The organism is Ramlibacter sp. (assembly GCF_035655895.1).
In the GTDB taxonomy this organism is placed as follows: Bacteria; Pseudomonadota; Gammaproteobacteria; order Burkholderiales; family Burkholderiaceae_C; genus Ramlibacter.
Window position 1 is genome coordinate 386495 of the sequence record NZ_DASRTN010000008.1, and the last position, 49389, is coordinate 435883.

Genomic DNA, 49389 nt, shown 5'->3' on the forward strand with positions numbered 1-49389 from the left:
CGCCGCCTACCTGGTGGGATCGCTCGCCTTCGCCGTCATCGTCAGCCGGGCCATGGGCCTGGCGGACCCCCGCACCTTCGGCAGCAAGAACCCCGGCGCCACCAACGTGCTGCGCTCGGGCAGCAAGGCCGCCGCCATTGTCACGCTGCTGCTCGATGCGATGAAGGGCCTGGTGCCCGTGCTGCTGGTGCGCGCCCACGGTCCGCGTTGGGGCCTGGAGGACGGCACGGTGGCGATGGTCGCGCTCGGTGCCTTCCTTGGCCACCTGTACCCGGTGTTCTTCCGCTTCCAGGGCGGCAAGGGCGTCGCCACCTTCCTTGGCGCGGTGTTCGGCATCCACTGGCTGCTGGGCGTGTTCACCGGCCTGACCTGGCTGGTCATCGCCTTCTTCTTCCGCTACTCGTCGCTGGCGTCGCTGGTCGCCGCTGCGTTCGCGCCGGCCTACTACCTGCTGGCCGACCGGGTCGGCTGGTACGCCGAGGCGCCGGTCGCCGTGGCGCTGTTCGCCATGGCCGCGCTGCTGGCCTGGCGCCACCGCGAGAACATCAAGCGCCTGCTGGCCGGCACCGAATCGCGCCTGGGCGCGAAGAAGACCGGTTCGGCGGGATAGGGCGGCCGGTCCGCCCGGCGCCCCGCCGCGCCCGTCACGGCCGCAAGGCCGGCCGGCAACTTCCGCGCGGCCGGCGGATCGAAGCGGGATGGCCCGCCTGCCCCCGCCGCCCGCATGACCCCGTATCGCAACCTCAGCGGCCACTCCGGTGTCGTCGCCTACGAGGTGCGTCCGGGCGCCATCGCGGTGCGTTTCCGGGGTGGCCACACCTACCTGTACACGCAGGCCAGCGCCGGCGAGGAGGCGGTGGCGCAGATGCAGCGCCTGGCCCGCGCCGGCCGCGGACTGAGCACCTTCATCGCGCGGCGGCAGCCGGGTTACGTGCCCACGTGACCGCGACCTGCGCGGCGTGGTGGCAGCCGCCCGCCTTCAGTCCTGGACGATCACGAACCGGCTCACGACGGGCGGCTCGGCACCGACATGGAACGCCAGCCGGCGGTCGCGCAGCTGCGCATCGGCCGCCGTGATGCGGTCGAAGCGCCGCAGGTGCTCGGTCCAGGATTCGTCGGTGATCTGCTCGACGTAGCGGCCCGGCTCCGAGAGGTCGTGCAGCAGCTGCCAGCCCAGCGCGCCCTGGCGCAGACGGCTGCGCCGGGTGTCCTGCATCAGCGCCTCGAACTCGGTGGCGCGCGTCGGATCGATCAGGTACTCCACGTGCACCTGGATCCGGCCTTCCTGCGGCAGCACCGACATGTGCGGCGCCTGGATGCCGCTGGAGGGCGACAGGTCCTCCTCGCTGCCGCGGTCGGCCATCAGCCGCTGCACCACCAGCATCAGGAACACGCCGGTGAAGGCGGCCACCGTGAGCGCGTCGCGCACGCTGCTGGAGGTGGCCACCTGGCCCCAGAAGGCGGCCCCGGTGGCGGTCGACCCCATCAGGCACATCTGGTAGATCGACATGCCGCGGGCCCGCACCCAGTCGGGCAGCGCCATCTGGGCGGCCACGGTGAGCGAGTTGGCCACCGTGATCCAGGCCATCCCCGAGACGAACATCGCGGGCACGGCCAGCCAGGTGGCGGGCGCGTAGGCCACCGCCAGCGTGCCGGCGGCCTGCAGCGCGGTGCCCACCAGCACCAGCCGCTCCAGCGGCAGCCAGGTGCGGATGCGCGGCATCTGCAGCGCAGCGAAGATGGCGCCGGCGCCCATTGCCGCCAGCAGCGCGGTGTAGGTGCCGGCGGCGCCGCCCGGCAGCGCGCGCGCCACCAGCGGCAGCAGCGCCAGCTGGGCGGTGGAGTGCAGGAAGAACACCGAGATGCGCAGCAGGATCCCGCGCATGCGGCTGGACTGGCGCACGAACTGCAGGCCCACGCGCATCGCGCTGGTCAGCCGCTCGCGGCCCAGCGGACTTTCGCGGTGCTCGCGGCGCCAGCGCATGATCACGAAGCCGGCGGTCAGCGACAGCAGCGCGTTCAGCACGAACACCCAGGCGCTGCCGGCGCCGGCGATCAGGGCGCCGGCGATCAGCGGGCCGATGATGCGCGACGCGTTCATCGCCACGCCGTTGAGCGCCAGGGCCTGCGCCAGCTGCGGCCGCGGCACGATCTCGGGGATGATGGCCGCGAACACGGGCCAGCGCATCGCCAGCCCGACGCCGTTGGCGAAGGTCAGGGCCAGCAGCAGCGCGGGGCTGATCGCGTCGAGCAGCACCATCGTGCACAGCACCGAGGCGATCCCGGCCACCCAGAACTGGGTCACCATGAAGTAGCGGCGCCGGTCCAGGATGTCGGCCAGCGCGCCGCTGGGCAGCCCCAGGAAGAACACCGGCAGGGTCGAGGCCGACTGCACCAGCGCCACCCACAGCGGCGACGGCGCGATCGACGTCATCAGCCAGGCGGCCGCGACGTCGTTCATCCACATCGTGGTGTTGGCGGCCAGCCAGGTGAACCACAGCATGCGGAACACCGGGATGCCGAGCGGCCCGAAGGCGGACACGCGCGGCGGCAGGGCGGTCGGCTCCCGCTCGTGGTCGGGCATCAGTAGCGTCGTTCGAGCACGAGCTGGTCGTTGTCGCGCCGCATCTGGAAACGGTTGAGGAAGCTGTTGCCCAGCAGCACGAACGGCATGGCGCGCTGGCCGACCACCGCGTCGACCTCGCGCACTTCGACGTCGCCCACGCGCACGCTGGACAGCTTGATGCGCCAGCCCATGGCCACGCCGTTGGCTGTGCTCATCTGGACCGGCTGGCCCGACTTGTAGTCCAGGCCCATGCGCTCGGCGTCGGGCACGCCGAGGCTGACCACCGAGGCGCCGGTGTCGACCATGAAATAGGCGGCGCGCCCGTTGATGCTGCCGTCGGTCATGAAATGCCCGCCGCTCTGGGCCGACAGCACGATGCGGCCCGAGGAGGAAGGCCCGGCCCCACCGCCCACGCTGGCGGGCGCCTCGCCGACCCGCAGGGTGAAGCGCCGGCCCTCGGTCTCCAGCACGGCCTCGTCGCCGCGGGTGGAGACCACCTTGACGCCCTTCCAGGTCTCGCCGGGGGCGACCGACCGGGGCGGTCCACCGTCGACGATCAGCAGCGCCTTGCTGCCCAGCATGCCCTGCAGCGCGACGGCCTGCGCGCAGGCGGCCGTCCAGCCCGCCAGCAGGGCGCACGCGAGCACGAGGTAACGCATGCGGCTCAGTCGCGGAAGTTGTTGAACGACAGCGGCAGGTCGCTGATCTCCTTGCGGATCAGCGCCATCGCGGCCTGCAGCTCGTCCTTCTTGGCGCCGGTGACGCGCACCGCATCGCCCTGGATCGCCGCCTGCAGCTTGAGCTTGCTTTCCTTGATCAGCTTGGTGACCTTCTTGGCCTGCTCGGACTCGATGCCGCTGCGCACCTTGACCACCTGCTTGACCTTGTCGCCGCCCATCTTCTCGACCTTGCCCTTGTCGAGGAAGCGCACGTCGACGTTGCGCTTGGCCAGCTTGTTGGTGAGGATGTCCTCGACCTGGCCGAGCTGGAACTCGGCGTCGCCGAAGAGGGTGATCTCCTTGTCCTTGATCTCGATGGCCGCCGAGGTGCCCTTGAAGTCGAACCGGGTCGCGATCTCCTTGGCCGTGTTGTCCACGGCGTTCTTCACCTCGACCAGGTTCGGTTCGCAGACGGTGTCGAAAGACGGCATTCGCAACTCCCCCGTGCATCAGTTCGCTTGGGCGACAATTCTCCCATGATCGTGGAGCAGAACGTCGCGCTCGCGCCGCACAACAGCTTCGGCATCGTTGCCAAGGCGCGCGAGCTGGTGCGCGTGCGCAACGAAGCCGACGTGGCGGCCGTGCTGGCCGACCCGCAGCTGGCGCAGCGGCCGAAGTTCGTGCTGGGCGGTGGCAGCAACATCGTCCTGACGGGTGACGTCAAGCCGCTGGTGCTGAAGGTCGAGGTGCCGGGCCGCCGCGTCGTGGACGACGGCCCCCGGGCCACCATCGTCGAGGCGGGCGCGGGCGAGAACTGGCACGAGCTGGTCGCCTGGACGCTGGAGCACGGCTTGCCGGGGCTGGAGAACATGGCGCTGATCCCGGGCACGGTCGGCGCATCGCCGGTGCAGAACGTCGGCGCCTACGGGGTCGAGCTGCAGGACCGCTTCGAGTCGCTCGACGCGATCGACCTGCAGACCGGCCGCGTGTTCACGCTCACGGCGGCGCAATGCGCCTTCGGCTACCGCGATTCGGTGTTCAAGCATCCGGCCCCCGAAGGGGAGGCGACCGCCGCCGACCCGCGCGGGATGGGCTTGGCCGGGCGGGCCCTGATCCTGCGCGTGCGGTTGCGCCTGCCCAAGCCCTGGAAGCCGGTGCTGGGCTATGTCGACCTGGAACGCAAGATGGCCGAGACCGGCGTGCGCGAGCCCTCGGCCCGGCAGATCTTCGACTGGGTCTGCGCGATCCGCAGCGCCAAGCTGCCCGACCCGCGCGTGATCGGCAACGCGGGCAGCTTCTTCAAGAACCCGACGGTGACGCCCGAGCAGTGCACCGACATCATCGCCCGCGAGCCCGGCATCGTGCACTACCCGATGCCCGACGGCACCGTGAAGCTGGCCGCCGGCTGGCTGATCGACGCGTGCGGCTGGAAGGGCAAGTCGGTCGGCAACGCCGGCGTCTACGAGAAGCAGGCGCTGGTGCTGGTCAACCGCGGCGGTGCCACCGGCGGCGAGGTGGTCACGCTCGCCCGCGCGATCCAGACCAGCGTCTACGAGCGCTTCGGCATCCGGCTCGAGCCGGAGCCGGTGGTGGTCTGACCGGCCATCCGGCCGGGCCGCGCATCCCGGCCGGGCTTGTGTCGGCCTGCACCTACGCGGCTGAGCCGCCGTCCTCTTCATCATCCGGTGTGGCGTCCATGCCGGGCGCCTGAGAGCTGAACGACAACGATGAGCGTGTGGCGCCGGCGGCTAGGCTGCCTCCTGCAGATCCTGGGATGGCTTGCCTGCCTGGCGGGCACGTCCGCCTGGGCGCAGGACGACCGGTCGGCGGGCTCGTTCCGCATCGAGGTGCGGGCGCCGTCGCAGGTGCGCGAGCTGCTGGAGCGCCACCTGGAGCTGCAGCGGTACCGCGAGGTGCCGGATCTCGAGGAGGCCGAACTCGAGCGGCTGCTGCGGCTGGCCGAGCGCGACACCCGGGAACTGGTGGGCACCCTGGGATTCTTCTCGCCACGCCTGGACATCCGCCGCGAGCCCGGCGCGCCGGGCCCGGTGCCGCTGGTGGTGGTGGAGGTCGATCCGGGCCCGAAGGCCACCGTGGCCGCCGTCGACATCGCCTTCGAGGGCGACATCCAGCAGTCCGAAGTGCCGGACGCGATCATCCAGCGCTCGCGCATCCGGGAGAACTGGACGCTGCCGGCCGGCCGGCCCTGGACGCAGGATGCGTGGGACGACGCCAAGACGCAGGCCCTGCGCGACCTGGTGGCGCGCCGCTACCTCGCCGGACGGGTGAGCGACAGCCTGGCCGGGGCGGACGCCGGCGCCAACCGCGTGCGGCTGGGGCTGAAGCTGGATTCGGGGCCGGTGTTCCGGCTCGGGCCGATGCACGTGAGCGGCATGCAGCGCTACGACCCCCTGCTGGCGCCCCGCCTGGCGCGGCTGGCGCCCGGCACCATCTACGACCAGGACCAGATCCAGCGCGCGCAGCTGCGGCTGGTGGGCAGCGGCTACTTCGACTCCGCGTTCATCTACGTCGACCCGGCCAGCGACCCCGCCGCGGCGCCGGTCCAGGTGAACGTGCGCGAGGCCCCGCTGCACCGGCTGGTGCTGGGCGTCGGCGTGTCGACCGACAGCGGCCCGCGCGGCACGGTGGAGTACACGCAGAACCGGCTGCCGGGCATCGGCTGGCGGGCGGTCACGCGGCTGCAGCTGGAGCGCCGAACGCCGTTCATCGAGACCGAACTGAACGCCATCCCGGGCGAGGACCTGTGGCGCTGGGGCGGCTCGGCCCGCATCGAGCGCGCCGACGACGGCTCGCTGGTCACCAACAGCCAGCGGCTGCGGTTCGGCCGCAGCCGCAGCGACGACCGGATCGACCGCAATGCCTACCTGCAGTTCGACCGCTCGACGGTCCAGGCCGAAGCCGGTGCGGCGCTCCCCGAGGACACCGGCGACGGCACCGCGCTCAGCGCCAACTTCCTCTGGAACGGCCGCTACTTCGACCGCGTGCCGTTCCCCAGCAGTGGCTTCTCGGTCGGGGCCGAGATCGGCGGCGGCCTCACCCTGGTGGGCAGCAAGTCGCCGTTCCAGCGCACGGTGCTGCGCGGGCTGGCGTTGCAGCCGCTGGAGCGCGGGCGCATCCAGTGGCGGGGCGAGGCCGGCGCCGTGCTCGCCTCGCGGCAGGCGCGGGTGCCCGCGAGCCAGCTGTTCCGCACCGGCGGCGACACCTCGGTGCGGGGCTACGGGCTGCGCGACATCGGCGTGGAGCGGTCCAACGGGATCGTCGCGCCGGGCCGCTACCTGGCCGTGGGCAGCGTCGAATGGCAGCGGCCGATCCGCCGCAACGGCGTCGAGACGCCGTTCGAGAGCGCGCTGTTCGTCGATGCGGGTGCCGTGGCCGACGACCTGGCGCGGCTGCGCCCCTCGTACGGCGTCGGCGCGGGCGTGCGCTACCGCAGCCCGCTCGGGCCGCTGCAGGCCGACCTGGCGTACGGCGTGCAGCCGCGCCGGTTCCGGCTGCACATCACCCTGAGCACGACCTTCTAGGCACGACGATGCGGACGCTGCGCTGGATCCTCGGGGGCTTGTCGGTGCTGGTCGGGCTGGTGCTGCTGGCCGTGGCCGCCGCCTGGGTCTGGTCGGGCACCGAGGGCTCGGCACGCTGGGTGCTGGAGCAGGTCGCGCGGCGCCAGCCGCTGCAGGCCGAAGGCGTGCGCGGGTCGCTGCGCCAGGGGGTGCAGGCCGAGCGGCTGGCCTGGAACCAGGACGGGCTGCTGGTCGAGGCGCATGCCGTGCAGCTGGAGTGGCAGCCGCTCGCGTTGCTGCGCCGCCAGCTGCGCGTCGACCAGTTGCGCGCCGCCCGGATCCGGATCGACGACCGGCGGCCCAAGACCGGCGAGAAGCCGCAGCCGCCGGCGTCGCTCGCGCTGCCGATCCAGGTGGCGGTGGGAGAGCTGGTCGCCGGCCGCATCGACTGGGTCGGTCCGCCGGCCGTGGCGCTCGAAGACCTGGCGGCGGCCTACGACTACGACGGTGCGACCCACCATCTCTCGCTGCGCAACCTGGTGGTGCAGGGCGGCCACTACCGGGGCGACGCGCGCCTGGGCGACCGGGGCGAGTTCCCGCTGCAGGCCCGCGTGCAGGGCCGGTTCGCCGCACCGCTGCCCGGCGCGCCCGATCCGCTGCCGCTGGTGTTCGAGGCGCGCGCGGCCGGGCCGCTGGCCGGTTTCGACCTGACGGCGCGCATCGAAGGCGAGCCGGGGGCGGGCGCCACCAGCGCGACCCGGGCCAACGCCAGCGCACGCGTCACGCCGTGGGCCGCGCTGCCGCTGGCCTCGGCGCGTGCCGACTTCGAATCGCTGGACGTCGGGGCGCTGTGGCCGCAGGCGCCGCACACCCTGCTGGGCGGCAGGGTGTCGCTGCAGTCGCAGGGACCGTCGGCCTGGGCAGTCAGTGCCGACGTCCGGAACGCCCTCGCGGGGCCATGGGACCGCCGGCGGCTTCCGGTCGCCCGGCTGCGCGCCGAAGCCGACTGGCGCCAGCCCCGCGCCGTGCTGGTGCGCGAGCTGGAGGCCGAGGTCGGTGGCGGCCGCGTGCAGGCGCGCGGGCGCTGGGAGGGCGAAGACGCCTGGGCGCTCGACGGCACGCTGGCGCGCATCGACCCGGCGGCCGTGCACAGCGCCATGGCGCCGGTGCCCTTGAGCGGGCGGGTGGGGCTGCGAGGCGCCGGCCCGGCGGTCGCCTTCGACACCGAACTGTCGGCCGGCGCGGCGGCTGCGGCGCCTGCGGCCGGATCGGAGCTTGCCGCCGCGGTCGGGGCGCTGGAGCTGCGGACGCTCACGGCCCGGGGGCGCTGGTCGGGCCAGGAGCTCTCGCTGCCGCTGCTGGTGGTGCGCACGGCGGACGCCCGGCTGGATGCCGCGTTCGACCTGAAGCCGTCCACCCGGACCGGCCGCGGCCGCGCCGACCTGGAGGCCCCGGGCCTGCGTCTGCGTGCCGTCGGCTCCCTCGCCCCCGCGGCTGGTGGCGGCACCGCGCGCCTGGCGGCCGGCGACCTCGCGCAGGCGCAGCGCTGGCTCGCGAAGCTGCCGGCCATGCCGGCCATCGTGGCGGGAACGCCCGTGGCCGGCCGCGGGGAACTGCAGCTGGGCTGGCAGGGCGGCTGGGACGACCCGACCGTGCAGGCCACGCTGGCATTGCCGTTGCTGGAAGCGTCGGGCGCGCAAGCCTCCGCCTGGTCCGTGCACGACGTCACCGCCAGGCTCGACGGCCGCCTGGCCGATGCGCGGCTCGACCTGCGCGGGCGGGGCCGCTGGGCCGGCCGGGACGGCGCGCTGGAGATCGCCGGCCGCGGCGGCCGGCGGGGGGCCGATGCCTGGCAGGGCGAGGTCGCCTCGCTGGCGGCATCGGTGCGCGACCCGCAGATCGCACCCGGGCCCTGGCGGGTGACGTTGCGCTCGCCCGTGGCCTGGCGCTGGGCCGGTGGCCAGCTGGCGCTCGGCGCCGGCCAGGCGACGCTCGCCGCGCCGGTGGCCCGGCCCGCGGAGCCGGCGCTGTTCGCCTGGGATCCGCTGCACTGGCGCAGCGGGCAGCTGCGCACGGCCGGCCGCCTGACCGGCCTGCCGCTTGCCTGGATCGAGCTGGTCGCCGGCCCGCAGCGCACCGGCGCCGCGCTGGCCGGCGACCTGGTGTTCGATGCGCAATGGGACGCGCAGCTGGGCGACAGCTTGCGGCTGCGCGCCTCGCTCGCCCGCAGCCGCGGCGACATCTCCGTCCTGGCCGAAACCGCCGAGGGCGCGCCGGCGCGGGTGCAGGCGGGCGTGCGCGAGGCGCGCCTGGCGCTGGAGAGCGAAGGCGACGGCGTCACGCTGTCGCTGCGCTGGGACTCCGAGCGCGCCGGCACGGCCGAGGCGCGCGTGGCCAGCCGCCTGGCGCGGACCGATGGCACCTGGACCTGGCCCGAGACCGCGCCGCTGGACGGGATGCTGCGCGCCCAGCTGCCGCGGCTCGGGGTGTGGTCGCTGCTGGCGCCGCCCGGGTGGCGCCTGCGCGGATCGCTCGCGGCGGACCTGGCGGTCGCAGGCACCCGCGGCGATCCGGCCCTGAGCGGCACCCTGCGCGCCGACGACCTCGCGCTGCGCTCGGTGGTCGACGGCGTGGCCCTGCAGGATGGCCGGTTGCGCGCGCGCCTGGCCGGGCACCGGCTGGTGGTGGAGGAACTGTCGCTGCGTGGCGCCGGCCCGGAGGGCGGCAGGCTGGCGGGCAGCGGCGAGGGCGAGTGGACGCGCGAGGGCGTGCAGGTGCGCGTGGCCGCTACGCTGGACCGGCTGCGCGCCAGCGCCCGGTCGGACCGCGAGCTGACCGTTTCGGGACAGGTCAGCGCGCGCATGGACGGCCGCGCGGCCGAGGTGCGTGGCGACCTGCGGGTCGACCGGGCGCGCATCCGGCTGCCCGACGAGGCGGCGCCGCGGCTCGGCGACGACGTCGTGGTGCGCAACCTGCCGCCCGGCGTGGCCATCGGGGACGACCGTCGCACGTCGGATCCGCAGGGCGGGCCGTCCGCCCGACCGCTGACGCTGGCGGTGAACCTGAACCTGGGCGACGACTTCCGCGTCCAGGGGCGCGGCATCCAGACCCGGCTGGCGGGCACGCTGGTGGTGTCCGGCGATTCGCTGGCGGCGCCGCGGCTGGTGGGCGTGATCAACACCGTCGGCGGCGAATACCAGGCCTATGGCCAGCGGCTGGACATCGAGCGCGGCGTGCTGCGGTTCACGGGCCCCGTCGACAACCCCGCGCTGGACGTGCTGGCGATCCGCCCGCGGCTCACCCAGCGGGTCGGGGTGCAGGTCACCGGGACCGCGCAGGCGCCGTTCGTTCGCCTGTACGCGGAGCCCGATCTGCCCGAGGCCGAGAAGCTGTCCTGGCTGGTGCTGGGGCGTCCGGCGGCCCAGGGCGGGGCCGAGACCGCGCTGCTGCAGCAGGCGGCCGTGGCGCTGCTGGCCAGCCGCTCGGGCCGCAGCGGCAGCGGCAAGGGCGTGGCGGGCCTGGTGGGGCTGGACGAGCTGTCGTTCAGCCGCTCGGGCGCCGAGGGCCCGGCCGTGACGCTGGGCAAGCGGCTGGGGCGCAACCTGTACGCCGCCTACGAGCGCAGCCTGTCGGGCGCGGTGGGAACGCTGTTCGTCTTCTACGACCTGTCGCGGCGCGTGACCGTGCGGGCGCAGGCCGGGGAGCGCGCCGCGCTCGACCTGATCTTCACGTTCGCGTACGACTGAAGGGGGCCTCCGCGAGCGCGGAGGCCGGCGGTCACTTGTCGCCCAGCTGCGGCAGCGCGGAGCCGCCTTCGGACAGCAGCAGGCCGGCCTTGCTGTACACGCCCAGCTTGGCGCGCGTGTCGACGATGTCCAGGTTGCGCATGGTGAGCTGGCCGATGCGGTCCAGTGGCGAGAACGGCGCGTCCTCCACCTTCTCCATCGACAGCCGCTCCGGTGCGTAGGTGAGGTTGGGACTCTCGGTGTTCAGGATCGAGTAGTCGTTGCCGCGGCGCAGCTCCAGCGCCACCTCGCCGGTGATGGCGCGGGCCACCCAGCGCTGCGCGGTCTCGCGCAGCATGATCGCCTGCGGGTCGAACCAGCGGCCCTGGTACAGCAGCCGGCCGAGCTTGCGGCCGTTGTCGCGGTACTGCTCGATCGTGTCCTCGTTGTGGATGCCGGTGACCAGGCGCTCGTAGGCGATGTGCAGCAGCGCCAGGCCGGGCGCCTCGTAGATGCCGCGGCTCTTGGCCTCGATGATGCGGTTCTCGATCTGGTCGCTCATGCCCAGGCCGTGCCGGCCGCCGATGCGGTTGGCCTCCAGGATCAGGGCCACGGGATCGTCGAAGGTCTGGCCGTTCAGGGCGACCGGCTGGCCTTCCTCGAAGCGCACGGTCACCTCCTCGCGGCGCACCTGTACCTCGTCCTTCCAGAACGCCACGCCCATGATCGGGTTGACGATGCGGATGCCCGAGCCCAGCTGCTCCAGGTCCTTGGCCTCGTGGGTCGCGCCCAGCATGTTGGAGTCGGTGGAGTACGCCTTCTCGACCGACATCTTGTAGTCGAAGCCGTTGGCGATCAGGAACTCCGACATCTCCCTGCGGCCGCCCAGTTCGTCGATGAAGGCCTGGTCCAGCCACGGCTTGTAGATCTTCAGCGACGGGTTGGTCAGCAGGCCGTAGCGGTAGAAGCGCTCGATGTCGTTGCCCTTGAAGGTCGAGCCGTCGCCCCAGATGTTGACGTCGTCCTCCTTCATCGCGGCCACCAGCATGGTGCCGGTCACCGCGCGGCCCAGCGGGGTGGTGTTGAAGTAGGTCGCACCCGCGGTGGAGATGTGGAACGCGCCGGCCTGCAGGGCGGCGATGCCCTCGTGCGCCAGCTGGCGGCGGCAGTCGACCAGGCGGGCCAGCTTGGCGCCGTACTGGGTCGCCTTGCGCGGGATGGCGTCGTAGTCGGGCTCGTCCGGCTGGCCCAGGTTGGCGGTGTACGCGTAGGGCTCGGCGCCCTTCTTCTTCATCCAGAGCAGGGCGGCGCTGGTGTCCAGGCCGCCGGAGAAGGCGATGCCGACCTTCTGGCCGATCGGGAGGTTCTGGAGGATGGTGGCCATGGCGGGCGTCCTTGGGTTCAGCCGAAGTGGCAGATGTAGTGGTAGGCCTCGGCCACGCGGATCTCGAAGCTCGACTGGCCCGGGACGGAGAATTTCTCGCCCGCCGAGGACGTGACCCAGCGGTCGCTGCCGGCGAGCTTGTACTCGCACGAGCCGGCCACGCATTCCATGATCTCCGGCGCGCCGGTGTTGAACGTCAGGGTGGCGGGCAGGATCACGCCCACGGACTTCTTGGTCCCGTCGGGAAAGCTGATGCCGTGGCTCACGCAGCGGCCGTCGAAGTACACGTTGGCGCGCGTGGTGACGCTGACGCCGGCAAGGGTCTCGGTGGTCATGGGGCTGTGCTCGGGGGAAACCCGCGATTTTAGGGGACCGGCCGCAGGGCTCATCCGTGAATCCATCCCGACTGCCGGCGCGTATCGTCTGCAAGCCCGACAATCCGCGCCCATGGCCCATGACCTTTCCGACCAGCAGCTGGTGTCCCTGATCGACCGCATCGCCGCGCGTGCCCGACCCGGCGACGGCGAGGCCGCGCTGCGCGAGCTGTACGACCTCACCTCCTCGAAGCTCTATGGCGTGGCGCTGCGGGTGGCGGGCAACCGCGACTGGGCGGAGGACGTGCTGCAGGATGCCTACCTGAACGTGTGGCGGATCGCGGGCGACTACCGCGCCTCGCTCAGCCCGCCGATGGCCTGGATGGGCGTGATCGTGCGCAGCCGGGCGCTGGACTTCCTGCGCCGGCGCGCCAGCGAACGCGCCGACGCCGCCCTGGAGCTGGACGACGCGATCGCCGAGACGGTCGCCGGCGACGCGGCCAACCCCATGGACACCAGCCAGGCGAGCGAGCAGGCCTGGGCGCTGCACGAATGCCTGCGCAAGCTCGAGTCGCGTCAGCGCGAAGTGGTGAGCCTGGCCTACCTGCGCGACCTGAGCCACAGCGAGCTGGCCGAGCAGCTCCGGCTGCCGCTGGGCACGGTCAAGACCTGGATCCGTCGCGGGCTGGAACAGCTGCGCGGCTGCATGGCCCGCTTCGCCTGAAGGACGCGCCATGGACCTGCATCGCCATCCCGACCTGGCCGACCGCCTGGCATGCGCCTACGCGCTGGGCACCCTGCGCGGCGGCGCGCGCCGCCGCTTCGAGGCGCTCGCGCGGCAGCACCTCACCCTGCGCACTGCCGCGCTGCTCTGGCAGGAACGCTTCGCCTCGCTCACCGAGCTGCAGCCGCACGAGGCGCCCGGCCCGAACGTCTGGAAGCGCATCGAGAACCTGATCGCCGCCGAGCAGCGCCCGGATGCGGCCAAGGAGGAGCCCATGCTCGATCGATTGCGTCGCCACCTCGGCTGGTGGCGCGGCGCCGCCCTGGCCGGCGGCGTCGCCGCGGCGGCCGTGGCCGTCGTCTCGGTGAACCTGGGCCGGACGGTGCAGGCGCGCGAGGGCGAGCTGGCCCGGGCCGGCGAGCAGGCGCGCCAGCTGGCGCAGCAGAACACGCAGCTGTCCGCGCAGCTGCAGGCCCGTCCGGACATCCAGTACGTCGCGGTGCTGTCGGACGAGAAGTCGACCGCCTCCGTACTGGTGACCTTCGATCCGCAGCGCAACACGCTGACGCTCAAGCGCGTGGGCAACTTCCAGGAAGGCCCCGACCGGTCGCTGGAGCTGTGGGCGCTGCCGCCGGGCGGTGCACCGCGCTCGCTGGGGGTGCTGGGCGCCGCGCCCGTCATCCGGCTGACCGCCGCCGAGAACCAGGTGCGCGAGGTGCCCGCGCTGGCCATCAGCCTGGAGCCGCGCGGGGGGGCGCCGGCCGGCAAACCGACCGGCCCGGTGCTGTTCAAGGGTGCGCTGCTCCAGACCGCCGTCTGACGCCGCTGCCGCTCAGGCCATGAAGCCGAGGTTGCGGGTGCTGAAGTTGTCCAGGTTCGGCAGCACGGTCAGCTGGTCGCTCGCGGACACGCCGAACCAGCCGGCCAGCGTGCCGGCCAGCTGATCGACCGACAGCGCGGGCAGCAGGCGCCCCTGGCCGACGTCGTCGGGGCCGTTGTCGGCCAGCACCGGCGCGTTGCCGACGAAGGAGCGGCCGCGCACGGCACCGCCGACCACGAAGTGCATGCTGCCCCAGCCGTGGTCCGAGCCGTCGTTGTTGCTCAGGAGCGTGCGGCCGAAATCCGAGGCCGTGAACGCGGTCACCTGCTCGGACACGCCCAGGTCCTGGGTCGCCTGCTGGAAGGCGGCCAGCGCGCCACCGACCGACGCCATGAGCCCCGGATGGGCGGTGGCGAGCGAATCGTGCGTGTCGAACCCGCCGATCGAGACGAAGAACACCTGCCGCTTGGCACCCAGCGCACTGCGCGCCGCGATCAGCCGTGCCACCAGCTTCAGCTGGTCGGCCAGCCCGCCGGTGGGAAAGGCGGTGGTCAGCGTCGCGCCGGCCAGCGCGCTGGTCAGCTGGTCGTTCGCTTCCACCGAGCGCCGGGTCACGCGCGCGTACTCGTTCTCCAGCAGGTGGGTGCGCGGCGCCACGAGCAGGTTCTGCAACGCCTGCGAGCAGGCGGCCGAGCCGTACAACGGGCGCTTGACGCCGTTCACCGGCACCGAGCCGTTCGAGGTGACCTGGTACTGCACCGCCGACTGGCCGGCCAGGTAGACGGCATTGCCCGTCACGCTGATGCAGGTGAAGGTGGAGGTGCCGTTGCCGGCGGCGAACAGGTCGCCCAGGCGGCCGCCCCAGCCGGAGCGTGCGCCTTCCGGCGACGACGCCTGCCAGTACGACTGCTGGTCGTTGTGCGAGAACAGCTTGGGCGGCAGCGGCACCGAGCGGGCCTGGTACTGCGCCTTGGTGGTGGGCGTCACCAGCGTGCCGATGTTCAGCAGGACCGCCATGCGCCCCGCGTCGAACACCGGCAGCAGCGGTGCCAGGCCCGGCGCCAGCGCGTACTGCCGGCCGCCCGGCAGCGGCGTCGCGGGATTGAGCAGGGTCGGCGCCAGGGCCGCCCGGTCCAGGGCGACACTGGGGCGCAGCGCCCGGTAGGCGTCGTGGCTCGCCTGGTCGTACGCCACCACGGTGTTGGCGTAGTCGTTGCCGCCATACAGGAAGACGCAGACCAGCGCCTTGTAGTCGGTCGCCGTCTGCGCGGCGGCCTCGCCCATGGCGGCCAGGCTCAGGGCCCAGGGCCCGGCCGCGCCGGCGATGGACAGGGCGGCGCCGCGCCGCAGGAAGGCGCGGCGCGAAGCCTGGCCGAGGGAGGAGACGGGAGCGTTCATCGGGCGGCCCTCACTTCTGGACGAGGTATTCGGGACAGGCCAGCACCAGCAGCAGGGCGGCCTGCACCCGGTTGCGGCGGCCCGCATCGGTGGCGACCGGCACGGTGTCGAGCGCCGTCTTCAGGGCCGCCAGCGTGGGCGCCGACAGCTGGCGCGCGGCCAGCAGCAGGTTGATCTCGTCGAGCAGCGCGCGCGAGTCCGGCGCCAGCGCCAGCAGCGCGCCGTAGTCCGCCCGCACATCGCCCACGCTCGAGCCGGCGATCGCGTTCTGCATGAAGTTCAGGTAGCCGGCAACCGACGATTCGTTGGTGATCTGGAACTCCGGACCTTCCAGGCCCGCCTGCGCCACCGCGCTGTTCGGCGGCACGTAGCCGGGGCGGAAGAAGTTGAAGACCGAGGGCGATCGCATCGGGCTTTGCCCCAGCCGGTTGCCGGCGTCGGAGAGGTCGCCGATCGCCCACACCCCCGACGCCGACGAAGCGCCGAAGGTGCGCGCCCACTGCAGGAACCGCACCACCGGCTCGCGCAGCTTGCCGAAGGTGGGTGCGGCCGCGGTGGCGGCATCGCGCGCCTCGGGATCGAGCAGGATGGCGCGCAGCACCGCCTGCAGGTCGCCACGCACCCCGCGCCCGTTGTCGGCGAAGGTGGCGGCCACCCGCCCGACGTAGGCCGGGCTCGGGTTGCTGGTCACCAGCCGCTGGATCAGCTGGCGTCCCACGAAGGGCGGCAGGTTCGGATGGTTGAACAGGGTGTCCAGCGCGGTGGACAGCGCCGCGGCGGCCGGCGTGCCGGCGGGGAGGGTGACGCCCAGGAAGCTCTTGCTGCCAGTCTCGTAGCGGTTGCCGCTCTGGACCATGGGCCGCCGGTGCACCTCGGGCGGCAGCGGCTGGGCCAGCCCGGTGGTGTCGAGGTTCCAGCCGGTGAACACGCGCGCCAGCCCGCTGACGTCGGCCTGGCCGTAGGTCTCGGGACTGCCGGGGCGTACGCGGCCTTCAGGGTCCAGCTGCACCAGGCCGATGGTGAACAGCTGCATCAGCTCGCGCGCGTAGTTCTCGTCGGGCTGGCTGCCCTGCGCGCTGGCGCGGGCATTGCCCCGGTAGGTGAGGTAGTAGCCCATCGCCGTCGACAGCGTCACCTGCTGCAGCAGCTGGCGGTAGTTGCCGAACGCGTTCGCTTCCAGGATGTCGAGGTAGTTGGCGACGGCGAACTGCCGGAAGGTGGCGTCCACGCCCAGCACCGACACCACCAGGATCTCCGACAGGGCCAGCGTCATGCGCTGGCGCAGCGCGTCGGGGCTGGTGATGAACTTGCGCCAGATGCTGTTGTCCAGTCCGGCGGTGCTGTTGCGGAAGCTCTCGTTGCCGTAGCCGTTGGCCAGCAGCCAGTCGAAGTGCGACTGGCTGCGCGGCTGGTTGAACTGGTCTTCCAGCCACGCCGCGTAACCCATGGCCTGCAAGGTGTCCAGGTCCTGGCGCCGGGCGCCCAGCGTGGCCTGTGCCATGAAGCGCGCGGCTTGCTCCGGCGTGTCGGGCCCGGAGACCGACCCCGCCCAGCGCGCCCCAGAGACATCGCCTCCGCCGCCCCCGCAGGCGGCCAGCAGCGGCGCGGCCACCGCGGCTGCCGCCAGCCATTGCATGCCCGACCCGGCAACACCGGTGTCGTCCCGCAGGTCGTCGCCGACCTGGATGTCCTCTTCCATGGCATCCCCCTGTTGTGCTGGCGATTGAAGCTCAGCAGCAGGGTGCACGTCTCGCGCGGCGTGGTAACGGGCGAGTAACCGACGCTGCAATTCAAATCGGTTACGAAAGCAAAAAACCGCCACAAGTGGCGGTTCTCAGCAGGCGGGTGGGGACTTACTCAGCGCCAGTGGCGCCCGCCGCCATGGTGGTGCACGTAGCCGATGCTCAGCGACACGGGCGGGTAGTAGGCCGGACGGTAGTAATAGGGCGCGTAGTAGACCGGTGCAGCAGGCACGACCACCGTGGACGAGGTGATGACCGGCGGCGGCACCGAGACCATGGGCGCGGGCATCGGCGTGCCCGGCGCCGCGGCGGGCTGCTCGAGCGGGGGCGCCGTGGTGACCGGCGACACCTGCAGACGGATGGTCGGACCCGGGTCGTACGGCAGGTGCACCGTGTACTGCTTGCCCGCGTACTCGTACACCACGTTGTAGCCGGTGGCCCGGTTCTCGTAGTAGGTCTGCGTCGTGCACGACTGGTAGTTCTGCACCGAGGTGCCGGAGCCCTCGATGCGGTTGCCGAGCACCGCGCCGCCGAGCACGCCCAGCACCGTGGCGACACCGCGGCCGCTGCCGCCGCCGATCTGGCTGCCGACCGCACCACCGGCGATCGCACCCATCACGCCGCCAGCGCCCGAGTTGGGCTCCTGCACGGCCACCGGCTGGCTCGAGCAGACCTGCCGCGGCACCGCGACCTGCTGGATCATCGGCGTGCTGGAGAGCACGCGGCCGACCTCCTGCGCCTGCGCGGCGCCGACAGCCGCGAGGCCGATCAGGGAAAGGACAACGGTTTTCTTCATGGGGAACCTCGCTTCGGGCGTGGATGCGGAAATTTTAGGCATCCACGCGTCGCCCGGGGTCAAGGTCGGGTAAAGGGTGGGTAAAAGTCACGCGGTCAGCGGCTGCTCACCAACGCGTCCCAGGTCGCCGGATCGAAGCCGACGGTCGTGCGGCCCGGCCATTCGACCACCGGGCGCTTGATCACGCTGGGTTGCCGCGCCATCAGTTCGCGCGCGCTGGCCTCGTCGGTTACCTGCGCCTGGGTGGGCGTGTCGAGCTTGCGCCAGGTCGTGCCCTGCCGGTTCACCAGCCGCTCCCAGCCGACCTCCTGGCTCCAGGCGGCCAGGCGCTCGGCCGGCACCCCGTCCTTGCGCAGGTCGTGGAAGCGGTGGGGCACGCCTCGCGCGTCGAGCCAGGCGCGTGCCTTCTTGACGGTGTCGCAGTTGGGGATGCCGTAGACGAGGACGGGGGATGGATCCATGCTGCCGTGGCCGAGGAGCAGGCTCGGCGAAAATCGGAGGATGCCCGATGCTAGCTCGCCGATCCGCCGCGACCCGTTCGCGGACGTGTTCCGGTCCTACGAGGCGTCGCGGGCGCGCGTGGCCGGACGGCCGGATTCGCAGGCCCGGGCGCCGGGCGTGTTCGCGGCGTGCTGGCGGGCGCTGGGCTGCGTGCCCGCCGCGCAGCGCACCGTGCTCGTGACCGGCAGCAAGGGCAAGGGCAGCACCGCGCGGATGGTCGCCTGGAACCTCCAGCGCGCCGGACACCGGGTGGGGCTGGTGGTCTCGCCCGAGGAGGTCTGCCACTTCGACCGGATCCGCATCGACAACCAGCCGATCCCGGCGGCGGCCTTCCAGGAGCGCCTGGCCAGGGCGATGCCGCTGCTGGACGACGAACTCGCCGCACGCGCGCCCGACCGCTACCTGTCGCCGACGGGCATCTTCCTGACCGTGGCACTCCAGTGGTTCGCCGACGAGGCCGTCGACTGGGTGGTCCTGGAGGGTGGCCGGGGCGTGCAGTGGGACGAGATCGGCCAGCTGGCCGCGCGGGTGGCGGTGGTCACCTCGGTGCTCGACGAGCACGTCGCCGCGCTGGGTGGCACGCCGGGGAATGTGCTGCGCGACAAGCTGTCCATCGCGCGCTGCGCACCGGTCACCGTGGTCGATCCCGACGTGGCGCAGGCCGCGGCGGATGCCGGCCTGCAGGTGCCGGGCTTGCGGATCGCCGCGCCGTCGCCCGCCGCGGCCGCCGTCGCGGCGCCCGCCTGGTACGCGCGGCTCTGTGCACTGGCTGCCACGGTGGTGCGGGAACTGGGCCACGCGCCGGCCTTCCAGCCGTTCTCCACGCCGTCGTTCGCGTGGTTCGGGCTGGCCGGCACTGCGGTGCTGTGCGAGCCGGTGATCCATGCGCGCTCGATCGACGCCGGCTTCCTGCGCACCCGGCTGCCGGCCGGCAGCCGGGTGCTGGTCGGCCTGTCCGACGACAAGGACGTGGCCGGCGTGCTCGATGGCCTGCGCCGGTGCGGGCTGGGCGAGATCGGCGCCATCGCGCTCACCAGCCGTGCCGACCACGTCCGCTCGGGCTGGCTGCAGACCCGGGCCGGCACGGTCGCCCGCCTCGGCACGCTTGACGTCGTCGAGCCGGACCTGCCGGCCCTGCGCGCTGCGGTGCGCGCGTTCGCCGCCGGAGCGCCCGCGCTGTACGTGGTCGGCGTGCAGGTCTTCCTGCGCTGCCTCAGGCAGGCGTTCTCGCCGCAGCTGGCCGGTCCGGCGGCGGTGGAGAGCGCGTCCTGAGCCCCTCAATCCAATTCCTTCGGCACCAGCTTCGCCACCGTCTTTCCGCATGAGCCAACTCCACGACTGGGAGCGCATCCGCGCCACCTACGACCCCGGGCAGATCAAGCCGGGCCTCGATCGCCTGCATGCCTGCCTGGCCCGGATGGGGCGCCGCCTCTTCGGCAGCACGGTGGTGATCACGGTGGCCGGCACCAACGGCAAGGGCTCCACCTGCGCGATGCTGGAATCGGTCCTGCGCCACGCCGGCTACCGCACCGGCCTGTACACCTCGCCGCACCTGGTCGATTTTCGCGAGCGAGTGCGGCTGGGCGAAGCGCTGGTCGACCACGCGGCGCTGGACGAGGCGTACGCCGCCGTGCACCGGCATGCGGGAGAGTGCGGGCTCACGCTGTTCGAGGTCGACACGCTGGCCTGCCTGCTGGTGCTCGATGCCGCCGCACTCGACGTCGCGATCCTGGAAGTCGGGATGGGCGGACGGCTGGATGCCGTGAACGTGGTCGACGCCGACTGCGCCGTGATCACCAGCATCGATCTGGACCACCAGGAATTCCTTGGTCCCGACCGCGAGGCGATCGGCCGCGAGAAGGCCGGCATCCTGCGCCCCGGCCGCCCGGCGGTGGTGAGCGACCCGGTCCCGCCCGCCAGCATCGTCCAGGCGGCCGATGCGCTGGGGGTCGACCTCTGGCTGCTCGGTCGCGACTACAACTTCTCGGGCGACAAGCAGCAGTGGGGGTGGGCCGGGCGGGGGCGGCGCTATGCCGGGCTGGGGTACCCCGGGCTGCGCGGCGCCAACCAGCTGCTCAATGCCTCGGGCGTGCTGGCGGCGCTCACGGCCTTGCGCGATCGCATCCCGGTCACGGCCCAGGCGGTGCGGCTCGGCCTGTCGATGGTCGAACTGCCGGGCCGTTTCCAGATCGTGCCAGGCCAGCCGGCGCTGGTGCTGGACGTCGCCCACAACCCGCACTCGGTCGCCGCGCTGGCGGCCAACCTCGACGCCATGGGGTTCTATCCCACCACCCACGCGGTCTTCGGCGCCATGGGCGACAAGGACCTGGGCGCGATGCTGCGCAAGATGGACCCGCTGGTGGACCGCTGGTGCTTCACCGATCTGCCGACGCCGCGTGCCGCCGCGGCCGGCTCGCTGCAGGCGCTGTGGCAATCGCTGACCGCGCGCAAGGATGCAACCTCGAGCGTCCACGCCAGCCCCGAGGACGCCCTGCGCGAGGCGGTGGCCGCGGCGGACCCCACTGATAGAATCCTGGTCTTCGGATCGTTCTACACGGTGGGCGGTGTCCTGAAGGACGGATTGCCCCGCCTGCAGGCCCGGCACCTGGGCTCCTGAACCCTCGCCGACACGCTTCATGGCCTTATTCAAGTTCCGCAAGGGTGGTGACGACGCGCCGGCCGCCACCAAGCAGGCCGAGAGCGTGGAAGTGCTGCGGCGCCGCGCCCGGCACCGGTTGATCGGCGCCGCGGTGCTGGTGCTGCTGGGCGTCATCGGCTTCCCGCTCCTGTTCGACACGCAGCCGCGCCCGATCGCCGTCGACATCCCGATCGAGATCCCCGACCGCCACAAGGCCAAGCCGCTGCCCGCGCCGGCGCCCTCCGCGCAGAGCCCGGCCAAGGTCGCCGACGCGGCCCTGCCGAAGCCAGCGCCCGCCACCCCTGCCGCCTCCGCCGCGCCTGCTTCCGCGACGCCGGCCGAGCCCCGGGTGGAAGCCCGGGCCGAAGCCCGGGTGGAGGGCAAGGCGGAGGCGCGGCCGAGCCCGGCGCCGCCCGCCAAGGCCATGCCCGCGCCGGCCCAGGCCAGGTCCGATGCACCGGCACGTCCGGCGCCCGACGGCTCGCGCGCCCAGGCGCTGCTCGAGGGCAAGGCGGTGCAGGCCAAGGCCCCCGATGTCGAAGGCCGCTTCGTGGTGCAGGTCGGGGCGTTCTCCGACGTGGCCAAGGCACGCGAGACACGGCTGAAGGTCGAGCGCGCCGGACTGAAGACCTACACGCACGTGGCCGACACCAAGGATGGCCGGCGCATCCGCGTGCGGGTGGGGCCGTACGCCACGCGCGCCGAGGCCGACAAGGCAGCCGGGCGCATCAAGGAACTGGATCTGCCGGCCGCCGTCCTCACCTTGTAGGCAGGCGGCATGGCGGCGCTGGACTGGGTGTTCCTCGCGGTGCTCGCGTTCTCGCTCCTGCTGGGGGTGCTGCGCGGGCTGGTGTACGAGGTGCTGTCGGTGCTGAGCTGGATCGTGGCGTTCGTGCTGGCCCAGTGGCTGGCGCCGGTGGTCGGTGGCTGGTTGCCCATGTCCACGTCCAGCGAGCCGTTGCGGTATGCGGCCGGCTTCGCGGCGGTGTTCGTGGCCGCGGTGTTCACGGGCGCGCTGCTCGCCTGGGCAGTTCGCAAGCTGGTCGAGGCCGTGGGCCTGCGCCCGGTCGACCGTGTGCTCGGCGGCGCCTTCGGCCTCCTGCGCGGGGTCGTGCTGCTGCTGGCGCTGGCCGTGGTGGTCAACATGACGCCACTGCGCGCCGACGCGTGGTGGACGGAATCGGTGGGTGCCGGCGTTTCGACGACGGCGCTGAAGGGATTGAAGCCGGTGTTGCCCGAAGCGGTCGGGCAATACCTGCCAGATTGAAAGCAGGAAGGCCCAGGCCATGTGTGGAATCGTCGGCGTCGTCAGCGGCGCCCCAGTGAACCAGCTGATCTACGACGCGTTGCTGCTGCTGCAGCACCGCGGGCAGGATGCGGCCGGCATCGTCACCCAGCAGGGGCGCAAGTTCTTCATGCACAAGGCCAAGGGCATGGTGCGCGACGTCTTCCGCACCCGGAACATGCGGGCCCTGCCGGGCAACGTGGGGCTGGGGCAGGTGCGTTATCCGACCGCGGGCAACGCGTACAGCGAGGAAGAGGCCCAGCCGTTCTACGTGAACGCGCCGTACGGCCTGGTGCTGGTGCACAACGGCAACCTCACCAACGCCCAGGCGCTGAAGGCCGAGCTGTTCTCGACCGACCACCGCCACATCAACACCGAGAGCGACTCCGAGGTGCTGCTGAACGTGTTCGCGCACGAACTGGAGCGCTCCACGCGCGGCCTGCAGCTGCAGCCCGAGGACGTGTTCACCGCGGTGGCGAACGTGCACCGCCGGGTGCGTGGCTCGTATGCCGTGATCGCGATGATCGCCGGGCATGGCGTGCTGGCATTCCGCGACCCGTTCGGCATCCGGCCGCTCTCGGTCGGCCGCAGCCAGGACGGCACGGTGATGGTGGCCAGCGAATCCGTGACGCTGGAGGGCACGGGCCACGTCTTCGAGCGCCACGTCGCGCCCGGTGAAGCCGTGTTCATCGACATGAAGGGCCAGCTGCACGCCAAGCAGTGCGCCGAGCAACCCAAGCTCAGCCCCTGCATCTTCGAGTACGTCTACCTCGCGCGGCCCGATTCCGTGCTGGACGGCATCTCGGTGTACCAGGCCCGCCTGAACCTGGGCGAGACGCTGGCCAAGCGCGTGGTGTCCACGGTGCCGCCCAGCGAGATCGACGTGATCATCCCGATCCCCGAGTCGAGCCGTCCCAGCGCCACCCAGCTGGCGCACCTGCTGGGCGTTCCGTACCGCGAAGGCTTCGTCAAGAACCGCTACGTCGGCCGCACCTTCATCATGCCGGGCCAGGGCGTGCGCAAGAAGTCGGTGCGCCAGAAGCTGAACGTGATCGCCAGCGAGTTCCGCGGCCGCAACGTGCTGCTGGTCGACGACTCGATCGTGCGCGGCACCACCAGCCGCGAGATCGTGCAGATGGCGCGCGACGCCGGTGCCAGGAAGGTCTACCTGGCGAGCGCCGCGCCGCCGGTGCGTTTTCCCAACGTCTACGGCATCGACATGCCCACCCCGAGCGAGCTGGTCGCGCATGGCCGCACGGTCGAGGAGGTGCGGCAGATCATCGGCTGCGACGCCCTGATCTACCAGGACGTCGAGGGCCTCAAGCGCGCGGTGCTCGCGGCGTCGCCGGCGGACGGCCCCAAGCTCGACGGCTTCGACGCCTCCTGCTTCGACGGCGTGTACGTCACGGGCGACATCAACCCCGACGACATCGCCAGGATCAACGAGGCCCGCATCGGCCAGGAGGACCCGCTGGAGGAGTCCACCTCGCGCCTGGCGCTGCCGAACGCGCAGGAGGCCTGAAGCCATGCAAGGCAAGACCCTGCCGCCCGGCCTGCACCGCGACACGCTCGCGGTGCGCGCCGGCCTGCCGCCCAGCCAGTGGGGCGAGAACTCCGAGGCGCTGTACCTGACCAGCGGCTTCGTGCAGCCCGATGCGGAGACTTCGGCCCGACGCTTCGCCAACCCGCAGGAGGGCTACACCTACGGGCGCACCTCCAACCCCACCGTCACCAGCTTCGAGCAGCGCCTGGCCGCGATGGAAGGCACCGAGGCGGTGATCGGCACGTCGACCGGCATGGCCGCCATCCTGCTGCTCGGCATGGGCCTGCTGCGGGCCGGCGACCACGTCGTGTGCTCGCGCTCGGTGTTCGGCTCCACGCTGAACCTGTTCGCCAAGGAGTTCGGCAAGTTCGGCGTCGAGTCCACCTTCGTGTCGCAGACCGACCTGCAGGCATGGAAGGCTGCGATCCGCCCCAACACGAAGCTGCTGTTCGCGGAGACGCCCACCAACCCGCTGACCGAGGTCTGCGACATCCGCGCGCTGGCCGACATCGCCCATGGCGCCGGCGCCCTGCTCACGGTGGACAACTGCTTCTGCTCGCCCGCGCTGCAGCGCCCGACCGAGCTGGGGGCCGACCTCGTGATGCATTCCGGAACCAAGTACCTGGACGGCCAGGGCCGGGTGATGGCGGGGGCGCTGTGCGGCCCGGCCAGGCTGGTGCACGACGTGTTCGCGCCGATCGTTCGCACGGCGGGCATGACGCTGGCGCCGTTCAACGCCTGGGTTGTGCTCAAGGGCCTGGAGACGCTGGGAATCCGCATGCAGGCGCAGTGCGCCAACGCATTGGCGCTGGCGCGCTTCCTCCAAGCGCATCCGGCCGTGACCCGGGTGTACTACCCCGGGCTGGAGTCGCACCCGCAGCACGCGCTCGCGATGCGCCAGCAGTCGGGCCTGGGTGGCGCGGTGCTGTCGTTCGACGTGCGCGGCGCCGACCCGCAGACACTGCGGGCGAACGCCTTCAAGGTGATCGACAGCACCCAGCTCATGAGCATTGCCACCAACCTGGGCGACACCAAGACCATCATCAGCCATTCGGCCACCACCTCGCACGGCCGCCTGACCGAGGAGCAGCGCCAGGCGGCGGGCATCGGCCAGGGACTGATCCGCATTGCCGTGGGCCTCGAACACGTCGGCGATCTGCAAGCCGACCTGCTGCGCGGGCTCGACCAACTATGACCGTCCGCACCCGCTTCGCCCCGTCGCCGACGGGCTTCATCCATCTCGGCAACATCCGCTCGGCGCTCTATCCGTGGGCGTTCGCGCGCTCGCAGGGCGGCATCTTCATCCTGCGCATCGAGGACACCGACCTGGAGCGTTCCTCCCAGGCCGCGGTCGACGTCATCCTCGAAGGGATGGCCTGGCTCGGGCTGGACCATGACGAAGGCCCCCACTACCAGATGCAGCGGATGGACCGCTACAAGGAAGTGCTGCGCCAGATGCAGGAGCAGGGCCTGGTCTATCCCTGCTACATGAGCGTGGCCGACCTCGACGCGCTGCGTGAGCGCCAGATGGCGGCCAAGGAGAAGCCGCGCTACGACGGGACCTGGCGGCCCGAGCCAGGCAAGACCCTGCCCCCCCCGCCGGCCGGCGTGCAACCCGTGCTGCGCTTTCGCAACCCGCTGCAGGGCGTCGTGGCCTGGGACGACAAGGTCAAGGGCCGCATCGAGATCAGCAACGAGGAGCTCGACGACCTCGTGATCGCCCGGCCGGACGGCACGCCGACGTACAACTTCTGCGTGGTGGTCGACGACATCGACATGGCGATCACGCACGTGATCCGCGGGGACGATCACGTGAACAACACGCCTCGCCAGATCAACATCTTCCGCGCGCTCGGCAAGGAGCCGCCCGTCTACGCCCACCTGCCCACCGTGCTGAACGAGCGGGGCGAGAAGATGAGCAAGCGCAATGGCGCCAAGCCCGTCACCCAGTTCCGCGACGAGGGCTTCCTGGCCGACGCGGTGGTGAACTACCTCGCGCGCCTGGGCTGGTCCCACGGCGACGCCGAGATCTTCAGCCGCGAGCAGTTCCTGCAGTGGTTCGATCTCGACCACCTGGGCAAGAGCGCCGCGCAGTTCGACGAGGCCAAGCTGCGCTGGGTGAATGCGCAGCACATGAAGGCCATGGCCGATGCCGAGCTCGCGCAGCTGGTCGAGGCGCCGCTGCGCGGCCGCGGGGTCGAGCCCGATGGACGTCTGCCGCGCATCTGCGGGCTGCTCAAGGACCGCTGCGACACCACCGTTGCCCTGGCCGAGTGGGCCGCGCGCTTCTATCTGCCGGTCACGCCGTCGCAGGACGAGCTGGCCAAGCACATCACCGACGGCGTGCGGCCCGCGATCGGCATGCTCGCGAAGATGCTGGAAGGCGCTGCGTGGGACAAGGCCGCCATCGCGGAAAGCATCAAGGAAGTGCTCCGCGCCACGGGGCTGAAGATGCCGCAGCTGGCGATGCCGGTGCGCGTGCTCGTGATGGGAACGGCACAGACGCCGTCGCTCGATGCGGTGCTCGAACTGCTGCCGCGCGAAATTGTTTTGGAGCGTCTCGCGAAGGCTTGAATTTTCGGTATAGAATTCAGGGCTCGACACCCAACGGGGGTATAGCTCAGCTGGGAGAGCGCTTGCATGGCATGCAAGAGGTCAGCGGTTCGATCCCGCTTACCTCCACCAAAAGTGTCGAGACGGACAAGTTCCTCAGGTTTTGACCCTATCGTCTAGAGGCCTAGGACATCACCCTTTCACGGTGAGTACCGGGGTTCGAATCCCCGTAGGGTCGCCAAGTTTCACGCAAGTGACACGAAGCACAAGCTGCAGCACTTGGCTCGCAAGAGCGGACGCTGCACCAACGCGGAGTGGTAGTTCAGTTGGTTAGAATACCGGCCTGTCACGCCGGGGGTCGCGGGTTCGAGTCCCGTCCACTCCGCCAAGTCTCTAGAGGGCTAGCATGTACTCACGTGCTAGCCCTTTTTCTTTGCGGCTCCCCATGGAGCGCGGCAAGGATTGTGGGGGAAAGCGCCGCACGGACCGTGTAATCATGCCGTGTGATCGAAGCAGTGCCCATCCGTACCGAAGGCGTCCGCCGCCTTCCAGATTCCAACATCGACCAATTCGGTCTCCGAGTCCCTAAGGACCTTGCTGAGCATTTCAAAGGCCGGGCGGCTGGGTAGTCCGCTGCTCCCTCAGACTTCGGACCTTCAAGAATTCAACGTCAAGGCTCGGCAGCTTCGGGCGCAGTGGGATGCCACCTTCGAGCAGTTGAGAGGCGGGGCTCCCGCACCGTCTCCTCCAGTCGTTCAGACGACTTTGGACATTGGGAAGCTCCGCGCGGAACTCTTGTCGCCGGGCCGCTCGCGCTGTGAGCCCGCCGCCATGCCATCCCTCGCATGTTGAACGATCGAACTGCACGCGGGGGGCCTTCAAGACCCTGCTAGCACCACGCCTTTATTTCGACTAAACTGGAAAAATGGAAGAAACAGAAGTCGTCCGGGCACTTGGTGCCCTTGCCCATCCAGCCCGCCTGCAAGTCTTTCGGGCGCTGGTGGTCGTCGGTCAGCAGGGTCTCACGCCCGGCACGATGGCCGAAGCACTGGAGCTACCGGCGGCGACCTTGTCGTTCCACCTTAAGGAGTTGATGCACGCGGGGCTGGTCACGCAGGAGCGGCAGGGCCGCAACCTCCTGTACCGAGCCGCGTACGACCGCATGGACGGGGTCTTGGGATACCTGACGGCGCACTGCTGCCAAGGTGCCGAGTGCCTCAACCCCGCCGCCACTGCGGCTTGCTGCTGAAGGAGTAGATCGTGAAGCGTTTCCATGTCCATGTCCGGGTGGCCGACCTTGCCGCCAGCATCGAGTTCTACAACCGCCTTTTCGGAGCGCAACCAGCCCGCCGCGAAGGTGACTACGCCAAGTGGATGCTGGAGGACCCCCGCATCAACTTCGCCATCTCCACCCGGGGCGACGGTATTGGCGTGGACCATCTGGGCTTCCAAACGGACGACGCCAGCGAGCTGGCAGAACTCCGCGCCCGCGCCGATTCCGCTGACATGGCGGTGTTGGAGCAGAGCGAGGTATCTTGCTGCTACGCCAAGAGTGACAAGCACTGGGTCACTGATCCGCAGGGCATTGCCTGGGAGCATTTCCACTCGCTCGGGAACGTGCCTGTCTACGGCGACGGCGGCCGAGCCAGCGCCGAGGGGGCTTGCTGCGCACCCGGCGCGGTCTCCGTCGCGCTGCCCACTCCCGTGGCCAAGGCGGCCTGCTGCTGACGCGGACTGGATCATGAGCCGCCAACATCCAACCGGGGCGTGGTCGCTTGCCCCTGGTGAATCGACCAACCTCGGACCGACCCGGTGCGGACATTTGACCGCGAGGGGCGGGAACCTCGGAGCGAACGGAGCCCCACTGCGCTTGGGCGAGCCGATTCGCGTATGGTCCGGCGAGCGGGTCCAGTTGAAGAACTTGGGTTCTGCGCGGGCTGCTCACTTTGAGTGGGACTATTGCCGACAGCAGCCAAACGCACGCACGCGCTTGACGTACTGGGCTGCGATGACGGCTGCGCTGCTTTTCAGAGCCTCGGCACCAACGGTTGGGGGGCGCCACGCCGATGCAAGTTGATCCGATCAACGTGCTGTTTCTCTGCACGCACAACTCCGCGCGGAGCATCCTGGCCGAGGCCACCCTGAACAACCTCGCGAAGGGACGTTTCAGAGCGTTCTCGGCGGGGAGCAGCCCACGCGAGAACCGACGCCCGAACCCTCTTGCCCTACAAGTTCTGCAGGATGTTGGCATCAGCACTGAGGGCCTGACCAGTAAAAGCTGGGACGTATTCGCTGCGCCGGGTGCGCCGCACATGGACCTCATCATCACGGTTTGCGACAAGGCCGCTGGTGAGGTGTGCCCGATCTGGCCCGCTCACCCTGCCAGCGCCCACTGGGGCTACCCTGACCCATCGAAGGTGGAGGGCACGGAGGCGCAGCGCCGCGATGCGTTTCTCAAGACCTTGCACGCCGTCCGCCGTAGGCTTGATGCACTGGTGAATCTGCCGCCCGACAACCTTGACAAGCTGCGGCTCCAGCAAAGCGCACGCGATCTGGCCTCGTCCTGACGATGAGCGCGTCACGCGCCCGGCGGCCCGCGGAGTTCCTGGGCACCGCGCTGCTCCTGACCGCTGTCATCGCTTCGGGAATCATGGGCGAGAACCTGGCCGCAGGGAACGCCGCTGTGGCGTTGCTGGCAAACACGTTGACGACGGTGTTCGCACTGCTCGTCCTCCTCGAGGTTCTCGGGCCGATCGGCGGGGCGCACGTCAACCCGGTCGTCACAATCGCCTTCGGGCGTCAGGCCGGGCTGGCAGTCATCGACCGCGCTTTCATTCGGCGCAAGTCGAATGTGAGGTCTTGGGTGCGCCGGGTCTGCGGCTACCATCGGTTCTACAACCGTGAACCAGACCGTGCAATCGGCCGCGGGCCTGGTGTGATCTCTGCTCTAGAGACTGCGTAATTGGGGGGAGTCCCGTCCACTCCGTCAGATCTTCAAACCCCCAGAGGGAAACCTCTGGGGGTCTTGTTTGCGCGCGGCGGTCCGCTGCCAGCCGGTTGCGGAGATCCCTCCGTCGCGCCTGCGGCACCGACAGCGCCGTCCCTGCCGTCGGCGCTGTCGCGCATCCGGCGCACGCACACGCGCTGACAACCGGGGCTCCACAAGCCGCCGGCCGAGAGCCCGCTGCCGACGGCCCGATGTCCCTGGGCTTAGGCGATTTTCTGAAGGCGGCGGCGGGCAGCGCCGCTACGCTCGCGGGACATGGAAAAGATCAGCGGTCCGATCGGAGGCTTCAAGGTGGAGGCGTACACCGCCAAGACCGATCGTGGGTACCTGGGCCTGGCGCGCGTGGTGCGCAGCGCCGGCCCCGCCGAAGGGCCGGACGTCGTGGTGGACCGGCTGGGCATCGGGCCCCTGGCCTCCGAGCAGCAGGCCCTCGAGATCGCCTCGCGCAAGGCGGAGACCGAGATCCTGCGGCGCATCTTCGACGCCATGGCCTGCAAGTAGCCTGACGTGCCGCAGCAACTGGCCCGGCGCCACAACGTCACGGTGACGGGGAACGGTCCCGTCACGCTCCTGTTCCTGCACGGCCTGGGTTGCGACCAGTCGATGTGGCGCTTCGTCGCGCCGGCGTTCGCGTCGCACGCGCGGGTGGTGCTGATGGATCTGGCCGGCTGCGGCGGCTCGGACGTCTCGGCATGGGACCCGGTGCGCTATGAACGCCTGGACGGCCACGCGCTGGACGTGATCGAGGTGGCGCAGCAGTTCGCCGGGGAGCGCTCCGTGCTCGTCGGCCACTCGGTGGGCGCGATGATCGGGATGCTGGCCGACCTGCGGGCGCCGTGGCTGTTCGATGCGCACGCGATGATCGCGCCCTCGCCGTGCTACCGGAACGAGCCCGGCTATGCAGGGGGCTTCGAGCCATCGGCGCTGGAGACGCTGGTCGCGCTGGTCGAGCGCGATGTCTCGGCATGGGCCGACTTCATGGCGCCACACGCGATGGGGCAGGGGCAGCCGCCGGCCTTGGCATCCGACCTGGCCGCGGCCTTCTGCCGCGCGCATCCGCCGGCGCTGGCCCAGTTCGCGCGCGCCACCTTCCTGTCGGACCTGCGCCCGCAGCTGGCCGAGCTGCTCAAGCCGGTGCTGCTGCTGCAGTGCACCGACGATCCGGTCGCGCCCCCGGCCGTCGGGCGCTACATGGAGCAGCACCTGATGGATTGCACCGTCCGCATGGTGCGCAACGAGGGGCACTGCCCGCAGGTCTCCAGCCCGGGAGCCTGCATCGCCGCGCTCTCGCATTTCATCGCCAGCCTGGGCCTGGGCTTCGACCGTCCGCAGGAAACCGATCTGGGCGACCTGCAGGACACCGGCTGGGACGCAGCCGCCCGCTAGCACGGCTTGCGCCCTGCGGCCGGGCTCGAGCTGCTGCCCAGCCGGAATCTCCTACCCGACGATGCGCCGCGTTCGCACGCGCGCGACCGTCGGGCGTGCGCAGAGTGCAGCTCGAGCACGACGGGTGCAGCACAGCAGGAGATCCCATGCCTTCTCGACAGCTTCGGCGGCCGGCGGCTGCCATCCTCGCCGGCCTGACGGCACTGGTCTGCCAAGCCGGCACACCGGCGGCCTCGGCCGAGCGCGCGGCCAAGGCCGCCAAGCCCGCGGCATCCGGGCACCGGCTGGACCAGTCGGGGCGGCGGCAGGTGGGCAAGGCGTCCTTCTATGCACGGCGCTTTGCCGGACGCAAGATGGCCGATGGCACGGTCATGGACCCGCGCGACGACAACGCGGCCAGCAAGACGCTGCCGCTCGGCACGAAGGCGCGCGTGACGAATCTGGAGACCGGCCGCAGCGCGATCGTGACCATCCAGGACCGCGGGCCGTACGTGGACGGTCGCATCGTCGACCTGTCCCCGGCCACGGCCGAACGGATCGGACTCACGCCGGACAAGGGGATTGCCACGGTGGAGGTGGCCCCGATCGCGGTGCCGTTGCCTGATGGCTCGGTCAAGCCCGGCAGCGGAGCGCCGGACGGCTTTGCTGTCAACGACAGATGAGCCGGCACCAGCCGCCACTCGACGGTCGGCTGGGCGTGTTGTCCTACACCTGCTGACCCGACCGTTGCCTAGGATCGCCGCATGCGATACAGCCGCGCCGAATACGCCAAGATGCTGGTGGCCCAGCAGGAACTCGCCCGCGCCGAGGAAGACTACCAGCGTCTGCGCGCAGCCTATGTCGAGGTGGCGCGCAACGAACCGGGCCACGAGGTCGCGCTGGCCATGGTGGGTGCCGACATGGAACGTGCGCACTCCGTCCTGCAGGCGCTGATCGGCCTGCCGCGCATGCCCTTCACCCACGACCCGAGCCGCACCGTGCGGCCCGACGTCGAGAGCGAAGAGCAGGAAAAAGAAAGCGCCTGACCGCTTGCGTCGGCGGACGCCGACAACGGCTTGGCCTGCGCGCCGAAGCAACCCTTGGTCCCCGGCGCCCACCATGGGCGCTCCAGGAGGCCGTGATGATTCCCTACGAAGTCGACCCCAGCCTGCATCCGGCGCAGCCCGCGCCGGCGCAGCTCGATGACGGATGTTCGCCGCCTGGCGGGACGGGACCGGCGCTGGCGCCGGCGGCACCGGCCGGACACGATCCCGCGCATTGCAGCGATCCGACCCTCTGGGCCAAGAGCGAGTTCTGAGGCGCGGCACGTGGCCACCCATCCCGTCGAACCGGACGAAGGCGCGGAGGACGAGGCCGATCACGGCGCGCCCAATCCGAGCCGCCTGCCCGTCGAGCCCGAATTCGGGCCGCTGCCGCCGGCGGCCGAACCCGAGGATCCGCACGCCCGGCCGCCGCCGATCTGACGTGCCCAGCACAGGAGCATCCGATGGCCGATGACCAGACACCGCCCAGCCCCGGCCTCGACCGCGAGGAACCGGATCTCTGGGTCGAGGATGACATCCCGACGCCCGCCGCCGATGCCGAGGAGGAGGGGCAGGACGCGCGCGACCAGGAAGGCGCGCGGGGATGACGACACCGGGCACGCCGGCGCCCGAGCCGGAACCCGAACCGGAGCACAAGCCGGGCGATCCCGAGCCGCGGCATCCCGCCAAGGATCCGGAGCGCAGCCACCCGCCCGAGCCGGACGAAGGCCAGTCCGAGCATCCCAGGCAGCCGTCGCGCGGGGCGGTCAGCCGTCGTTGGCAGCGAGCCGGCCCTGGCAGTCCTCGTCGAGCCCGGCGACCGGCGTCGCTTTCGCCAGCGCCATCCACACCCCGAATGGCAGTTGCTGGCGCCGTGCGCGCGCAGCCGGCCGCGCGACGCACAGCCGATCCTGCTCCAGCACCATGACGCCGCAGCCATCGGGGACCTCCTCGGGCGCGCCGATGCAGCGGCCGCGCGCGTCCGCGCCCAGCACGTACCAGCATTCCCCGAGGTCCAGATAGGCCGCGCGCTTGGCCGCTTGCCGAAGGTCGGCCAGCAGGTCGGAGCGGCGCACCTTCACCTCGTGCACCACCGGGTCCACGTACTCGGCGACGGAGGTGTTGCGGATCGAGAAGACGTCCGGCTTGCACATGCACCACTGCATCGGCCCCTCGCCATCCTGCACCGGCACCTGCGCGCGCAGGCTCAGGCCACGCCAGGCGACGCGGCCGGAGCGGCACATCTCGCGCGCGACACGCTCGACCAGCGCTTCGTGCGCCGACAGCCTGCTGCGGTTCGTCTGCAGGGTCGACGCGATCAGCTGCAGCCCGGATTGCGTGACGCGCAGCGTCTCATGACCGCTGGGCGCCAGGACGCGATCGAGCAGGCCGGCCGCGAGCAGCTCGATCTCGAGCGGGTCCTGGCACGGCCAGCCGGCGGACCGGTACACCTCGCGCAGGCGGCGCGCGTGGGCGCGGCCGATGGTGGCAGGCACGGAAGGATCGTCGGCGGCCATGGAGCGCGCCAGTTTAGCCCCGACCGTAGGCACGCTCCCACGCATGTTGTCGGGGTTGCCTGATCTGCAGCACTCCCGTGGCCACCACAATGCCGCCATGGCAGAGAGAGCCACCTACGGCATCACCGCATTGCGCTACGCGGGCTCGCAGATCGTCGAGGCCATGATGGGCCTGATGGATGCGACCGCCGCACGCTGGGACCTGCGTCCCGCGCCGACCCGCGTCAACCAGGTGGTGGACCGGCTGGTCGAGGGCGACACCATCATCAGCCTCTTCCCGGACGACGAAGGCAGGCTGCACCCGGGCCCGGAGGTCAAGGTCGACGTGCTGCCCGAAGGCACCGAGACGCTCTCGCTCGACGACGAGCGCCCCGGCCGCATGCTGGACGACCTGCCGCGCTTCTGATCACGGCCCCGTCCAACCTCCCGGTCCGATCCCGCGCGGCGACCGTCCAGACGACTTCCCGCTCGTCGCGACGCGGCGGCGTCGAGACCTGACGACTGCAGACCTCTCTGCGGCGAGCCTTTCTCTCGCTGCCGCTCCCTGCTCGTGCCCCGCTCCTCGGCCGCGTCATGCGGCCGCGCTGTTCGTGCGCCGTTCCGGTGAACGATGGCGCCTCGCGGCCCCGATCGACAGGAAACAGGATCGAGAGCTGATTTGCACTTCGAATTGGAATGGCGCGGTCCGTTACATGACGGTCGTGTCGGATTCGGCGGACACGAAGGTGCGCGAGCGCCGACACGAAGCGGCGCGTGCAACCTACCCCGTGGGCATGTCCATTTTTCACACCATCACGCCATGGCTGAATTTCGCGAGGGAAGTACCGCTGCACCGGCGTCTTGCACACAACGTGCAGCGCAGGCAAGTCAAGCGTGGTCTTCCCGCAACGCGCCTGACACACCGTTTCAGGGATCCACGTCCCGTCACATCAGTTCGCGCCGGAGCGCCGAAACAACCGTGTCCGATTCTTTCAGTGGCCCAGTCCCAACCCGCAGTTCCAGGGAGAGCAGCATGATCACCACCCCCACCGTCCCCGACCTCGATCCAGTGCAGTTCCTCAAGATCGCAGGCGCGGGGGCCACGCTGCGCAGCCATGCCGACCTGTGGCGCTGGCTCCAGGGCGAGGTGCAGCAATGGCTGCCGCACGACATCCTGGTGGTGGGCTGGGGCGATTTCCGCTCCGGGGACCTGCAGTACGACATCATCTCCAGCCTGCCGGGCCTGCGCACCCACCTGTGCCCCGGCTCTCGCATCGCGCCGTTGGTCAACTACTTCCGCGACTGCTGGGTTGCGGCGCAGTCGCAACCCTGCCAGCTGGACATCAGCGGCTGCGGTCAGCTGCTCGGGGAAGCCGGCCAGGGCTGGGCCCCGGCGCCCGGCGTCCCCGGCATGCAGACCGCGCTGGTGCACGGGGTGGGCGACGCCCGCCTGGGCGGCGAGCGCATCTTCGCGGCGCTGAGCTGCGACCTGGCGCCCCCCGGCGGCGCGGCGATGCTCAAGCTGCTGGTGCCCTTCATCGACTCGGCGCTGCGCCGCATGCCGCCCGCGCCGCTGCGGCAGCCGGGTGCCGAGCGCAACCAGGTCGAGCAGCTCGTGGTGCGGCTCGGTTCGCTCTCCGAGCGCGAGCGCCAGATCATGGTGTGGGTCGCGATGGGCAAGACCAACCCGGAGATCGGCTGCATCCTGCGGATCAGCGAGTTCACGGTGAAGAACCACATGAAGAGCATCTTCAGCAAGCTGGACGTGACCAACCGCGCCCAGGCCGTGGCCAAGCTCACCCGGATGGCCGCATATGCCTGAAGCCAAGCCTGTCCTCGGCGCGGCCACGACCGCGTCGCTGCCAGCACCGCCACTGCCGGGGCTGGCCATGTCCAGCCACAGCGGCCTGCTGCGGGCGCTGGAAGCGCTGGTGGAGCCTCTGGCAACGGTGCTGTCGCTGTGGCTGCTGGTGTGGGTCATCGACGGCGACCTGACGCCGCGCTGGCTCGCCGTGTCGATCATCGCGTTCGCCCTCGGCTACCCGGGGCGGCCCCAGCTGCGCGCCTCGGCGGCGCGCGTGGTGGCCGACACCGTGCTGGCATGGGCCTGGACCTGCGGGCTGCTGCTGGCCATGGGCTACGCGATCGGACACCTGGAGGACTTCTCGCGCCCGGTCGTGCTGAACTGGCTGTGGCTGGCGCCGACCACGCAGCTGCTGGCCCACTGGGCGCTGCGCGAGGCGGCTCCCCACCTGATCCGACTGCAGGGTCCGCCGTTGCGGGCCGTGGTGGTCGGCATGAACGAGCAGGGCGGCTCGCTCGCCGACCGGCTGGCGATGGCGCACTACACCGGCGTGGAGCTCCTGGGCTTCTTCGACGACCGTGCCCCCGACCGCATCCACGGCGGGCGCCACCGGATGCTCGGCCAGATCAACGAGATCGCCGAGTACGTGAAGAAGAACCGCGTGCAGCTGGTCTACCTGTCGCTGCCGATGGCATCGCAGCCGCGCATCAAGCAGCTGCTCGATGCGCTGAAGGACACCACGGCGTCCGTGTACTTCGTGCCCGACATGTTCGTGACCGACCTGATCCAGGGTCGCACCGACACGATCTGCGGCATGCCGGTGATCTCGGTGTGCGAGACGCCCTTCCGCGGACCCAATGCCGTGCTCAAGCGGGGCAGCGACATCGTGCTGGCTGTTGCAATCCTGCTACTGCTGTCGCCGCTGATGCTGGCGATCGCCGCCGCCATCAAGTTCACCTCGCCGGGGCCCGTGATCTTCCGCCAGCGACGCTACGGCGTCTGGGGGCAGGAGATCATCGTCTACAAGTTCCGCTCGATGACGGTCACCGAGGATGGCCCGCAGGTCGCCCAGGCGCGCCGCGACGACGCCCGTGTGACGCCGCTCGGCCGCGTCCTGCGCCGCACCTCCATGGATGAGCTTCCACAGTTCATCAACGTGCTCCAGGGGCGGATGAGCATCGTGGGACCGCGGCCGCATGCCGTTGCGCACAACGAGTTCTACCGCCCGTTGATCAAGAGCTACATGATCCGCCATAAGGTCAAACCCGGCATCACGGGGTGGGCGCAGGTCAACGGCTACAGGGGCGAGACGGATTCCCTCGAGAAGATGGAAGCGCGGATTCGCTGCGACCTGGACTATCTGCGAAACTGGTCCCTGCGGCTGGATCTCTACATCATCTGGAGAACCATCCGCCTGGTGTTCAAGGACGGCGCGGCTTATTGAGCACTAGCCCCAATGAGCCATTGTCCGCCCGTAGCCCGTTCGTGACGATCAAGATGCAAACATGCGTTGCACTTTCTTGCGCGGGCGTTCCTCGTGAGAGAACACCAATGAAGAAATCTTCCTTCCGGCCCCTGCTGACTGCTGCCGCGGCCTGCCTGCTCCCGGTCGCTGCCGTGCATGCGCAGACCACGCTCCAGAGTCCCGGCGGACAGCCGGGGGAGTCGGCTGCGCAGCCAGCCGGCACGCCGATGGCCACCCCCATGGGCGAGAACATGGCCGTGCCGATGTCGCCCGCGGCATCGATCTCGCAGCCGTTCCCGCCCGTGACCTCGCGCCTGCTCGATGGCGAGCGCGAAGGCCTGCAGCTGCGCGCCCGTGCCGGCGTCGAGCGTGACGACAACGTGCTTCGCACTGCGTCCGACGAGGTCAGCGACACCATCACCACGATGGGCCTGGGCCTGCGCTACAACAAGCGCATCGGGCTGCAGCGCTTCGTGGTCGATGCGGAAGTCGACCGCTTCGACTACGACAAGCTGGCCCTGAAGTACAACACGGTCAACTACGCCGCCGCCTGGTACTGGGCGCTGGGCAACCGCTTCGACGGCATCGCCAGCGCCGACCGGCGCCAGTTCCGCGACGTCACGTCCAACGGCCTGGCCGGTGCCGTGAGCCGCCGCACCGAGCGCAACGAGCTGCTCGAAGGCGGCTACCGGCTGGGCGCCGGCTGGCGCGTGCTGGCAGGCGTGCAGCACAACGAGTCCACCAGCACCGATCCCTCCAGCTGGGACGGCAACCCCAGCGTCGACAGCGTGCGCGTGGGCACCAGCTACGAGTTCGCGTCGGGCAACACCGCCGCGCTGCGCTACCGCCGTGGCGATGGCGACTACAACAACTCGGTGCTGGGCGTGCCCGGCTTCAAGGACAACGAGATCGAAGGCACGGTGCGCTGGGCGCTCACTGCCAAGACCAGTGTCGACGGCCGCCTGTCCTGGCTGGAGCGCAAGCACGACGGCGCGCCTTCGCGTGACTTCGACGGCGTGACCGCGCTGCTGAACGCCAACTGGGACGCCACCGCCAAGACCCGCGTGTTCGCCGGCTACGGCCGCGACCTCGGCAGCTACCTGTTCGGCGACAGCGGCCACCTCGAGAGCGACCGCGTGTTCGTGGGCGGCCTGTGGCGCCCGACCGTGCAGACCGGCGTGACGCTGCGCTACGAGCACGAGAACCGCAAGTGGGAGGACGTCGTCGGCAGCGTCGACATCGGCCGCTCCGACAAGTTCAACGTCCTGGCCGTGGGCCTGGACTGGCAACCGCTGCGCTCGGTGGGCGTGTCCGCCCAGCTGCGCAACGAGAAGCGCGATTCGTCGCTTCCGGCATTCAACTACCGCGCCAATGTGATCGGATTGGCGGTCAAGTTCACCATTTGACCGACCGGACGATCGCTGAGGCGGCATCAAGACCGCATTTTTGAAGGGAGAGCGATCATGAGAAGTGTGTTTCGATTGTTGGGGCTGCTGTTGCTGGCAGCCTGGGCCGTGCTGGCGACAGCACAGGCCGCGGGACCGGCGGGAGGGAGCGGCAGTGCCGTGGCCTCCAACGACTACAAGCTCGGCCCCGGCGACCAGATCCGTGTGCAGGTCTTCCAGAACCCGGACCTGACGGTCGAAGCACGCGTCTCCGAGCAGGGGACCATCAGCTATCCGCTGGTGGGAACCGTGAACCTCGGGGGCTCCACCATCAGCCAGGCGGAGTCCAAGATCGCTGCCGCCCTGCGCAGCGGCAATTTCCTGAAGCAGCCGCAGGTCAACATCGTGCTGCTGCAGGTGCGCGGCAACCAGGTGGCGGTGCTCGGGCAGGTCCAGAAGCCCGGCCGCTTCCCGCTGGAGACCAACACCGTGCGGGTGAGCGACATGCTCGCCGCGGCCGGGGGGGTCACGCCGATGGGCGACGACACGCTCATCGTCACCGGCACCCGCGCCGGCCAGCCGTTCCGCAAGGTCATCGACATCCCGGGCCTGTTCATCAATTCCCGCAACCAGGACGACATCCTGGTCTCGGGCGGCGACACGATCTTCGTGAACAAGGCGCCGGTCTACTACATCTACGGCGAGGCCCAGCGCCCCGGTCCGTACCGCATCGAGCGCGGCATGACGGTCATGCAGGCCGTCGCCCAGGGCGGTGGTCCCACCCCCCGCGGCAGCCTCAATCGCCTGCGCCTGACGCGCACCGGCCCCGACGGCCGTGCGGTCGAGAGCGACGCCAAGCTGACCGACCCGGTCCTGCCCAACGACGTCATCTTCGTGCGCGAGAGCCTGTTCTGAAAGCCACGCCATGAACCTGACCCAGCTCTTCTCCATCCTGCGGGCACGGCGCGTCGTCGCCTTGTCCATCTTCCTGATCACCGTGGCGCTGGCGCTCGCGTGGGTCCTGCTGCGCCCCAGCTACTACACGGCCCGGGCGCCGGTCCTGGTCGACGTGCGCTCGACCGACCCGCTCGGCTCGCAGTCCTGGCAGCCCGCGGTGCCCGCCAGCTACATGGCGACCCAGATCGACATCGTGCGCAGCGACCGCGTCGCCGAGCGCGTGGTCGAGATGCTCGGCCTCGACAAGGAGGCCAAGGCCAGCGAGGACTGGCGCAAGGCCACCGGCGGCCGCGGCTCGCTCAAGTCCTGGCTCGCCGGCGACCTGCAGGCCGGCCTGGACGTCAAGCCGGCCCGTGAGAGCAACGTGATCAACATCTCCTGGACCGGTCGCAGCCCGCAGCAGGCGGCGCAGGTGGCCAACGCGTTCTCGCAGGCCTACCTGGACGTCGCGCTGGACATCAAGACCGATCCGGCCAAGAAGTACTCCAGCTGGTTCGACGAGCAGCTGAAGTTCGCGCGCGACCGCCTGCAGCAGGCCCAGGACAAGCTCACCGCCTACCAGCAGCGCACCGGCGTGATCGCCGAGAACGGCGTCGACATGGAAACCCAGCGCCTGAACGAGCTGTCGAGCCAGCTGACCATGGTGCAGGGCCAGCTGACCGACGTGTCGAACAAGCGCGGCGCCGCCGCCGGCAACACCGCCGAGGCGATGAGCAGCCCGCTGATCAATTCGCTCAAGGCCGACATCGCCCGCCAGGAAGCGCGCGTGCAGGAAGCCAGCGCCAACCTGGGCGCGCGGCATCCGCAGATGATCCGCATGCAGGACGAGCTCAATGCCATGCGGTCGCGCCTGGCCTCCGAGACCGGCAGCATCGGCAGCTCGATCAACACCGCCTACGAGGTCGGGCGTGCCCGCGAGCGCGAGCTGCAGGCCGCCGTGAGCGCCCAGCGTGCCCGCGTCATGCAGTTCAACCGTCACCGCGACGAGCTCTCGGTGCTGCGCCGCGACCTAGAGGCCGCCCAGAAGGCCTATGAGGCCGTCAGCGAGCGTGCCTCGCAGTCCAAGCTGCAGGCACTGTCGAACCAGACCAACATCCAGCGCCTGGCCACCGCCGTCGAGCCGCTCGAGCCCAAGGGCCCGGGCACCCGGCTGGCCCTGGCGGTGGCCGCCATCGCGGGCCTGCTGCTCGCCCTGGCCGGCGCCATCCTGATGGAACTGCTGAACCGCCGCGTGCGCTCGGTCGACGACCTGTCGATGGCCACGCACCTGCCGATCCTGGCCACCGTGCCGGCGCACAACGGCGCCGCCGCCCTGGCCCGTCTGGCCAACGCGCCGACGCGCCCCGCGCTGGCCTACCGTGGGAGCCTTGCATGAACAGCCAGATCTTGCCCCTGCACCGGGACCTCGACATCGTTGGCGGAGGGCCGCGCGAGCCGGCCCTGCCGATCGGCGCGCTGCTGGTGGACGCCGGCCGCATCACGCCGGACGAGGCCGAGCGGATCCACGACTACCAGAAGAAGGTCGGCCTGCCGTTCGGCGAAGCCGGCATCTCGATGGGCCTGCTGACCGACGAGGACGTGCGCCAGGCGCTCGCCCGCCAGTTCGGCCATGCAAGCCTGTCGCCCGACGCCGGCCTCGGCAAGGACCTGGTCGCCGCCTACGAGCCGGACAGCCCGGCCGTGGAGCACCTGCGCAGCCTGCGCGCGCAGCTGATGCTGCGCTGGTTCGAGAACGACAGCCACCAGGCCGCCCTGGCCATCGTCAGCCCCGGTCCGGGCGAGGGCCGCAGCTACATCACGGCCAACCTGGCGGTGCTGTTCTCGCAGATGGGCAAGCGCACGCTGGTGATCGACGCCGACCTGCGCCGTCCGCGCCAGCACCGCATCTTCGGCATCCCGGGCAAGGTCGGCCTGTCGGCGGTGCTCGCCGGCCGTGCCGGCGCCGAGGTGATGTGCGACATCAAGGAACTGCCCGGCCTGACCGTGCTGCCGGCCGGTGTGCTGCCTCCCAATCCGCAGGAGCTGCTCTCGCGGCCGGGGTTCCAGCGCCTGGTCTCCTCGCTGCGCGGCATGTACGAGGTGATCCTGGTCGACACCCCGCCGGCCAGTGCCTGGGCCGATGCCGGCACCGTTGCCGCCCGCGCGGGCGCCGCGCTGATGGTGACCTGCCGCGACCGCAGCTCGATGCCGCGCGTGATCAAGCTGTCGGAGGACCTGCGGGAGTTCGGCGTCAGCGTGGTCGGCGCCGTCCTCAATGGCGCGGGGGCCGTGTGAAATCACCGTCCGAATGGCACCGGCGCTGGTGGCAGCTGATGCGCTCGATGGCGCGGGTGCACACCCCGCGCGGCGAGCAGCAGCTGCTCGACTGGCTGCTGCGGCCGGGTGAGCCCCGCGTGCTCGCGTTCGTGAACGCGCACGCCATGAACACGCTCGCCGAGAACGAAACGTTCTACCAGTCGCTGCTGTCGGCCGACGTGGTGGTGCGGGACGGCATCGGCGTGTCGCTGCTGATGCGGCTGCTGAACCAGCCGCCCGGCCAGAACCTGAACGGGACCGACCTGATCCCGAAGCTTCTGACGCGCGCCAACGGCCAGCCGGTCGCGCTGTTCGGCACCCGCGATCCCTGGCTCAATCGCGCCCAGCAGGCGGTGCTGACGAAGCTGGCCCCGGACAGCCCGTGCGTCACCGCGCACGGCTTCCTGGAGCTGCAGGACTACATCCGCCTGGCGGCGATGCAGCGGCCGCGCGTGATCGTGCTCGGCATGGGCATGCCCCGCCAGGAGGAGGTGGCGATCGCCCTGCGCGCCTCGCTCGGCTTCCCCTGCCTGATCGTCTGCGGCGGCGCCATCATCGACTTCCTGGGCGGCAAGACGCCCCGGGCGCCGGTGTGGATGCGCAAGGTCGGCATGGAGTGGGCGTTCCGGCTCGCGTGCGAACCGCGCCGCCTGTGGAACCGCTACGTGAACGGCAACGCGATCTTCCTGGGACGTGCGTTCGCCATGGCCGCCCGGTCGGTCCGGGGTGGCTGGCCCGCGGTGGCCTGACAGTCGGAGCCGGCGGTGCACCGCGCCGCTGGCATCATCGCCACATGATGCCCGTCCGTCTGCGCCTGCGCCCTCATCTGCCGATCCTGCTGCTCGCCTGTGCACCCGCGCTGGCGACGGCGCAGCCGATCGCATGGCCGTCCGAGCAGCCCGCGACCAGCGAGGCGCCGGCCCCGCGCGAGGAAGCCGCCTCGGAACGCTGCGAGCGCCTGCTGCGCGAGTTCGACCGCAGCGCTGCCTGCTACGAACGCTTTCGCACCGTGAACGGCATGCGCCCGGGCGCGCCCGAACGCTGCGGTCCCCCGGTCAGGGACCCGGCCGGCGAGTGCGTTCGCCGCACCGGCGGCGGCAGCCGCCGCTGATCCGCGGGCGGCCGAGGCCGCCACAATCGGGGGCATGGGACGCCCCCACTACCACGTGTACGTCGTCGAACTGGACGATCCGGTGTGGAATGTCGCCCGTTTCCGCCGGGCGAACCCGGACTACGTGCTCGGCAAGCCGTTCGTCTATGTCGGCATGACTGGTCTCGACCCCGACATCCGCTTCGACAAGCACAAGGCGGGCATCCAGGCGAACCGCTTCGTGCGCGACTGGGGCACGCGGCTGCGCCCGGAGCTGTACGAACGCTACAACCCGATGACGTACGACGAGGCGCGCTCGATGGAGGTGGAGCTGGGCATCGCCCTGCGGCGCGCCGGCTATGGTGTGTGGCAGGGCTGAACGGCCCGCCTCAGACCAGGCGCGCGAGTTCCGGCAGCTCCCACCACAGCTGCGAGCCGATCACCAGCGCCTGCAGCCGCCCGATGCGGCGCAGCATGGGGCGCAGCGGCTGGGCCACGGGCGACTGGCGCAACCACCGGCCCACGCCGCGGCGCAGCGCGCGCAGGTGGGTGGCCACCGACTCCCTGCCGACGGTGCCCTCCAGCAGCGGCAGGGCGGCGTCGGCGAAACTGGACTTGTAGCTCTCGTCGCCCTTGCCCAGGTCCAGCAGCTGGCTGCCTTCGCGCGCCGCGGCCTGGGCCACCTCGGTCAGCAGCAGGGCGCCCGGCGAGTACGACGCGTGCGCGTGGCTGTAGACGGGGAACCACCAGTGCCACACGGTGCGCGAGCGCATGCCGAAGTGGGCCGCCACGAGTTCGTCGCCCGCATAGAGCGCCGAGAGGCGGCCGGCCAGTTGCGGCTGGTCGGCCGCGGCGATGCGCTCCAGCAGCTCGCGGGTCCAGGCGGGGCCGAGGCAGTCGCGCGCACCGGTGCGGCGGCATTGCTCGGATTTCCATTGCAGCACGGTCGCGAACACGCGTGGGTCGCGGCAGTCGGCCTCGAAGCGCAGCGGCCCGACCTCCCGCGCCAGCTTGCGTGCCTTGCGCGGCAGCTCGGCAACCCGGCGGCCGCCGGCGGCGATCCGCCGGTCGCGCCAGGCCTCGAAACCGGCCGACAGATCCAGGGCCGGCGAGCAGCCTGATGCGACGCCCGCCGGCGGACGTTGCGAGGCCGGCAGGTGGTCGAACTGCCAGAATCCCAGCCGGCTGGCGCGCAGCAGCTCGGTCCAGTCCCACTGCGCGTGCGGTGCGGCGATGACGCCATGGTGGTCGGACAGCCAGTCGCCCACCGGGCGACCCGCGCCCCAGCGCCGCTGGAACGGAAAGAAGCCGGCGATGCCCTCGCCGTCTTCCATCACCGCGACCCAGGTGTCGTCACGGCTCTCGCCGACGGCCTGGACGTACGCCGGCGAGAAGAACGGACTGCCGAGCGCGAGGTTGCACGATTGCAGGTCCAGCCAGCGCCGCATCATCTGGGGATCGAGCTCGCCGGGTCGGATGACTTGGATTTTCATTGTTGGCCATGGCTGCGGCTGGTGCGGTCAGTGTGTGGTCAGTTTCGGCCGGCGTCACTAGTCCGAATGGGTGCCCTCATCAACATCGGCTGACGTGAGCCGTCGCTGCTGAGGCGGCCGCGGCGGCCACACTGCCGTTAACCTTCGCGGGTGCTCCACCAGTTCCCCACCGTGCGCCCGGCCGCCCCTCGTCCCTGCCGGACCTGCGGAGTGCAGCCGTGAACGCCGGCGACGTGCTGGTCATCGGCGCGGGCGTCGCGGGCCTGCGCTGCGCGCTGGCACTGGCCGACGCCGGGCTGCGGGTGACGGTGCTGGAGGCGACCGCGCACGCGGGGGGGCGGGCCGGCAGCTGGGCCGACGAGCAGACCGGGCTGCAGGTGGACATCGGCCCGCACGTCGTGAGCAGCGAGCACCGCAACTTCATGGCCATGCTGCAGCGCCTGGGCATGGACGACCAGGTGCACTGGCAGCCGGACCCGCTCATCACCCTCTACGACGAGAAGGGGCGCTTGCAGATGCCCGGTTGCGGCTGGCTGCCGCCGCTGCACGGCCTGCCGCTGCTGCCGCGTGCCCTGACGCGCCTGTCGCTGCGCGACGCGCTCTCGCACGCGCGGCTGGCCTGGCGCGCGGCACGCACCAACGAAGCCGAACTGCGGGAGCTCGATGTGGAGGACGTGGCGGGATGGCTGCAGTCGAACGGCGTGCGCCAGCGGCCGATCGACTGGTTCTGGCGATCCGCGATGCTCGCGCTGCTGAACGTGCCCCTCGAGCAGTGCTCGGCGGCTTCGGCCATGCGGGTGTTCCGCCTGATGCTGGGCCGCAGCGGCTGGCATTTCGGCTTCCCCAAGGTCGGCCTGGCGCAGCTCTACGTCCCGGGCTGCTGCAGGGCAGTCCTGCGGTCCGGCGGGCAGGTGCTGTTCGGGGCACGCGTGCGTCGCCTGCGGCTGGAAGAGGGCCGGCTGGCGGGCGTCGAGATGCAGGACGGCCAGGTGATCGCCACGCGGCATTGCGTGCTGGCCCTCCCGCCGCAGGAGCTCGCCTCGATCGCCGGCGCGGAGCCCGCGCTGGAGCGGCTGGCGATCGCGGCGCGCTACTTCCGCCCCAGCCCCTACCAGAGCAGCTACGTGTGGTTCGACCGACCGATCACGTCGGATTGCTTCTGGGCGCGCACCTGGGCGCCGGGCAATCTCAACACCGACTTCTACGACCTGTCGAATATCCGCCCGGGCCTGGCCGGGCAGGGCTCGGTGATCGCGTGCAACGCCATCGGGCCGCAGGTGCGGCCGGACTGGAGCGACGAGCGCGTGATCGAGCACACCATGCGGGAGATCGAGCAGTGCATCCCGGCGGCCCGCCAGGCCCGGGTGCTGCACACGCGCGTGCACCGCGTGCCGATGGCCGTGCCGCAACCGCGCCCTGGCACGGAGGCCCTGCGTCCCCGCAATGCCACCGACGTCGAGGGGCTCTGGATCGCCGGCGACTGGACCGACACCGCGCTCCCGTTCTCGATGGAGAGCGCGGCGCGCTCGGGCGCCCTGGCCGCCGAAGGCGTGCTCGAACGCGCTGGCCGGCCTGCCAAGGTGGCGATCGCTGCGCCGGAAACACGCGGGCTGGTGGCCCTGCTGCGCAAACGCTGAAGCACCCCGGAGGGCACCGGCGCGCACCGGCGGGCCGGTCACAGCTGCTGCGCCGCGTCCTCCAGCCACCAGCCCACGGCCGCATGGAATCCTTCCCACACGCAACCGTTGCAACCGCGTCCGCAGCAGGTGGTGGGCTCCGGCGGCGGCGGCCGGAAGTCGATCTCGCGGTCCCGCAGCGCCGCCTGCAGACGCGCGATGCGCTCGCGGGCTTCGGCCAGGTCGTGTGGCGGCGGGGTCATGCGCCGATTGTCTCCGGGCGGCGGTGCGGGGCGGCGCCTGCCCTGTAAGCTCGGGGCGTGAACCAGCTGCAATCCCTGCGAGACCGCCTGCGCGCCTGCGGCGCCAAGCCCGGCCATGAGCGCCGCATCCTGCGCCTGTGGTCGCAGGCGCTGCCGCAGGACAGCGGCCGTCGGGACATCGACGACTTCCTGCCGCGTGCGCTGCGCGAGGCGCTCCCGGCCATCGAGGAGGAACTGCGGGCACTGGCGCGCATCGCGTCGCAGCACCCCGGCGAGGACGGCTCGGCCCGCCTGCTGGTGGAGCTGGCCGACGGGCAGACCTGCGAGAGCGTGCTGCTGCCGCGCGACGGCCTGTGCGTGTCGACCCAGATCGGCTGCGCGGTGGGCTGCCGCTTCTGCATGACCGGGCGGGACGGCCTGCTGCGGCAGATCGGCAGCGCGGAGATCGTGGCGCAGGTCGCGCTCGCCCGATCGCTGCGCCCCGTGAAGAAAGTCGTCTTCATGGGCATGGGCGAGCCCGCGCACAACCTGGCCAACGTGATGGAGGCGATCGAGCTGCTCGGCACGGTGGGCAACATCGGCCACAAGAACCTGGTGTTCTCGACCGTGGGTGACGAGCGCGTGTTCGAGCGGCTGCCGCAGGGACGGGTCAAGCCCGCGCTGGCGCTCTCGCTGCACACCACGCGGCCCGAGCTGCGCGCCGAACTGCTGCCTCGCGCGCCACGCATCGCGCCGGCCGACCTGGTCGACGCCGGCGACCGCTATGCCCGTGCCACCGGCTATCCCATGCAGGTGCAGTGGACGCTGCTCGACGGCGTCAACGACACCGACGAGGAGCTGGACGGCATCGAGCGGCTGCTGCGCGGCCGCTACGCGGTGCTCAACATGATTCCCTACAACGACGTGCCGGACCTGCCGTACCGGCGTCCGTCCTGGGACCGGGCCGCGGCGATCGCGCGCCATCTCCACCGCCGCGGCGTGCTGACCAAGCTGCGGCACTCGGCCGGCCAGGACGTCGACGGCGGCTGCGGCCAGCTGCGCGCGCGCGCCCGGTCTTCCGTCGTGCAGCTGGTCCGCCCCGGCGCGCAGCGCCAGCCACAGGGCTGCTGACGTCGTCAAGGCCGCCGTGGCGGCGATGCCGATTCGCGGTCGCCCCCTGCCGATTTCCCGCTTGCGCCGCGGAACAGGCCTCCTTAGATTGCATGAGCCCGGCGCAGGGCGGCGACAGTCCGACCACGCGGGGCCTTCACAACCAGGGAACCCTCATGACTTTCCGACCGACCCGCCGCCAGTTCGACGCCCTCCTGCTGGCATCGCTCTGCACCCCGGCGCTCGCCCAGACCACGCCGCCGGCCACCGCGCGGCCCAGGACCCCGCAGCCGAGCCCCGCCGCCGCCAAGCCGGGCCAGCCCGCCATGGCGCCCCTGCCGGGCGCCGAGAACTGGCCCAGCAAGCCGGTGCGCCTGCTGGTGGGCTTCCCGCCCGGGTCCGTGCAGGACATCTCCGCGCGCATCGTGGCCGAGCCGCTGTCCAAGGCGCTCGGCCAGCCGGTCATCGTGGAGAACAAGGCCGGCGCCTCGGGCACCATCGCCGGCGACCAGGTGGCCCGGTCGAGCGACCAGCACACCTTCGGCGTGATGAACAACAGCCAGCTGACCATCGCCAAGCTGCTGAATCCCGCCACCGCCTACGACCCGGCACGCGACCTGATGCCGGTGGCCCTGATCGGCACCACGCCGATGCTGCTGGTCGTCAGCAATTCGGCCGCCGGCAGCACGCCGGGCGAATGGCTGGTGTGGCTGCGCAACCAGGGCTCGCACGCGAACTACGGCTCGCCGGGCAACGGCACGCCGGGGCACCTCGGGATGGAGCTGCTCAAGTCGCGCGCCTCCTTCGACGCCACGCACGTGCCCTACCAGGGCAACCCGCAGATCATCACCGCCATGATCGGCGGCCAGCTGCAGGCGGCGCTGCTGCCGCCGGGCCTGGCGATGCAGCAGGTCCGCGCCGGCAAGATGCGGGCGGTGGGCGTCACCTCCGAGCAGCGCAGCCTGCTCGCGCCGGAGCAGCCCACCCTGCGTGAAGTGGGCGTGCTGGGTGCGGACATCGAGCTGTGGACGGCGATGGCCGGCCCGGCCTCGCTGCCGCCGGCGGTGCGCGACAAGATGAGTGCCGCCCTGATCGCCGTGCTGCGGTCCGAGGACGTCCGCGGCCGCCTGCTCACCAGCGGCTGGCAGCCCACCGCCAGCAACCACGAAGGCCTGCGGCTTCGCATGCGCAACGACACCAAGACCTTTGGCGGCATCATCATGCTGCGCAACATCAAGGCCGACGCCTGAGGTTGCACGGCGGCCCACGGGCCGTCGCTCAGGGCGCCGCGTCGGCCCGGGCTGCCTGCAGCGCGGCGGCGTCGACCTGCACCCGCAAGGGCGCGTCGACACCGGCCGGTGGCGGCCCGTCCAGCACGGTGACGTCGCGGATCCCGAACAGGGCCATGTCGGCCGCCGACAGGGCGTAGAAGTCCTGGGCCGAGTGCGGCGGCAGCTTGCCGAACCAGCACACGAAGCCGTCCACGCCCCACTGCCGGTACAGCTCGGCCTCGCGCAAGGCCAGCTGCCGGGCCTCGTGCATCGCCGCCTCGCTCCACTGACCTTGTCCGGTGCGTTGCAGGTACAGAACGTGCGCCATGTTGCCGTGCCATCCAACGGCGCCGGCCCATCCGAGCACCTTGCGGCGGCCCGCCGGGAAAACGTAGTTCGCGCAGGACGACAGGCAGGTGGCAGGTACCTCCACGTCGAGTGCCCGTTCGCGCACGGTCTCGGCCATGTCCAGCGCCGGCCCGACCAGGCCGCCGCCGGAGGTGATGACGAGCCGGCGCACGGCGGGATCTTGGGCGAGTTGCCGGAACTGCGCCGCCGAAGCGGCGGTGATCCGTCCCTCGAAGACGATCCGCTCGCCCTCCATGCGCACGCGGGCATCGGCGTGAACGGCGCCCGGCGCGCCGGCCAGGCAGGCGAGGGCGAGCGTGAGGGACAGTGGGATGCGGGGGGCGGCTGGCATTCGACGAGGGCGTGGCGCGCGGCACACGCAGCCACAGGATAAGCCCGTGCCGGCGGTCGGCGCGCCGTGCCGTCGCATCGCTGAAGGCTCCGCAGCCCGGCAGCACGCAGAATACGGACCGCCGCGCTCCATGACCACCGTGCTCCACCGCTTCGCATCGCTCGCCCTCGCGGCCCTCCTGGCCGCCTGCGGCAGCGTTCCCGTGACCACGCCGGCGCCGCCGACGGGCCAGGGCCCGCTGCGCTCCGTGGTGCTGGTGGTCGACACCGACGTGATCGGCGCTGCCTTTGCCGACTACCAGGGACCTGCGCCGGCCCGTGCCAGGATCGGCGAGTACCAGGACTTCGCGGGCCAGTTCACCGAGGGGCTACGGGCCGAGGCGCGCCGGGCCGGCCTCGAGGCCGGCGTGGAGCTGGTGTCGTTCAAGGCGCTGGGCGGCGATGCCGTCGGGCGCTGGCAGGGGCGGCCGGTGCTGGTGGTGCGCGCCAGCCACTACACGGTGCGCAAGGACACGGCCGGCCGCGCGCTCGGCTGGAGCGGCGACACGGCCTGGGAGCTCCGCCTGTTCGAGGCGCCGGCCGGCCGCTACGCCACGCGCTGGAGTGCCGAGCTCCCCAGCGAGAACCTGCACCCCGCGCTGTGCGGCGCCTACCGCCGCTGCAGCCGCGTGCTCGCCGAGCGGCTGTTCGCCGCGCTGCGCAGGGACGGGCTGCTGCCCTGAAGCGCCGCCGGCCGCGCCGTCACTGGTTGCGGAAGTTGTCGTGGCAGGACTTGCAGGTGCCGGCGGTGGACGTGAACGCGGCCTTGAGGTTGTCCAGGTTGTTGGTCTTGGCCGCGGCCAGCAGCTTGGTGGTCTCGCCCACCATCTTGTCGGCGTGCTC

The 49389-nt window shown here is 71.2% G+C and carries 53 protein-coding genes and 3 tRNA genes (1 of these 56 running past the window's edge); 42 read left to right on the forward strand and 14 right to left on the reverse strand.

Annotation, left to right across the window (positions count from 1 at the left end; translation table 11 throughout):
• Nucleotides 1–610: the 3' portion of a glycerol-3-phosphate 1-O-acyltransferase PlsY gene (gene plsY, locus VFE82_RS11420; protein WP_325000432.1), read on the forward strand. 32 nt of this gene lie to the left of the window's left edge; the window shows 610 of its 642 coding nt (coding positions 33–642); its start codon lies beyond the left edge, outside the window; the stop codon is at nt 608–610.
• 114 nt (nt 611–724) lie between these two features.
• Nucleotides 725–943: a hypothetical protein gene (locus VFE82_RS11425; protein WP_325000433.1), complete on the forward strand. Its 219-nt coding sequence runs from the start codon at nt 725–727 to the stop codon at nt 941–943.
• A 36-nt stretch (nt 944–979) separates the two neighbouring features.
• On the opposite strand, the gene VFE82_RS11430 is transcribed toward VFE82_RS11425, so the two are convergent.
• Genes VFE82_RS11430 through VFE82_RS11440 form a run of 3 tightly spaced genes read right to left on the reverse strand, consistent with a single transcriptional unit; the run spans nt 980 to nt 3716 of the window.
• A complete protein-coding gene (locus VFE82_RS11430) occupies nt 980–2584 on the reverse strand; it encodes an MFS transporter (protein WP_325000434.1) in 1605 nt (534 codons plus the stop codon).
• The gene (locus VFE82_RS11435) at nt 2584–3225 is read right to left on the reverse strand and encodes a retropepsin-like aspartic protease family protein (RefSeq protein WP_325000435.1); all 642 of its coding nucleotides are present in this window, start codon (nt 3223–3225) and stop codon (nt 2584–2586) included. The genes VFE82_RS11430 and VFE82_RS11435 overlap by 1 nt, the downstream gene beginning before the upstream one ends.
• A 5-nt stretch (nt 3226–3230) precedes the next feature.
• Nucleotides 3231–3716 carry a YajQ family cyclic di-GMP-binding protein gene (locus VFE82_RS11440; RefSeq protein WP_325000436.1) on the reverse strand — a complete coding sequence of 162 codons (486 nt, stop codon included), beginning with the start codon at nt 3714–3716 and terminating at the stop codon, nt 3231–3233.
• Between the two features lie 45 nt (nt 3717–3761).
• Here VFE82_RS11440 and murB point away from each other — a divergent pair, with 45 nt between their 5' ends.
• The 3 genes from murB to VFE82_RS11455 all read left to right on the forward strand — a co-directional run bounded on the left by murB (nt 3762) and on the right by VFE82_RS11455 (nt 10492).
• Nucleotides 3762–4823 carry a UDP-N-acetylmuramate dehydrogenase gene (gene murB / locus VFE82_RS11445; protein ID WP_325000437.1) on the forward strand — a complete coding sequence of 354 codons (1062 nt, stop codon included), beginning with the start codon at nt 3762–3764 and terminating at the stop codon, nt 4821–4823.
• Nucleotides 4824–4952: 129 nt separating this feature from the next.
• Entirely contained in the window at nt 4953–6767 is a 1815-nt protein-coding gene (locus VFE82_RS11450; protein ID WP_325000438.1) for an autotransporter assembly complex protein TamA, read from the forward strand.
• 8 nt (nt 6768–6775) lie between these two features.
• Complete coding sequence (locus tag VFE82_RS11455) at nt 6776–10492, forward strand: translocation/assembly module TamB domain-containing protein (protein ID WP_325000439.1); 3717 nt, start codon at nt 6776–6778, stop codon at nt 10490–10492.
• 31 nt (nt 10493–10523) lie between these two features.
• Here the strand turns inward: VFE82_RS11455 and argG are convergent, their stop codons facing one another.
• Both argG and VFE82_RS11465 read right to left on the reverse strand, forming a co-directional pair.
• Nucleotides 10524–11855, reverse strand: a complete 1332-nt coding sequence (gene argG, locus VFE82_RS11460; protein ID WP_325000440.1) for an argininosuccinate synthase — start codon at nt 11853–11855, stop codon at nt 10524–10526.
• A gap of 17 nt (nt 11856–11872) precedes the next feature.
• A complete protein-coding gene (locus VFE82_RS11465) occupies nt 11873–12190 on the reverse strand; it encodes a pyrimidine/purine nucleoside phosphorylase (RefSeq protein WP_325000441.1) in 318 nt (105 codons plus the stop codon).
• 112 nt (nt 12191–12302) lie between these two features.
• Between VFE82_RS11465 and VFE82_RS11470 the strand changes: the two genes are divergently transcribed.
• Both VFE82_RS11470 and VFE82_RS11475 read left to right on the forward strand, forming a co-directional pair.
• Nucleotides 12303–12893 carry an RNA polymerase sigma factor gene (locus VFE82_RS11470; protein WP_325000442.1) on the forward strand — a complete coding sequence of 197 codons (591 nt, stop codon included), beginning with the start codon at nt 12303–12305 and terminating at the stop codon, nt 12891–12893.
• Between the two features lie 10 nt (nt 12894–12903).
• Nucleotides 12904–13713, forward strand: a complete 810-nt coding sequence (locus VFE82_RS11475) for an anti-sigma factor (RefSeq protein ID WP_325000443.1) — start codon at nt 12904–12906, stop codon at nt 13711–13713.
• Nucleotides 13714–13725: 12 nt separating this feature from the next.
• Here VFE82_RS11475 and VFE82_RS11480 read toward each other — a convergent pair whose 3' ends face one another.
• The 4 genes from VFE82_RS11480 to VFE82_RS11495 all read right to left on the reverse strand — a co-directional run bounded on the left by VFE82_RS11480 (nt 13726) and on the right by VFE82_RS11495 (nt 18110).
• Nucleotides 13726–15111, reverse strand: coding sequence for a DUF1501 domain-containing protein (locus VFE82_RS11480; protein ID WP_325000444.1), 1386 nt, complete (start codon nt 15109–15111; stop codon nt 13726–13728).
• A 10-nt stretch (nt 15112–15121) separates the two neighbouring features.
• A complete protein-coding gene (locus VFE82_RS11485; RefSeq protein WP_325000445.1) occupies nt 15122–16810 on the reverse strand; it encodes a DUF1800 domain-containing protein in 1689 nt (562 codons plus the stop codon).
• A 158-nt stretch (nt 16811–16968) separates the two neighbouring features.
• The gene (locus VFE82_RS11490) at nt 16969–17649 is read right to left on the reverse strand and encodes a glycine zipper 2TM domain-containing protein (protein ID WP_325000446.1); all 681 of its coding nucleotides are present in this window, start codon (nt 17647–17649) and stop codon (nt 16969–16971) included.
• Nucleotides 17650–17744: 95 nt separating this feature from the next.
• On the reverse strand, nt 17745–18110 hold the full coding sequence (locus VFE82_RS11495; RefSeq protein WP_325000447.1) for an ArsC family reductase: 366 nt from the start codon (nt 18108–18110) through the stop codon (nt 17745–17747).
• Nucleotides 18111–18150: 40 nt separating this feature from the next.
• On the opposite strand from VFE82_RS11495, the gene VFE82_RS11500 reads away from it, so the two are divergent.
• The 21 genes from VFE82_RS11500 (at nt 18151) to VFE82_RS11600 (ending at nt 32192) form a co-directional block, all read left to right on the forward strand.
• A complete protein-coding gene (locus VFE82_RS11500; protein ID WP_325000448.1) occupies nt 18151–19422 on the forward strand; it encodes a hypothetical protein in 1272 nt (423 codons plus the stop codon).
• Between the two features lie 49 nt (nt 19423–19471).
• Nucleotides 19472–20767 (forward strand): folylpolyglutamate synthase/dihydrofolate synthase family protein, encoded by a 1296-nt coding sequence (locus VFE82_RS11505; RefSeq protein ID WP_325000449.1) that lies wholly within the window; start codon nt 19472–19474, stop codon nt 20765–20767.
• A 19-nt stretch (nt 20768–20786) separates the two neighbouring features.
• Nucleotides 20787–21557 carry an SPOR domain-containing protein gene (locus tag VFE82_RS11510; RefSeq protein WP_325000450.1) on the forward strand — a complete coding sequence of 257 codons (771 nt, stop codon included), beginning with the start codon at nt 20787–20789 and terminating at the stop codon, nt 21555–21557.
• 9 nt (nt 21558–21566) lie between these two features.
• Entirely contained in the window at nt 21567–22055 is a 489-nt protein-coding gene (locus tag VFE82_RS11515; RefSeq protein ID WP_325000451.1) for a CvpA family protein, read from the forward strand.
• Between the two features lie 19 nt (nt 22056–22074).
• Nucleotides 22075–23595: an amidophosphoribosyltransferase gene (purF, locus tag VFE82_RS11520; RefSeq protein WP_325000452.1), complete on the forward strand. Its 1521-nt coding sequence runs from the start codon at nt 22075–22077 to the stop codon at nt 23593–23595.
• Nucleotides 23596–23599: 4 nt separating this feature from the next.
• A complete protein-coding gene (locus tag VFE82_RS11525; protein ID WP_325000453.1) occupies nt 23600–24811 on the forward strand; it encodes an O-succinylhomoserine sulfhydrylase in 1212 nt (403 codons plus the stop codon).
• Nucleotides 24808–26190 (forward strand): glutamate--tRNA ligase, encoded by a 1383-nt coding sequence (gene gltX, locus VFE82_RS11530; RefSeq protein WP_325000454.1) that lies wholly within the window; start codon nt 24808–24810, stop codon nt 26188–26190. The genes VFE82_RS11525 and gltX overlap by 4 nt, the downstream gene beginning before the upstream one ends.
• Nucleotides 26191–26225: 35 nt before the next feature.
• Nucleotides 26226–26301, forward strand: a tRNA-Ala gene (locus VFE82_RS11535).
• A 33-nt stretch (nt 26302–26334) separates the two neighbouring features.
• Nucleotides 26335–26410 (forward strand) — tRNA-Glu (locus VFE82_RS11540).
• 70 nt (nt 26411–26480) lie between these two features.
• Nucleotides 26481–26557: transfer RNA gene (locus VFE82_RS11545), tRNA-Asp, on the forward strand.
• A 537-nt stretch (nt 26558–27094) separates the two neighbouring features.
• Nucleotides 27095–27418 carry a metalloregulator ArsR/SmtB family transcription factor gene (locus tag VFE82_RS11550; protein ID WP_325000455.1) on the forward strand — a complete coding sequence of 108 codons (324 nt, stop codon included), beginning with the start codon at nt 27095–27097 and terminating at the stop codon, nt 27416–27418.
• 11 nt (nt 27419–27429) lie between these two features.
• Nucleotides 27430–27897 (forward strand): ArsI/CadI family heavy metal resistance metalloenzyme, encoded by a 468-nt coding sequence (locus tag VFE82_RS11555; protein WP_325000456.1) that lies wholly within the window; start codon nt 27430–27432, stop codon nt 27895–27897.
• Between the two features lie 338 nt (nt 27898–28235).
• Complete coding sequence (locus tag VFE82_RS11560; protein WP_325000457.1) at nt 28236–28736, forward strand: arsenate reductase ArsC; 501 nt, start codon at nt 28236–28238, stop codon at nt 28734–28736.
• A gap of 2 nt (nt 28737–28738) precedes the next feature.
• Nucleotides 28739–29131, forward strand: coding sequence for an aquaporin (locus VFE82_RS11565; RefSeq protein ID WP_325000458.1), 393 nt, complete (start codon nt 28739–28741; stop codon nt 29129–29131).
• 300 nt (nt 29132–29431) lie between these two features.
• On the forward strand, nt 29432–29677 hold the full coding sequence (locus VFE82_RS11570; RefSeq protein WP_325000459.1) for a hypothetical protein: 246 nt from the start codon (nt 29432–29434) through the stop codon (nt 29675–29677).
• Between the two features lie 6 nt (nt 29678–29683).
• Nucleotides 29684–30562 (forward strand): alpha/beta hydrolase, encoded by an 879-nt coding sequence (locus tag VFE82_RS11575; RefSeq protein ID WP_325000460.1) that lies wholly within the window; start codon nt 29684–29686, stop codon nt 30560–30562.
• Nucleotides 30563–30708: 146 nt separating this feature from the next.
• The gene (locus VFE82_RS11580; protein ID WP_325000461.1) at nt 30709–31224 is read left to right on the forward strand and encodes a septal ring lytic transglycosylase RlpA family protein; all 516 of its coding nucleotides are present in this window, start codon (nt 30709–30711) and stop codon (nt 31222–31224) included.
• Between the two features lie 81 nt (nt 31225–31305).
• Entirely contained in the window at nt 31306–31587 is a 282-nt protein-coding gene (locus VFE82_RS11585) for a hypothetical protein (RefSeq protein WP_325000462.1), read from the forward strand.
• Between the two features lie 95 nt (nt 31588–31682).
• Nucleotides 31683–31859 (forward strand): hypothetical protein, encoded by a 177-nt coding sequence (locus tag VFE82_RS11590; protein ID WP_325000463.1) that lies wholly within the window; start codon nt 31683–31685, stop codon nt 31857–31859.
• A 10-nt stretch (nt 31860–31869) separates the two neighbouring features.
• Nucleotides 31870–32025: a stereocilin gene (locus tag VFE82_RS11595; RefSeq protein WP_325000464.1), complete on the forward strand. Its 156-nt coding sequence runs from the start codon at nt 31870–31872 to the stop codon at nt 32023–32025.
• Between the two features lie 23 nt (nt 32026–32048).
• On the forward strand, nt 32049–32192 hold the full coding sequence (locus VFE82_RS11600) for a hypothetical protein (RefSeq protein WP_325000465.1): 144 nt from the start codon (nt 32049–32051) through the stop codon (nt 32190–32192).
• A 159-nt stretch (nt 32193–32351) separates the two neighbouring features.
• Here VFE82_RS11600 and VFE82_RS11605 read toward each other — a convergent pair whose 3' ends face one another.
• On the reverse strand, nt 32352–33101 hold the full coding sequence (locus VFE82_RS11605; RefSeq protein WP_325000466.1) for a hypothetical protein: 750 nt from the start codon (nt 33099–33101) through the stop codon (nt 32352–32354).
• A gap of 97 nt (nt 33102–33198) precedes the next feature.
• On the opposite strand from VFE82_RS11605, the gene VFE82_RS11610 reads away from it, so the two are divergent.
• The 10 genes from VFE82_RS11610 to VFE82_RS11655 all read left to right on the forward strand — a co-directional run bounded on the left by VFE82_RS11610 (nt 33199) and on the right by VFE82_RS11655 (nt 42455).
• Entirely contained in the window at nt 33199–33507 is a 309-nt protein-coding gene (locus VFE82_RS11610) for a hypothetical protein (protein WP_325000467.1), read from the forward strand.
• 606 nt (nt 33508–34113) lie between these two features.
• On the forward strand, nt 34114–34902 hold the full coding sequence (gene epsA, locus VFE82_RS11615; protein ID WP_325000468.1) for an XrtB/PEP-CTERM-associated transcriptional regulator EpsA: 789 nt from the start codon (nt 34114–34116) through the stop codon (nt 34900–34902).
• Complete coding sequence (locus VFE82_RS11620; protein ID WP_325000469.1) at nt 34895–36328, forward strand: undecaprenyl-phosphate glucose phosphotransferase; 1434 nt, start codon at nt 34895–34897, stop codon at nt 36326–36328. Before epsA ends, VFE82_RS11620 begins: the two co-directional genes overlap by 8 nt.
• Before the next feature lie 107 nt (nt 36329–36435).
• On the forward strand, nt 36436–37755 hold the full coding sequence (locus VFE82_RS11625; RefSeq protein WP_325000470.1) for an outer membrane beta-barrel protein: 1320 nt from the start codon (nt 36436–36438) through the stop codon (nt 37753–37755).
• Between the two features lie 57 nt (nt 37756–37812).
• Nucleotides 37813–38649: a polysaccharide export protein EpsE gene (gene epsE / locus VFE82_RS11630; protein WP_325000471.1), complete on the forward strand. Its 837-nt coding sequence runs from the start codon at nt 37813–37815 to the stop codon at nt 38647–38649.
• 10 nt (nt 38650–38659) lie between these two features.
• Nucleotides 38660–40066: a chain length determinant protein EpsF gene (epsF, locus tag VFE82_RS11635; RefSeq protein ID WP_325000472.1), complete on the forward strand. Its 1407-nt coding sequence runs from the start codon at nt 38660–38662 to the stop codon at nt 40064–40066.
• Nucleotides 40063–40965: a chain length determinant protein tyrosine kinase EpsG gene (gene epsG / locus VFE82_RS11640; RefSeq protein ID WP_325000473.1), complete on the forward strand. Its 903-nt coding sequence runs from the start codon at nt 40063–40065 to the stop codon at nt 40963–40965. Before epsF ends, epsG begins: the two co-directional genes overlap by 4 nt.
• A complete protein-coding gene (locus VFE82_RS11645) occupies nt 40962–41735 on the forward strand; it encodes a WecB/TagA/CpsF family glycosyltransferase (RefSeq protein ID WP_325000474.1) in 774 nt (257 codons plus the stop codon). Before epsG ends, VFE82_RS11645 begins: the two co-directional genes overlap by 4 nt.
• A gap of 44 nt (nt 41736–41779) precedes the next feature.
• Entirely contained in the window at nt 41780–42097 is a 318-nt protein-coding gene (locus tag VFE82_RS11650; protein WP_325000475.1) for a hypothetical protein, read from the forward strand.
• Nucleotides 42098–42131: 34 nt separating this feature from the next.
• Complete coding sequence (locus tag VFE82_RS11655; protein ID WP_325000476.1) at nt 42132–42455, forward strand: hypothetical protein; 324 nt, start codon at nt 42132–42134, stop codon at nt 42453–42455.
• 10 nt (nt 42456–42465) lie between these two features.
• On the opposite strand, the gene VFE82_RS11660 is transcribed toward VFE82_RS11655, so the two are convergent.
• The gene (locus tag VFE82_RS11660) at nt 42466–43569 is read right to left on the reverse strand and encodes a GNAT family N-acetyltransferase (protein WP_325000477.1); all 1104 of its coding nucleotides are present in this window, start codon (nt 43567–43569) and stop codon (nt 42466–42468) included.
• A 218-nt stretch (nt 43570–43787) separates the two neighbouring features.
• Here VFE82_RS11660 and VFE82_RS11665 point away from each other — a divergent pair, with 218 nt between their 5' ends.
• The gene (locus tag VFE82_RS11665) at nt 43788–45206 is read left to right on the forward strand and encodes a hydroxysqualene dehydroxylase (protein WP_325000478.1); all 1419 of its coding nucleotides are present in this window, start codon (nt 43788–43790) and stop codon (nt 45204–45206) included.
• Between the two features lie 38 nt (nt 45207–45244).
• On the opposite strand, the gene VFE82_RS11670 is transcribed toward VFE82_RS11665, so the two are convergent.
• A complete protein-coding gene (locus tag VFE82_RS11670; protein ID WP_325000479.1) occupies nt 45245–45448 on the reverse strand; it encodes an oxidoreductase-like domain-containing protein in 204 nt (67 codons plus the stop codon).
• 57 nt (nt 45449–45505) lie between these two features.
• Between VFE82_RS11670 and VFE82_RS11675 the strand changes: the two genes are divergently transcribed.
• Both VFE82_RS11675 and VFE82_RS11680 read left to right on the forward strand, forming a co-directional pair.
• Complete coding sequence (locus tag VFE82_RS11675; RefSeq protein WP_325000480.1) at nt 45506–46558, forward strand: RNA methyltransferase; 1053 nt, start codon at nt 45506–45508, stop codon at nt 46556–46558.
• Between the two features lie 155 nt (nt 46559–46713).
• Nucleotides 46714–47787, forward strand: coding sequence for a tripartite tricarboxylate transporter substrate binding protein (locus VFE82_RS11680; RefSeq protein ID WP_325000481.1), 1074 nt, complete (start codon nt 46714–46716; stop codon nt 47785–47787).
• 28 nt (nt 47788–47815) lie between these two features.
• Here VFE82_RS11680 and VFE82_RS11685 read toward each other — a convergent pair whose 3' ends face one another.
• Entirely contained in the window at nt 47816–48508 is a 693-nt protein-coding gene (locus VFE82_RS11685) for a hypothetical protein (protein WP_325000482.1), read from the reverse strand.
• 130 nt (nt 48509–48638) lie between these two features.
• On the opposite strand from VFE82_RS11685, the gene VFE82_RS11690 reads away from it, so the two are divergent.
• Nucleotides 48639–49229: a hypothetical protein gene (locus tag VFE82_RS11690; protein WP_325000483.1), complete on the forward strand. Its 591-nt coding sequence runs from the start codon at nt 48639–48641 to the stop codon at nt 49227–49229.
• 19 nt (nt 49230–49248) lie between these two features.
• Here the strand turns inward: VFE82_RS11690 and VFE82_RS11695 are convergent, their stop codons facing one another.
• Complete coding sequence (locus VFE82_RS11695) at nt 49249–49374, reverse strand: cytochrome c (protein WP_324998332.1); 126 nt, start codon at nt 49372–49374, stop codon at nt 49249–49251.
• Between the last annotated feature and the right edge of the window lie 15 nt (nt 49375–49389).

What these genes read in the sequence shown, in the direction of transcription:
- VFE82_RS11425 (WP_325000433.1), top strand. Translation starts at nt 725, where the DNA reads ATGACCCCGTATCGCAACCTCAGCGGCCACTCCGGTGTCGTCGCCTAC.
- VFE82_RS11430 (WP_325000434.1), bottom strand. Translation starts at nt 2,584, where the DNA reads ATGCCCGACCACGAGCGGGAGCCGACCGCCCTGCCGCCGCGCGTGTCC.
- VFE82_RS11435 (WP_325000435.1), bottom strand. Translation starts at nt 3,225, where the DNA reads ATGCGTTACCTCGTGCTCGCGTGCGCCCTGCTGGCGGGCTGGACGGCC.
- VFE82_RS11440 (WP_325000436.1), bottom strand. Translation starts at nt 3,716, where the DNA reads ATGCCGTCTTTCGACACCGTCTGCGAACCGAACCTGGTCGAGGTGAAG.
- murB (WP_325000437.1), top strand. Translation starts at nt 3,762, where the DNA reads ATGATCGTGGAGCAGAACGTCGCGCTCGCGCCGCACAACAGCTTCGGC.
- VFE82_RS11450 (WP_325000438.1), top strand. Translation starts at nt 4,953, where the DNA reads ATGAGCGTGTGGCGCCGGCGGCTAGGCTGCCTCCTGCAGATCCTGGGA.
- VFE82_RS11455 (WP_325000439.1), top strand. Translation starts at nt 6,776, where the DNA reads ATGCGGACGCTGCGCTGGATCCTCGGGGGCTTGTCGGTGCTGGTCGGG.
- argG (WP_325000440.1), bottom strand. Translation starts at nt 11,855, where the DNA reads ATGGCCACCATCCTCCAGAACCTCCCGATCGGCCAGAAGGTCGGCATC.
- VFE82_RS11465 (WP_325000441.1), bottom strand. Translation starts at nt 12,190, where the DNA reads ATGACCACCGAGACCCTTGCCGGCGTCAGCGTCACCACGCGCGCCAAC.
- VFE82_RS11470 (WP_325000442.1), top strand. Translation starts at nt 12,303, where the DNA reads ATGGCCCATGACCTTTCCGACCAGCAGCTGGTGTCCCTGATCGACCGC.
- VFE82_RS11475 (WP_325000443.1), top strand. Translation starts at nt 12,904, where the DNA reads ATGGACCTGCATCGCCATCCCGACCTGGCCGACCGCCTGGCATGCGCC.
- VFE82_RS11480 (WP_325000444.1), bottom strand. Translation starts at nt 15,111, where the DNA reads ATGAACGCTCCCGTCTCCTCCCTCGGCCAGGCTTCGCGCCGCGCCTTC.
- VFE82_RS11485 (WP_325000445.1), bottom strand. Translation starts at nt 16,810, where the DNA reads ATGGAAGAGGACATCCAGGTCGGCGACGACCTGCGGGACGACACCGGT.
- VFE82_RS11490 (WP_325000446.1), bottom strand. Translation starts at nt 17,649, where the DNA reads ATGAAGAAAACCGTTGTCCTTTCCCTGATCGGCCTCGCGGCTGTCGGC.
- VFE82_RS11495 (WP_325000447.1), bottom strand. Translation starts at nt 18,110, where the DNA reads ATGGATCCATCCCCCGTCCTCGTCTACGGCATCCCCAACTGCGACACC.
- VFE82_RS11500 (WP_325000448.1), top strand. Translation starts at nt 18,151, where the DNA reads ATGCCCGATGCTAGCTCGCCGATCCGCCGCGACCCGTTCGCGGACGTG.
- VFE82_RS11505 (WP_325000449.1), top strand. Translation starts at nt 19,472, where the DNA reads ATGAGCCAACTCCACGACTGGGAGCGCATCCGCGCCACCTACGACCCC.
- VFE82_RS11510 (WP_325000450.1), top strand. Translation starts at nt 20,787, where the DNA reads ATGGCCTTATTCAAGTTCCGCAAGGGTGGTGACGACGCGCCGGCCGCC.
- VFE82_RS11515 (WP_325000451.1), top strand. Translation starts at nt 21,567, where the DNA reads ATGGCGGCGCTGGACTGGGTGTTCCTCGCGGTGCTCGCGTTCTCGCTC.
- purF (WP_325000452.1), top strand. Translation starts at nt 22,075, where the DNA reads ATGTGTGGAATCGTCGGCGTCGTCAGCGGCGCCCCAGTGAACCAGCTG.
- VFE82_RS11525 (WP_325000453.1), top strand. Translation starts at nt 23,600, where the DNA reads ATGCAAGGCAAGACCCTGCCGCCCGGCCTGCACCGCGACACGCTCGCG.
- gltX (WP_325000454.1), top strand. Translation starts at nt 24,808, where the DNA reads ATGACCGTCCGCACCCGCTTCGCCCCGTCGCCGACGGGCTTCATCCAT.
- VFE82_RS11550 (WP_325000455.1), top strand. Translation starts at nt 27,095, where the DNA reads ATGGAAGAAACAGAAGTCGTCCGGGCACTTGGTGCCCTTGCCCATCCA.
- VFE82_RS11560 (WP_325000457.1), top strand. Translation starts at nt 28,236, where the DNA reads ATGCAAGTTGATCCGATCAACGTGCTGTTTCTCTGCACGCACAACTCC.
- VFE82_RS11565 (WP_325000458.1), top strand. Translation starts at nt 28,739, where the DNA reads ATGAGCGCGTCACGCGCCCGGCGGCCCGCGGAGTTCCTGGGCACCGCG.
- VFE82_RS11570 (WP_325000459.1), top strand. Translation starts at nt 29,432, where the DNA reads ATGGAAAAGATCAGCGGTCCGATCGGAGGCTTCAAGGTGGAGGCGTAC.
- VFE82_RS11580 (WP_325000461.1), top strand. Translation starts at nt 30,709, where the DNA reads ATGCCTTCTCGACAGCTTCGGCGGCCGGCGGCTGCCATCCTCGCCGGC.
- VFE82_RS11585 (WP_325000462.1), top strand. Translation starts at nt 31,306, where the DNA reads ATGCGATACAGCCGCGCCGAATACGCCAAGATGCTGGTGGCCCAGCAG.
- VFE82_RS11590 (WP_325000463.1), top strand. Translation starts at nt 31,683, where the DNA reads ATGATTCCCTACGAAGTCGACCCCAGCCTGCATCCGGCGCAGCCCGCG.
- VFE82_RS11600 (WP_325000465.1), top strand. Translation starts at nt 32,049, where the DNA reads ATGGCCGATGACCAGACACCGCCCAGCCCCGGCCTCGACCGCGAGGAA.
- VFE82_RS11605 (WP_325000466.1), bottom strand. Translation starts at nt 33,101, where the DNA reads ATGGCCGCCGACGATCCTTCCGTGCCTGCCACCATCGGCCGCGCCCAC.
- VFE82_RS11610 (WP_325000467.1), top strand. Translation starts at nt 33,199, where the DNA reads ATGGCAGAGAGAGCCACCTACGGCATCACCGCATTGCGCTACGCGGGC.
- epsA (WP_325000468.1), top strand. Translation starts at nt 34,114, where the DNA reads ATGATCACCACCCCCACCGTCCCCGACCTCGATCCAGTGCAGTTCCTC.
- VFE82_RS11620 (WP_325000469.1), top strand. Translation starts at nt 34,895, where the DNA reads ATGCCTGAAGCCAAGCCTGTCCTCGGCGCGGCCACGACCGCGTCGCTG.
- VFE82_RS11625 (WP_325000470.1), top strand. Translation starts at nt 36,436, where the DNA reads ATGAAGAAATCTTCCTTCCGGCCCCTGCTGACTGCTGCCGCGGCCTGC.
- epsE (WP_325000471.1), top strand. Translation starts at nt 37,813, where the DNA reads ATGAGAAGTGTGTTTCGATTGTTGGGGCTGCTGTTGCTGGCAGCCTGG.
- epsF (WP_325000472.1), top strand. Translation starts at nt 38,660, where the DNA reads ATGAACCTGACCCAGCTCTTCTCCATCCTGCGGGCACGGCGCGTCGTC.
- epsG (WP_325000473.1), top strand. Translation starts at nt 40,063, where the DNA reads ATGAACAGCCAGATCTTGCCCCTGCACCGGGACCTCGACATCGTTGGC.
- VFE82_RS11650 (WP_325000475.1), top strand. Translation starts at nt 41,780, where the DNA reads ATGATGCCCGTCCGTCTGCGCCTGCGCCCTCATCTGCCGATCCTGCTG.
- VFE82_RS11655 (WP_325000476.1), top strand. Translation starts at nt 42,132, where the DNA reads ATGGGACGCCCCCACTACCACGTGTACGTCGTCGAACTGGACGATCCG.
- VFE82_RS11660 (WP_325000477.1), bottom strand. Translation starts at nt 43,569, where the DNA reads ATGAAAATCCAAGTCATCCGACCCGGCGAGCTCGATCCCCAGATGATG.
- VFE82_RS11670 (WP_325000479.1), bottom strand. Translation starts at nt 45,448, where the DNA reads ATGACCCCGCCGCCACACGACCTGGCCGAAGCCCGCGAGCGCATCGCG.
- VFE82_RS11680 (WP_325000481.1), top strand. Translation starts at nt 46,714, where the DNA reads ATGACTTTCCGACCGACCCGCCGCCAGTTCGACGCCCTCCTGCTGGCA.
- VFE82_RS11685 (WP_325000482.1), bottom strand. Translation starts at nt 48,508, where the DNA reads ATGCCAGCCGCCCCCCGCATCCCACTGTCCCTCACGCTCGCCCTCGCC.
- VFE82_RS11690 (WP_325000483.1), top strand. Translation starts at nt 48,639, where the DNA reads ATGACCACCGTGCTCCACCGCTTCGCATCGCTCGCCCTCGCGGCCCTC.
- VFE82_RS11695 (WP_324998332.1), bottom strand. Translation starts at nt 49,374, where the DNA reads ATGGTGGGCGAGACCACCAAGCTGCTGGCCGCGGCCAAGACCAACAAC.